This window comes from Halomonas sp. ISL-56, from assembly GCF_018612805.1.
Classification (GTDB): Bacteria; Pseudomonadota; Gammaproteobacteria; order Pseudomonadales; family Halomonadaceae; genus Vreelandella.
Map to the genome: position 1 here is coordinate 1 of NZ_JAGGRO010000003.1, position 55,681 is coordinate 55,681.

The 55,681-nt window shown below is 53.0% G+C and carries 61 protein-coding genes and 3 pseudogenes (1 of these 64 cut by a window edge); 22 read left to right on the forward strand and 42 right to left on the reverse strand.

The features are described from left to right. From J7J49_RS00945 to J7J49_RS00965, 6 genes and pseudogenes are all read right to left on the reverse strand, one after another. The coding region (locus J7J49_RS00945; RefSeq protein WP_353048317.1) for a DUF2238 domain-containing protein at positions 1-644 on the reverse strand (644 nt) is incomplete at its 3' end. 30 nt (positions 645-674) lie between these two features. Then, positions 675-1,472 carry an HAD-IC family P-type ATPase gene (locus J7J49_RS00950; RefSeq protein ID WP_251048094.1) on the reverse strand — a complete coding sequence of 266 codons (798 nt, stop codon included), beginning with the start codon at positions 1,470-1,472 and terminating at the stop codon, positions 675-677. Beyond that, the gene (locus J7J49_RS22365) at positions 1,450-1,785 is read right to left on the reverse strand and encodes an HAD family hydrolase (protein ID WP_251048080.1); all 336 of its coding nucleotides are present in this window, start codon (positions 1,783-1,785) and stop codon (positions 1,450-1,452) included. The genes J7J49_RS00950 and J7J49_RS22365 overlap by 23 nt, the downstream gene beginning before the upstream one ends. Positions 1,786-1,801: 16 nt before the next feature. Beyond that, positions 1,802-3,003: pseudogene (locus J7J49_RS00955) on the reverse strand (HAD-IC family P-type ATPase). Between the two features lie 63 nt (positions 3,004-3,066). Beyond that, complete coding sequence (locus tag J7J49_RS00960; RefSeq protein ID WP_215089483.1) at positions 3,067-3,408, reverse strand: cation-transporting P-type ATPase; 342 nt, start codon at positions 3,406-3,408, stop codon at positions 3,067-3,069. A gap of 46 nt (positions 3,409-3,454) precedes the next feature. Next, entirely contained in the window at positions 3,455-6,115 is a 2,661-nt protein-coding gene (locus J7J49_RS00965; RefSeq protein ID WP_215089485.1) for a bifunctional acetate--CoA ligase family protein/GNAT family N-acetyltransferase, read from the reverse strand. Between the two features lie 293 nt (positions 6,116-6,408). Here J7J49_RS00965 and J7J49_RS00970 point away from each other — a divergent pair, with 293 nt between their 5' ends. The 3 genes from J7J49_RS00970 to J7J49_RS00980 are packed head-to-tail and all read left to right on the forward strand — an operon-like array spanning position 6,409 to position 7,646. Continuing rightward, complete coding sequence (locus tag J7J49_RS00970) at positions 6,409-6,771, forward strand: hypothetical protein (protein WP_215089488.1); 363 nt, start codon at positions 6,409-6,411, stop codon at positions 6,769-6,771. 47 nt (positions 6,772-6,818) lie between these two features. Then, positions 6,819-7,268, forward strand: coding sequence for a hypothetical protein (locus J7J49_RS00975; RefSeq protein WP_215089490.1), 450 nt, complete (start codon positions 6,819-6,821; stop codon positions 7,266-7,268). Positions 7,269-7,319: 51 nt separating this feature from the next. Beyond that, positions 7,320-7,646: a TraR/DksA family transcriptional regulator gene (locus tag J7J49_RS00980; RefSeq protein WP_215089492.1), complete on the forward strand. Its 327-nt coding sequence runs from the start codon at positions 7,320-7,322 to the stop codon at positions 7,644-7,646. Between the two features lie 32 nt (positions 7,647-7,678). Here the strand turns inward: J7J49_RS00980 and J7J49_RS00985 are convergent, their stop codons facing one another. Together J7J49_RS00985 and J7J49_RS00990 are read right to left on the reverse strand one after the other, a co-directional pair. Further along, a complete protein-coding gene (locus J7J49_RS00985; protein ID WP_215089494.1) occupies positions 7,679-8,695 on the reverse strand; it encodes a GGDEF domain-containing protein in 1,017 nt (338 codons plus the stop codon). A gap of 82 nt (positions 8,696-8,777) precedes the next feature. Then, positions 8,778-9,254, reverse strand: coding sequence for a hypothetical protein (locus tag J7J49_RS00990; RefSeq protein ID WP_251048081.1), 477 nt, complete (start codon positions 9,252-9,254; stop codon positions 8,778-8,780). 351 nt (positions 9,255-9,605) lie between these two features. On the opposite strand from J7J49_RS00990, the gene J7J49_RS00995 reads away from it, so the two are divergent. Both J7J49_RS00995 and J7J49_RS01000 read left to right on the forward strand, forming a co-directional pair. Beyond that, positions 9,606-10,790 carry a thiolase family protein gene (locus tag J7J49_RS00995; protein ID WP_215089497.1) on the forward strand — a complete coding sequence of 395 codons (1,185 nt, stop codon included), beginning with the start codon at positions 9,606-9,608 and terminating at the stop codon, positions 10,788-10,790. A gap of 135 nt (positions 10,791-10,925) precedes the next feature. Then, entirely contained in the window at positions 10,926-11,240 is a 315-nt protein-coding gene (locus tag J7J49_RS01000; RefSeq protein ID WP_353048318.1) for a permease, read from the forward strand. A 124-nt stretch (positions 11,241-11,364) separates the two neighbouring features. Here the strand turns inward: J7J49_RS01000 and J7J49_RS01005 are convergent, their stop codons facing one another. Both J7J49_RS01005 and J7J49_RS01010 read right to left on the reverse strand, forming a co-directional pair. Then, positions 11,365-12,777: an ATP-binding protein gene (locus J7J49_RS01005; protein WP_215089499.1), complete on the reverse strand. Its 1,413-nt coding sequence runs from the start codon at positions 12,775-12,777 to the stop codon at positions 11,365-11,367. Then, positions 12,774-13,436 carry a response regulator gene (locus J7J49_RS01010; RefSeq protein ID WP_215089501.1) on the reverse strand — a complete coding sequence of 221 codons (663 nt, stop codon included), beginning with the start codon at positions 13,434-13,436 and terminating at the stop codon, positions 12,774-12,776. The genes J7J49_RS01005 and J7J49_RS01010 overlap by 4 nt, the downstream gene beginning before the upstream one ends. Before the next feature lie 362 nt (positions 13,437-13,798). Between J7J49_RS01010 and J7J49_RS01015 the strand changes: the two genes are divergently transcribed. From J7J49_RS01015 to J7J49_RS01035, 5 genes are all read left to right on the forward strand, one after another. Beyond that, positions 13,799-14,947 (forward strand): glycosyltransferase family 9 protein, encoded by a 1,149-nt coding sequence (locus J7J49_RS01015; RefSeq protein ID WP_251048082.1) that lies wholly within the window; start codon positions 13,799-13,801, stop codon positions 14,945-14,947. A 49-nt stretch (positions 14,948-14,996) separates the two neighbouring features. Next, positions 14,997-15,374: a diacylglycerol kinase gene (locus J7J49_RS01020; protein ID WP_251048083.1), complete on the forward strand. Its 378-nt coding sequence runs from the start codon at positions 14,997-14,999 to the stop codon at positions 15,372-15,374. Beyond that, positions 15,356-16,042: a phosphatase PAP2 family protein gene (locus tag J7J49_RS01025; protein ID WP_215089504.1), complete on the forward strand. Its 687-nt coding sequence runs from the start codon at positions 15,356-15,358 to the stop codon at positions 16,040-16,042. Before J7J49_RS01020 ends, J7J49_RS01025 begins: the two co-directional genes overlap by 19 nt. Before the next feature lie 22 nt (positions 16,043-16,064). Further along, positions 16,065-17,735 (forward strand): phosphoethanolamine transferase, encoded by a 1,671-nt coding sequence (locus tag J7J49_RS01030; protein ID WP_215089506.1) that lies wholly within the window; start codon positions 16,065-16,067, stop codon positions 17,733-17,735. 70 nt (positions 17,736-17,805) lie between these two features. Beyond that, complete coding sequence (locus tag J7J49_RS01035; RefSeq protein ID WP_215089508.1) at positions 17,806-18,150, forward strand: hypothetical protein; 345 nt, start codon at positions 17,806-17,808, stop codon at positions 18,148-18,150. Positions 18,151-18,218: 68 nt separating this feature from the next. On the opposite strand, the gene J7J49_RS01040 is transcribed toward J7J49_RS01035, so the two are convergent. The 4 genes from J7J49_RS01040 to J7J49_RS01055 form a co-directional block, all read right to left on the reverse strand. Next, positions 18,219-18,383 carry a hypothetical protein gene (locus J7J49_RS01040; RefSeq protein WP_215089510.1) on the reverse strand — a complete coding sequence of 55 codons (165 nt, stop codon included), beginning with the start codon at positions 18,381-18,383 and terminating at the stop codon, positions 18,219-18,221. Positions 18,384-18,782: 399 nt separating this feature from the next. Continuing rightward, positions 18,783-19,088 (reverse strand): chaperone modulator CbpM, encoded by a 306-nt coding sequence (locus tag J7J49_RS01045; RefSeq protein ID WP_215089512.1) that lies wholly within the window; start codon positions 19,086-19,088, stop codon positions 18,783-18,785. A 3-nt stretch (positions 19,089-19,091) separates the two neighbouring features. Then, on the reverse strand, positions 19,092-20,033 hold the full coding sequence (locus J7J49_RS22740) for a DnaJ C-terminal domain-containing protein (protein WP_215089514.1): 942 nt from the start codon (positions 20,031-20,033) through the stop codon (positions 19,092-19,094). A gap of 248 nt (positions 20,034-20,281) precedes the next feature. Further along, positions 20,282-20,470 (reverse strand): YgaP family membrane protein, encoded by a 189-nt coding sequence (locus J7J49_RS01055; protein ID WP_215089516.1) that lies wholly within the window; start codon positions 20,468-20,470, stop codon positions 20,282-20,284. A gap of 375 nt (positions 20,471-20,845) precedes the next feature. Here J7J49_RS01055 and J7J49_RS01060 point away from each other — a divergent pair, with 375 nt between their 5' ends. Both J7J49_RS01060 and dsbG read left to right on the forward strand, forming a co-directional pair. Then, positions 20,846-21,661: a TlpA disulfide reductase family protein gene (locus tag J7J49_RS01060; protein ID WP_215089518.1), complete on the forward strand. Its 816-nt coding sequence runs from the start codon at positions 20,846-20,848 to the stop codon at positions 21,659-21,661. A gap of 62 nt (positions 21,662-21,723) precedes the next feature. Next, positions 21,724-22,503, forward strand: a complete 780-nt coding sequence (gene dsbG, locus J7J49_RS01065) for a thiol:disulfide interchange protein DsbG (protein WP_215089520.1) — start codon at positions 21,724-21,726, stop codon at positions 22,501-22,503. Between the two features lie 198 nt (positions 22,504-22,701). Here dsbG and J7J49_RS01070 read toward each other — a convergent pair whose 3' ends face one another. Further along, on the reverse strand, positions 22,702-23,169 hold the full coding sequence (locus tag J7J49_RS01070) for an RNA-guided endonuclease InsQ/TnpB family protein (RefSeq protein WP_215089522.1): 468 nt from the start codon (positions 23,167-23,169) through the stop codon (positions 22,702-22,704). Between the two features lie 158 nt (positions 23,170-23,327). Here J7J49_RS01070 and J7J49_RS01075 point away from each other — a divergent pair, with 158 nt between their 5' ends. Beyond that, a complete protein-coding gene (locus J7J49_RS01075; protein ID WP_215089524.1) occupies positions 23,328-23,501 on the forward strand; it encodes a VIT1/CCC1 transporter family protein in 174 nt (57 codons plus the stop codon). A 5-nt stretch (positions 23,502-23,506) separates the two neighbouring features. Here J7J49_RS01075 and J7J49_RS01080 read toward each other — a convergent pair whose 3' ends face one another. From J7J49_RS01080 to J7J49_RS01180, 21 genes and pseudogenes are all read right to left on the reverse strand, one after another. Next, a complete protein-coding gene (locus J7J49_RS01080) occupies positions 23,507-24,565 on the reverse strand; it encodes a cation diffusion facilitator family transporter (protein WP_251048084.1) in 1,059 nt (352 codons plus the stop codon). Further along, a complete protein-coding gene (locus J7J49_RS01085) occupies positions 24,562-25,452 on the reverse strand; it encodes a F0F1 ATP synthase subunit gamma (protein ID WP_215089526.1) in 891 nt (296 codons plus the stop codon). Before J7J49_RS01085 ends, J7J49_RS01080 begins: the two co-directional genes overlap by 4 nt. After that, positions 25,436-26,971, reverse strand: coding sequence for a F0F1 ATP synthase subunit alpha (locus J7J49_RS01090; protein WP_215089527.1), 1,536 nt, complete (start codon positions 26,969-26,971; stop codon positions 25,436-25,438). Before J7J49_RS01090 ends, J7J49_RS01085 begins: the two co-directional genes overlap by 17 nt. After that, a complete protein-coding gene (locus J7J49_RS01095) occupies positions 26,964-27,731 on the reverse strand; it encodes a F0F1 ATP synthase subunit B family protein (RefSeq protein WP_215089529.1) in 768 nt (255 codons plus the stop codon). The genes J7J49_RS01090 and J7J49_RS01095 overlap by 8 nt, the downstream gene beginning before the upstream one ends. A gap of 3 nt (positions 27,732-27,734) precedes the next feature. Continuing rightward, entirely contained in the window at positions 27,735-28,022 is a 288-nt protein-coding gene (locus J7J49_RS01100; protein ID WP_215089531.1) for a F0F1 ATP synthase subunit C, read from the reverse strand. After that, positions 28,019-28,714 (reverse strand): F0F1 ATP synthase subunit A, encoded by a 696-nt coding sequence (locus tag J7J49_RS01105; RefSeq protein ID WP_215089533.1) that lies wholly within the window; start codon positions 28,712-28,714, stop codon positions 28,019-28,021. The genes J7J49_RS01100 and J7J49_RS01105 overlap by 4 nt, the downstream gene beginning before the upstream one ends. Then, positions 28,714-29,010: an ATP synthase subunit I gene (locus tag J7J49_RS01110; protein WP_215089535.1), complete on the reverse strand. Its 297-nt coding sequence runs from the start codon at positions 29,008-29,010 to the stop codon at positions 28,714-28,716. The genes J7J49_RS01105 and J7J49_RS01110 overlap by 1 nt, the downstream gene beginning before the upstream one ends. Further along, positions 28,997-29,305 carry an AtpZ/AtpI family protein gene (locus tag J7J49_RS01115; protein WP_215089537.1) on the reverse strand — a complete coding sequence of 103 codons (309 nt, stop codon included), beginning with the start codon at positions 29,303-29,305 and terminating at the stop codon, positions 28,997-28,999. The genes J7J49_RS01110 and J7J49_RS01115 overlap by 14 nt, the downstream gene beginning before the upstream one ends. Then, positions 29,302-29,712, reverse strand: a complete 411-nt coding sequence (locus J7J49_RS01120) for a hypothetical protein (RefSeq protein ID WP_215089539.1) — start codon at positions 29,710-29,712, stop codon at positions 29,302-29,304. Before J7J49_RS01120 ends, J7J49_RS01115 begins: the two co-directional genes overlap by 4 nt. Continuing rightward, a complete protein-coding gene (gene atpD / locus J7J49_RS01125; RefSeq protein ID WP_215089541.1) occupies positions 29,709-31,100 on the reverse strand; it encodes a F0F1 ATP synthase subunit beta in 1,392 nt (463 codons plus the stop codon). Before atpD ends, J7J49_RS01120 begins: the two co-directional genes overlap by 4 nt. Next, the gene (gene arcC, locus J7J49_RS01130; RefSeq protein WP_215089543.1) at positions 31,097-32,020 is read right to left on the reverse strand and encodes a carbamate kinase; all 924 of its coding nucleotides are present in this window, start codon (positions 32,018-32,020) and stop codon (positions 31,097-31,099) included. Before arcC ends, atpD begins: the two co-directional genes overlap by 4 nt. Before the next feature lies 1 nt (position 32,021). Then, positions 32,022-33,023, reverse strand: coding sequence for an ornithine carbamoyltransferase (locus J7J49_RS01135; protein ID WP_215089545.1), 1,002 nt, complete (start codon positions 33,021-33,023; stop codon positions 32,022-32,024). 18 nt (positions 33,024-33,041) lie between these two features. Then, positions 33,042-34,271 carry an arginine deiminase gene (locus J7J49_RS01140; RefSeq protein ID WP_215089546.1) on the reverse strand — a complete coding sequence of 410 codons (1,230 nt, stop codon included), beginning with the start codon at positions 34,269-34,271 and terminating at the stop codon, positions 33,042-33,044. Between the two features lie 48 nt (positions 34,272-34,319). After that, positions 34,320-35,777: a YfcC family protein gene (locus J7J49_RS01145; protein ID WP_215089549.1), complete on the reverse strand. Its 1,458-nt coding sequence runs from the start codon at positions 35,775-35,777 to the stop codon at positions 34,320-34,322. A 471-nt stretch (positions 35,778-36,248) separates the two neighbouring features. Continuing rightward, the gene (locus J7J49_RS01150; RefSeq protein ID WP_215089551.1) at positions 36,249-37,274 is read right to left on the reverse strand and encodes a c-type cytochrome; all 1,026 of its coding nucleotides are present in this window, start codon (positions 37,272-37,274) and stop codon (positions 36,249-36,251) included. Then, a complete protein-coding gene (locus J7J49_RS01155; RefSeq protein ID WP_215089553.1) occupies positions 37,271-37,936 on the reverse strand; it encodes a c-type cytochrome in 666 nt (221 codons plus the stop codon). The genes J7J49_RS01150 and J7J49_RS01155 overlap by 4 nt, the downstream gene beginning before the upstream one ends. 27 nt (positions 37,937-37,963) lie before the next feature. Beyond that, the gene (locus tag J7J49_RS01160) at positions 37,964-39,283 is read right to left on the reverse strand and encodes an ATP-binding protein (protein WP_215089555.1); all 1,320 of its coding nucleotides are present in this window, start codon (positions 39,281-39,283) and stop codon (positions 37,964-37,966) included. Then, positions 39,280-39,981: a response regulator gene (locus tag J7J49_RS01165; protein WP_215089557.1), complete on the reverse strand. Its 702-nt coding sequence runs from the start codon at positions 39,979-39,981 to the stop codon at positions 39,280-39,282. The genes J7J49_RS01160 and J7J49_RS01165 overlap by 4 nt, the downstream gene beginning before the upstream one ends. A gap of 53 nt (positions 39,982-40,034) precedes the next feature. Next, positions 40,035-40,430 carry a DUF6691 family protein gene (locus tag J7J49_RS01170; RefSeq protein ID WP_215089559.1) on the reverse strand — a complete coding sequence of 132 codons (396 nt, stop codon included), beginning with the start codon at positions 40,428-40,430 and terminating at the stop codon, positions 40,035-40,037. 11 nt (positions 40,431-40,441) lie between these two features. Continuing rightward, entirely contained in the window at positions 40,442-40,888 is a 447-nt protein-coding gene (locus J7J49_RS01175) for a YeeE/YedE family protein (protein ID WP_215089561.1), read from the reverse strand. 29 nt (positions 40,889-40,917) lie between these two features. Beyond that, a pseudogene (locus J7J49_RS01180) lies at positions 40,918-41,372 on the reverse strand (MBL fold metallo-hydrolase); the annotation flags it as partial. Between the two features lie 21 nt (positions 41,373-41,393). Here J7J49_RS01180 and J7J49_RS01185 point away from each other — a divergent pair. From J7J49_RS01185 to J7J49_RS01215, 7 genes and pseudogenes are all read left to right on the forward strand, one after another. Further along, positions 41,394-41,590: pseudogene (locus J7J49_RS01185) on the forward strand (JAB domain-containing protein); the annotation flags it as partial. A gap of 364 nt (positions 41,591-41,954) precedes the next feature. Further along, the gene (locus J7J49_RS01190; RefSeq protein WP_215089562.1) at positions 41,955-42,542 is read left to right on the forward strand and encodes an NAD(P)H-dependent oxidoreductase; all 588 of its coding nucleotides are present in this window, start codon (positions 41,955-41,957) and stop codon (positions 42,540-42,542) included. A gap of 174 nt (positions 42,543-42,716) precedes the next feature. Continuing rightward, positions 42,717-43,199, forward strand: coding sequence for a phosphate-starvation-inducible PsiE family protein (locus J7J49_RS01195; protein WP_215089564.1), 483 nt, complete (start codon positions 42,717-42,719; stop codon positions 43,197-43,199). A 608-nt stretch (positions 43,200-43,807) separates the two neighbouring features. Further along, positions 43,808-43,963, forward strand: a complete 156-nt coding sequence (locus J7J49_RS22380; protein WP_251048085.1) for a hypothetical protein — start codon at positions 43,808-43,810, stop codon at positions 43,961-43,963. Further along, positions 43,944-44,099 carry a helix-turn-helix domain-containing protein gene (locus tag J7J49_RS22385; RefSeq protein WP_251048086.1) on the forward strand — a complete coding sequence of 52 codons (156 nt, stop codon included), beginning with the start codon at positions 43,944-43,946 and terminating at the stop codon, positions 44,097-44,099. Before J7J49_RS22380 ends, J7J49_RS22385 begins: the two co-directional genes overlap by 20 nt. A 475-nt stretch (positions 44,100-44,574) precedes the next feature. Next, positions 44,575-44,775, forward strand: a complete 201-nt coding sequence (locus J7J49_RS01210) for a hypothetical protein (RefSeq protein ID WP_215089568.1) — start codon at positions 44,575-44,577, stop codon at positions 44,773-44,775. Continuing rightward, complete coding sequence (locus J7J49_RS01215; RefSeq protein WP_215089571.1) at positions 44,750-45,058, forward strand: hypothetical protein; 309 nt, start codon at positions 44,750-44,752, stop codon at positions 45,056-45,058. Before J7J49_RS01210 ends, J7J49_RS01215 begins: the two co-directional genes overlap by 26 nt. A 37-nt stretch (positions 45,059-45,095) precedes the next feature. Here J7J49_RS01215 and J7J49_RS01220 read toward each other — a convergent pair whose 3' ends face one another. Continuing rightward, entirely contained in the window at positions 45,096-46,112 is a 1,017-nt protein-coding gene (locus J7J49_RS01220; RefSeq protein ID WP_215089573.1) for a KilA-N domain-containing protein, read from the reverse strand. Between the two features lie 31 nt (positions 46,113-46,143). Further along, positions 46,144-46,356 carry a hypothetical protein gene (locus tag J7J49_RS01225; protein ID WP_215089575.1) on the reverse strand — a complete coding sequence of 71 codons (213 nt, stop codon included), beginning with the start codon at positions 46,354-46,356 and terminating at the stop codon, positions 46,144-46,146. A gap of 99 nt (positions 46,357-46,455) precedes the next feature. On the opposite strand from J7J49_RS01225, the gene J7J49_RS01230 reads away from it, so the two are divergent. Continuing rightward, entirely contained in the window at positions 46,456-47,121 is a 666-nt protein-coding gene (locus J7J49_RS01230; protein ID WP_215089577.1) for a LexA family transcriptional regulator, read from the forward strand. Positions 47,122-47,208: 87 nt separating this feature from the next. Continuing rightward, complete coding sequence (locus J7J49_RS01235) at positions 47,209-47,457, forward strand: hypothetical protein (RefSeq protein WP_215089579.1); 249 nt, start codon at positions 47,209-47,211, stop codon at positions 47,455-47,457. Here J7J49_RS01235 and J7J49_RS01240 read toward each other — a convergent pair. The 4 genes in view from J7J49_RS01240 to J7J49_RS01255 are tightly spaced (at most 17 nt apart) and all read right to left on the reverse strand, a layout consistent with a single transcriptional unit that may run on beyond the window. Further along, positions 47,442-54,068, reverse strand: a complete 6,627-nt coding sequence (locus tag J7J49_RS01240; protein WP_215089581.1) for a pyrophosphatase-like OB fold-containing protein — start codon at positions 54,066-54,068, stop codon at positions 47,442-47,444. The genes J7J49_RS01235 and J7J49_RS01240 overlap by 16 nt on opposite strands. A gap of 17 nt (positions 54,069-54,085) precedes the next feature. Next, on the reverse strand, positions 54,086-55,351 hold the full coding sequence (locus J7J49_RS01245; RefSeq protein WP_215089583.1) for a hypothetical protein: 1,266 nt from the start codon (positions 55,349-55,351) through the stop codon (positions 54,086-54,088). 9 nt (positions 55,352-55,360) lie between these two features. After that, positions 55,361-55,600, reverse strand: a complete 240-nt coding sequence (locus tag J7J49_RS01250) for a hypothetical protein (RefSeq protein WP_215089585.1) — start codon at positions 55,598-55,600, stop codon at positions 55,361-55,363. Then, positions 55,597-55,681: the end of a hypothetical protein gene (locus tag J7J49_RS01255; RefSeq protein WP_215089587.1), read on the reverse strand. The gene runs 392 nt beyond the window's last position; only the last 85 of its 477 coding nucleotides appear in the window; its start codon lies beyond the right edge, outside the window; its stop codon occupies positions 55,597-55,599. Before J7J49_RS01255 ends, J7J49_RS01250 begins: the two co-directional genes overlap by 4 nt.

The window sequence follows — 55,681 nt, forward strand, 5'->3', positions numbered from 1 at the left end:
TAGAGTTGGAGACCGCCCAGTGAGCTAGCAACAAGCGCGCCTACTAGTGCCAAAACCATATCCTTCTGCGCATCCCAAATATCCCCCTGAGAACCTAGATACGTTTGACCCAGTTCGCTTGAAAGCGTAATTGCCGCTAGCCACTCAACAAGCTCATACAGTGCCGCATGGGATAGTATTATCAGCACGGGTATACAGCGGTTTAGAAAAGTGTTTTGTGGGTAGCTTCTTCCTATGACCTCAGTTATTAATGGCAACAGTAACAACCCATAAAGGAAGTGAACCCATCGATCATACTGGTTACGATTAAAGCCAAGAAATTGATCCAATGAAAAACCGAATAAAATTTGCCCCCATAGATCGTAAGGCACTTTGGAATAGGTGTAATGGGCACCAACGGTATGAAATATCAAGAAGAGAAACACACCTCCCCATGCCAATCGAGAGATACTGCCCTGATACCAGTAACAGGCCAACACGGGGATCACTGCTAGCACTAGCACATTCTCAAGCAACCAGTCCGGACGAGAAACAGGACTGATTGCCAGCCATATCCAGAAAACCATAAAACTTACAAACAGCCAAATAGCATAGCGGTCACGTTTTCTCACATGCTGACTGCCAGCTTGGCTTATCCTACCCACACCAGCCCCTCCATTACTCGCTCTAAAGGCTTAAAAACCGCCACGTCGTAACAGTACTTTTTCGATTTCAAGTACCACCATCATCAACATGCCTAGACCTAAAAGCAGTAGCCCATCCATTAAAGCAAGTGGCCGACTATCGAACAGAGCATGCATAACCGGCAGGTAATTAAATACAAGTTGTGCAATGATCACTATTGAAACCGCCACCAAGACGGCTGGAGTGCCTAATACACCGCGCCAGTTAAATGCCGTCATATGTAAATAGCGTACGTTGAACAGATAAAATAGCTCCAGCACGACAATCATATTGACCACTAGGGTGCGTGCCATGGCCAATTCATCTCCCCTATTAAGGGAGTAGAAGAAAACACCCAGCACCGCCACCAAGAACAACAACGAAACAAATACTACCCGCCAGATCAAAAACGGCGTCAGCAAGCCTTGTTGCGCAGGTCTGGGCTGACGTCGCATAACATTCGGTTCAGCTGGTTCGAACGCCAAGGCCAGTCCGAGGGTGACTGTCATCACAAGATTGATCCAGAGGATCTGAACTGCGGACATGGGCATGGCAACGTTTAATAGTATCGCTGCAATGACCGCTAATACCTCGCCACCATTAGTTGGAAGTGTCCACGCAGCCACCTTGCGGATATTGTCATAGACAACCCTCCCCTCATACACAGCAGCCACAATAGAGGCGAAGTTATCATCAAGAAGTACCATCTGTGATGCTTCCTTAGCCGCATCAGTGCCTTTGTGCCCCATACTGATACCAACATCAGCCTGCTTTAGTGAGGGCGCATCATTGACACCATCCCCTGTCATGGCCACGATGGCGCCCCCCCGATTGCAGCGCTCGGACAATGCGCAGCTTATGCTCTGGGTTGGTTCGGGCAAATACGCTCGTATTAATAACAATGCTCGATAAATCGCTGTCAGGTATATCATCAATTTCGCGCCCAGTGAGCACCAGTGGATTCTCACCTAGCCCCAGCTGCTGGGCGATAGCTGCCGCTGTGGCTGCGTGGTCACCTGTAATCATTTTGACTGCAATTCCAGCAGAGTGGCACTCCTGGATGGCAGTAACGGCTTCCTCACGAGGCGGATCGATAAACCCCACTAGGCTAACAAAGACCAATTCGTTCTCAATACCGCTAAAAACTTAGCTTCTTCACGCCGGACACTACCTTCTTGGTGGCAAAGCCGAGCACTCGTTCACCTTCCGACGCCGCTCGCGCTATTCGCGCTGGCCACTCATCCCGATCAAGCGGCACTTCGCCTTTGTCAGTAATCTGTAAGTTAGATAGCTGTAAAAGCTCATCTGGGGCACCTTTAACGAAGATTCGACTCTCTCCGCCGGCATGGCATTCAGCGACGCCATCAACCGATGATTGGCATCAAATGGTATTTCATCAATGCGCGACCAATCCTTACGTACTCGCTCAGGGTCAAGGCCCGCTTTGATGGCTAACACCACAAGAGCCCCTTCCATTGGATCGCCGATAACGTGCCATCCCGCGTCGGAGTGATTTAACTGAGCATCATTACAAAGCAGTCCAGTTAACATCAGTTTCTCACTGCTCAACTGCAACGCATCTGTTGCGGCGTCTCCCTCTAGTTCAGTTTCCAATCGCCCATCGGGTGAATAGCCTGTTCCTGTCACCTTAATCAGCCCTGAGGAAACTTCTAACCGACGTGCTGTCATTTCGTTACGGGTTAATGTGCCTGTCTTATCAGAGCAAATAACCGAGGTAGCGCCTAGAGTTTCCACGGCGGGTAACTGCCGGATGACGGCATTGCGCTGCGCCATACGCTGAACGCCGATGGCAAGCGTGATAGTAATAACCGCGGGTAAACCTTCAGGAATAGCCGCCACCGCTAGGGCCACTACAGCAATAAGGGCATCAGACCAGACATAGCCTCGGGCTAGCACCGCAAAAGTAAACAGGCAGGCTGTCACTGCTAAGGTGATCCAAGTGAAGTGCTTGCCAAAACGGTTGATCTGACGTAGCAGTGGCGTTGTCAACGACTGGACATCGCGTAAAAGTGTACTAATACGTCCAATTTCGGTCTCACTGCCTGTAGCGACAACTACCCCTGTGGCTTGTCCAGTTGCCACGAGCGTACCCGAATACGCCATAGAGTGACGATCACCAAGGGCTGCGTCCTTCAAAGCAGGGGTCTCCCGCTTCTCGGCAGCAACCGACTCACCAGTCAAAATGGCTTCTTCGATTTTCAATGCGCTGACGAGGATTAGTCGCACGTCCGCTGGTACTCGATCCCCTGCCTTTAATATCACAATATCGCCAGGAACGATGTGATTGGCCAGCACTTTGATACGCTTCCCTTCTCGCACTAGGTGAGACTGCGGCGCAATCAAATCACGAATCGCATTCAGCGACTTTTCCGCTTTGCCTTCTTACACAAAGCCAACAATCGCATTGACCAGCACGACAGCAACAATCACTACCGCATCGACAAAATGCCCTAACAACAAAGCGGCCAAAGCTGCCGCTATCAGAAAATAGATAAGCGCATTGTGGAACTGAACAAGAAAGCGAAATAGAGGATGACGACCGTTTACTATTGGCAGTTGATTGTGGCCATAGATAACAAGGCGTTTAGCCGCTTCATCAGCTGTTAAACCAGTTAGCGATGAGTCCATTGATGATAGAACATCATTGCTATGCTGGGCATAGGCGTCGGCAGGGGGTGGTTTGACCGCAGCATCAGAGTGTCGTGAAGCAGACGATGTCTTCATACTGTTCCCTTAGCAATCAATCACTATCGCTACGCGACGGTTAACATTACAGATCAAGCACAACGGTGATGCTATCCGCTTGGTGGTCCGTTGACTGCACTCTGAACCCAAGCTCTGTAACCATTTTGAGCATTGGATGGTTCTCTCGCAGCACATCAGCGAACACCTGTTTGATAGCACTATTGCGCGCATAATCGATAATTTGCTGCATTAGTGTATAACCCAGGCCGGTACCTTTGATATCGCTACGAACCATCACCGCAAACTCAGCCTTTTCCTTATCGGGATCGGCAGATAAACGTACCACTCCTACTATCTCTTCACTGCCGGGTAGCATCGCCACAAAAGCCATTTCCCGGTCGTAATCAATTTGGGTTAAGCGCGCTGCAAAGGCATGATCGAATTTCTTAATAGCTGCAAAGAAGCGCAGCCGAACATCGTTTGGAGAGGATTGGCGCAGCATGTTAACCAACCCATCTTCATCTTCGGGACGTATGGGACGTAAGAAATAGGCTTGGCCACAGCGCGCCGAAATTGTTTTTTCAAATTGTTTCGGATAAGGGCGAATTGCCATTGGCAGACGCTGATCGGTTTTAATCACGATGCGTGCATCCAGGGCAATGACACCAGTGGCATCAGCTAGAAGAGGATTGATATCAAGCTCAACGATTTGCCCCAAGTCACTGACAAGCTGCGACAATCTAATGAGCGTGAGTGTAATTGCTTCCATATCAACTGTTGGATGATCACGATAGCCTTGTAAAAGGCGTGATATCCGAGTGGATCGGATCATATCTTGAGCCAGCAGAGAGTTAAGCGGCGGTAAGCCAATAACGCGATCGCTAATGACTTCAACGGCTTTCCCCCCCTGCCCAAACAGAATAATGGGTCCGAAAACACTGTCTTCAGCAACGCCTAAAATGAGTTCATGTGCCCCTGGGCGGCGAATCATCGGTTGTACATTGAAACCATCGACTCGTGCCATAGGTGCCGCCTGACGAACCGCGGCAAGTATCTTCTCGGCTGCCTGATACACGGCGTCAGGCGAGGCCAAATTTAATTGCACACCCCCTACATCTGACTTGTGTGAAATATCGCGCGACAACACTTTCAATACAACGGGGAAACCCAGTTTTTGAGCCGCCCTACTGGCATCCTCCGGAGTGAGAGCCACTATGGCAGGCACTGTGGGTATGCCATATGCTGCCAATATGGCTGATGACTCGGGTTCAGTCAGTAAGCTGCGGTCATCTTCAATAACGCGTTCAATAATAGCGTTCGCGCTGGCTATATCAATGCGAAAGAGATCGGACATAGCCGCAGGTGTCTCCATCAAGGCTCGCTGATTGCGCCAGTAACTGGACAAGTGCCAAAAGGCACGGATGGCCTGCTCGGGCGTGTCATAAGAGGGAATGCGCTTCTCAACAAACAATCGTCGGGCCTCGGCGGGCGCTCCTTCACCCAGCCAACACGTTAATACGGGTAACCGTCGCTTATTGAGAGTAGTCATCACCGCTTGAGCGGCATCCACGCTGTCGGCAACCGCCACCGGACAGTTGATAATGAAGAGTGCATCAGCTTGACGTTCATCAAGTAAAACTTCGAGCGCGTCTGCATAACGTTGCCCCGACGCATCGCCAAGAATATCGACAGGGTTATCGTGTGACCAAGCCTTGGGTAAGACGGCATCTAAACGCGCCAAGGTGGCTTCGGAAAGCTCTGCCAAGTGGCCGCCCACTTCGGCCAATTCATCTACTGCTAGTACACCGACCCCGCCACCGTTGGTAAGTATAGCCAGCCGTTCACCCTGAACATGGATACCCGTAGCAAGCGTTCCTGCAGCCTGAAACAATTCATCCAAGGTTTTGACCCGCAGCATGCCTGCACGCCTAAACGCAGCGTCGTAAATAATATCGGAGCCAGCCATAGCCCCTGTATGCGAAAGCGCCGCCTTGGCTCCCGATTCACTGCGACCAGCCTTTACCACGACGACTGGCTTGTTCCGTGAAGCCGTGCGTGCAGCCGATAGGAATTTACGTGCATCAGTGATGGCCTCGACATAGAGAAGAATAGAGTGCGTTTTAGGGTCTAGCGCTAGAAAATCGAGTACATCGCCAAAATCAACATCGCTCATTGAGCCTAAAGAAATGACATAGGAGAAGCCAATCCCACGTGCGGAAGCCCAGTCAAGAATCGATGTTGCCACAGCGCCCGACTGAGAAACGAAAGCCACGTTTCCTTTCTGCGGTGAAAGGTGGGCGAAACTAGCATTGAGGCCATTGTGGGGAGCCAAAATACCTAGGCAGTTTGGCCCGACAATTCGCATTAGATAGGGGCGCGCCGCCTCCAACATAGCTTGCTTAAGCGCCTTGCCCTCCCTCTGAGTCCCTTCTCCAAAACCCGCAGTAATGACCACCGCCGCACGACAGCCCTGCTCACCAAGTTCCTTGATAAGCCCCGGAACGGTTTCTGGTGGGGTCGCTATAATTGCTAGCTCTGGGGACAGCGGCAATTCACTGACAGAGTGATAGTTCAGGGTTGATCGAATAGCGCGCTCATTAGGATTGACGGTGAGCACAGGGCCCGCGAACCCTGCACTGAAAAGGTTACGCGCTAATACGGCTCCCACCGACCCCGGTTGGTTACTGGCACCAATGAGAGCAATCGTTCCAGGCGAGAACAGCGCATCTAAATTGCGAATCGACATCTAACATCTCCGCTAACCGTTTGCTTTCAAGACATCACACATCGTTCGTTTATTCAGCTGAATTCTCATGTCAAGAGCGTGTACAAGAGCATTCAGAGCTGCAACAGGGCCAGTGCAGAAATTGACGTGGACTAAGTCATTGTATGACATAGCACGTTACGACAACTGTATTATTAGCAGCATAAACATTGATCTAAAACATAAAAACAATGATTAGTAATAAGCTAGGAAACCTAAAGGCTTCTATACTTTAAATTATCGACGCACGCTTTCTTTTACAAGGAGGGAATAAAATGACAACATTGCAATCGCCCCATAAAAAGGCTTTGAATGCTCCCAGCTACGATGGTGCATTTATATGGTGGTATCAGCCCTTGATGGCAACTAACAGCTCTTCAGTCAAATTACAGTACATCTGGTTTGACACGCTTAACGATGCCATGCGCCACGAACTCGAATTATTCTCAACCATGGTTGACTCATATAGCAAGCTAACAAACTGCATGCTGGGATTGGAAGGAGTGCAGACACCACTATCAATGGTATCTTGTTATCATAATATAGCAAGTGACATGGCAGACGTTAATATGAGACGAATACTTAAAGTGACTGAACTCAAAGAAGATTTTAAAGAGCGCCTTTGGAGTGAAATGTAAAGCCAAAAAAATCAAAATTAACATTTTTTAGAAAATCTGGATAGACTATGTCAGTCGAAACTATTCAACAAGTGTTGGAAATGACGCAACTGTTACATACCAACTTAGCTCATGGCTTAGAAAAAGCATCTCATTCCGCTCCGGAAGAGAAAGTACGCATGCTGCTTGATTATCTTTCGCTACATGAAAAAGAGCTGAGTCGCGTTTTGGAACTGAGCAAGCAAGATGCTCAGGCAGCGGCTATTCATACATGGTGTGTGGAGTATTTCGACAAACATTTTTTTGCTCTGAATAACATAGACTATGCCAACATGTCTTTTGCAGAAATCATGCAGTCGATAGTATCGACTCATAGCAAAATTATTGAGTTATATCGTTTTTTGGCGATGCGCACTGAGGCTGCAGAAGCTAAGGAGCTAGTGAGTAACTTGTTAACGCTTGAACAGCACGAAATTATGCGCATGGTTCGCGATGCAGAAAAATTTGAAGACCTATAGTACTTTGTTTATATATGGTTATTCTGTTTTATTAAGCACTGAGGACGTATCATGAGCGCGAATCAAAGAAAAACACAGCTTGAGCAACTACGTGAAGAAGTACTTGAGCGTATCCAACGTTACGAAGCACATCAACGCCATACTCGTGGTGCCTTAGATAAAGATCTTGAAGAGCAGGCGCTAGAAATTCAGGGTGATGATGTCGTCGACCTTTTAGATAATGAAGCGCGTGCTGAGTTAGCACAAATCGAAAAAGCACTCTCAAGGATTGATACCCACGTAGGAGACCGCTGCGAAGTGTGTGGCGAATTGATCGAAACTCAACGCTTTCACGCCTTACCCTACGCGACACGCTGCAATGAGTGCGCTATTCCTTAAACTCATCAGTCAGCAATGCATTAACCATCAAATTACCCTAAAGGCGTAAGTGCGGGTGAAGTACATTCGATTCGGTTACGACCATTTCGCTTGGCATTCATTAGCAAATGATCGGCACGATCGATTAAATCAGCAATAGAGTGATCGTTGAGCTCAAGAGTGGCAATACCAATACTGACAGATAATCTTTCATTTTTCAGTGTTTGACCTAAGCGCTCAGCGATGACTTTAGCACCATGGATATCGGCTTCGGGTAATATAATAATGAACTCATCGCCACCATAGCGGCCCACCAGATCCCAGTCGCGTACGGAAGAACGCATCACTTGTGCAACGGTTTTCAGCATATGATCGCCCGCCGTGTGCCCGTGTTCATCATTGATTGACTTGAAATGGTCAATGTCCAACATCATCACACAGAGCGATAAACCATAACGAGAAATCCGCTTAAATTCAGCATTCGCCAAATCAAGCAGATGGCGTCGGTTATAGGTTTCGGTGAGGGCATCATGGGTTGCTAAATAGGTCAGTTGCGAATTCGCAGCCACTAATTCAGCAGTGCGCTCTAAAACCCGACTCTCCAATTCTTGCTCGGTGAACGAAGCTATCTGCGTATAAGCATCCTCACCAGAGCTTAAGAAAATACAGAGTAAATGCGTGACTACTCCTTGTTGGTTCATAATGGGCAATAGAAGCACCTTAAGGCAGAGCGGGTGATTATGTGCCTCGATATGACCACCTGGCACTTGGTAATTAACCGGGACTCTCTCCATCACACAGTGCTTGCAGTTTATAAAAAACTCTTCTCCTAACGGTGATGGGAGTAGATGAATGATATTTTTACCTATACTTATTACATCGTTGCTTCGCCGGGCATGTTGTAAGGGATTAACTGCTTCAACAATATAGTTATCTTTATCTACAGTGCTAATAATTATCATCTGCTCCGCAGAAAACTCACAAAAGCACTTGATCACCGGACAGACATTACTACCAAAACTATCGAAATAGTTAAAACAATCCGGGGAAAAACATAATGAAGAATGCATGAATTAACTCCACTGGTATAACAGTGTTTATTTTTCGGTGTTTTATCTTTCATTTACCCAGCTAAAGATAATTCAGAAAATCCTAACTTCCATTGCTCTCGACACTCTTGCAGCACTCGACACTCATTAGCCTTCTGTGTTGCACAGTTGAATAGGGTGTTGTGAAGTTCAGGCGTAGCATTGGTTTCCAGCAGCCAGTTAAAAATGTGCATGAAACTCTAGCATCTTCTTCAGCTTTCGAGAGTAGTTCACGTCCCATAGGCTCACCTACCACAAAGAAGTGTTGACTTTTAATTTTTGTCAAAGGGACTTCCCTTGGTTGATTGTTAATAAGACAAGCGCCAAGACCCATCTTACTGGCGACTTCTTGCAAGTTACAAAGACGGTGTACGCACTCCATGCCAACGGCTGTCATCAAGCGACTAACAGAGGGATCAAAAGGCAAAAAGGTAAGAGCTAGCCACCTATAACGATGTAGTTCATTTTCCTCGTGTGAGTGGGCTAAGGCGATCTGCTCTTGGGGTAAAAAAGTAAGCGCTAATAGATTGCTTATGGTCATGACTATAGTCCTCCTTTGTAAATCCAAAATTTGATAGGTAATCAAGAGGACATACTAGAGCGAAATAAAGCTAGAATTCCTTGATGCGCATCAACTTTCGCATCACCATTAGAAATACGACAAAAGCTAAATAACAAAACTCATATATAAGCATTAAACAATATTAAGCATAAACACCTTAGAAAGCCCAATCAGGACAATAAAATCGTTCAATTTTAAATAGTTATTTAATTTTATAAAACCAATACCTTACTCTCTTGATTTAAATAAAAATGATGCTTATAAATTAAGTATTCGCATTAATAATACAGCTCAGCCAGTTCCACCCCTTTAAACAACAGGAGTGACCACATGTCCTCTCGCGACGTTGTTATTTGCTACCCAGTTCGCACTGCTATTGGCACCTATGCTGGTAGTCTCAAGGACTCTCCTGCTACGGATCTGGGCGGACGGGTCATTCAGGAAATCCTGCTTCGATCGAAGCTCTCCCCCGATAAGGTTCAATCGTTGATCATGGGCCACGTGATCCAAGCAGGCTGTCGTATGAACTCGGCTCGCCAGGCCGGGGTCGCCGGCGGCTTACCTGTTGAAGTACCTGCCCTGACAGTCAATCGCGTATGCGGCTCCGGTGCTCAGGCTGTCGCTAGTGCTGCCATGGAAATCTGGAGCGGTATGGCCGACTGCGTCATCGCTGGCGGTATGGAGAACATGGATAGAGCCCCCTATGTGCTAGCCCAAGGGCGTTGGGGCGCGCGCATGGGCGATGTGACGATGTTCGATAGCATGCTTTTCGACGGTCTGAACGATGCTTTTAGTGGCAAGCATTCCGGCTGGCACACTGAAGATTTAGTGAGCCGCTATGTCATCTCACGTGAAGATCAAGACACCTGGGCCCTACGCTCTCAGTTAAACTTCTCAAAGGCTCAGGAAGCAGGCTACTTCAATGCTGAAATTGCCGGAGTCGAGCTCACTAGCCGCAAGGGCACCACAACCTTCGCGCGAGACGAGCATAACCGCGGCGACACTACCCCAGAATCATTCGCTAAGCTCAAACCAGCCTTTCGCAAGGACGGCTCAATCACTGCGGGCAATGCCCCAGGGCTAAATAGTGGCGCGGCGGCAATGATCGTCGCTGAGCGCGAATGGGCCGAACAACAGGGCTTATTGCCCATGGCACGTTTGGTCTCCTTCGGGATCGCAGCCGTAGAACCTGACTACTTCGGCATCGGTCCAGTTCCTGCCGTGAAACAGGCTTTAAACCGGGCTGGGTGGACGATAGGAGACCTTGACCGGGTCGAGATCAACGAGGCCTTCGCCGCTATCGCCTTAGCATGCCAGCGCGAGCTGGGACTATCAGAAGATATCGTCAACATGGAGGGAGGTGCCATTGCTCATGGCCACCCCATCGGGGCAAGCGGCGCTGTGCTGACCACACGTCTGCTGCACGCTATGCAACGCACCGGCGAACGTCGCGGCGTCGTGACCCTTTGTATTGGCGGTGGCCAGGGTATTGCCTTGGCACTAGAGTCCCTCTAACCATTGTTCTAAACATTGTATTAAGAGCACACGAACCGAGCCTTATTTGCAGTAGAAAAGGTCGACCCTTGCGTCCTTTTACTAGGTGATGTGTCTTCCTCGTAAGTAACGTACACAACAAAAGGGGCTCCGTGCATGCTGGATATTTTTACAACGTTAGCCGACTGGGTCGTTTATGATTTAGTAGGTCTGTCTCCCGTCAGTAAGTGGGGTTCATCGCTGCATTTTTTCATTGAAGACACCACCAAAATCTTGGCGTTGCTGGTGGTAATGATCTATTTCATTGCCCTTGCCCGCGCCTCCCTCGACCTTGAACGTGTACGGGATTACATTCAAAAGAAGAATCGTCTCTATGGCTATGGCCTAGGCGCAAGTTTCGGCGCCATCTCCCCGTTTTGCTCCTGCTCCAGCATTCCACGCTTTCTCGGTTTTACTAGGTATCGCTATTGATGGCAAGCTTGTGCATAGCGGCGGCATGCCGGATCGGCACAAAATTGAATCGCTGTTGAAGGCTTGAGCTACGCAATAAGAGAGGAGGTAGTGCGAACGACGCGTTTCGTTGCTACACCAATAATTAACAGTCTTGCTGCTGGTTTTGCTCCCACGTAACACTGACTGCTAGCCCATTGGGCGTGCGGTTATTTAGCGTAAGGCGTGCGCTTTGGCGCTGGACTAACTCAGAGACAATCGATAAACCCAATCCGCTGCCGGTAGTACCCTGACCGGACGCGCGCCTAAAGCGCTCCGTCACCTTATCCAAAAGTGCCTCGGGGAGCCCGGGGCCAGTATCTCTCACGGTCAGTTGAGGCAAACCCTTCCAAAGCGCCAACTCTACCTCCACTTGCCCCCCTTCCGGCGTATAGCGCAAGGCGTTATCCAGTAGGTTACGAAAGAGAATACCCACCTCGACTTCGTCGGCGCGAACCTCCAGCCGGGTTAACCCCGTAAGCCTTAAGCGCTGATCTCGCTCTTCAGCGAGTGGCCATAGCTCGGCTACCAATTCAGCAATAATCGGATAGAGGTCGATCGTGGCCGGTGAGGTTGTAGCGACTTGATCCAAACGAGCCAAAATAAGCAGTTGTTCTACCACCCGCTGAAGCCGTTCAACCCCGACATACGCCTTTTGTAATGATTGCTCCCCCCCTGCCTGTGCATTATCTAAGTGGATTCGCAGCGCTGCCAAGGGCGTGCGTAATTCATGGGCCGCATCTGCAGTGAAACGCCTCTCGCGCTCTAACGTTGCTTTTAACCGGGCGATAAAATCGTTTAGCGATTGGCGTAATTCACTAAGCTCTTGCGGAACCGGATTATCGATTTTACGCAGGTCGTGGGCGGAGCGGCCTTGTACTTGGCTGGAAAGCGCTTGGATGGGCGCAATCCCTCGCTGGATAATACGGCTCATCAGCCAAAGCAGTAGTGGTAGCAAAAAGAGCATCGGCAATAAATTGTTCCAGGTGATGCGCTCCACCACTTCATCATGAAACGAACCTCTCAGCCCCATGCTGATCCAGGTATCGCTGGCAACGTCGAACATGCTGAACACCCGCCAACGATGCCCATCGTAGCTTTCCCAGCGAAAACCCTCCTCTAAAGGCGCGGGGAAAGGCCCGGCATCATTCCATTTGCCCCCTAACAGCCTGGGTGAACCATCGGCATTCCAAAAACCCAGCACTAATTTGAGCTCTTCCTCGTGGTAAAGCTTGGAATCTGATTCTGATCCGCTCACGGGCACTGCGTCACCGTCGCGATATAGCTGTGTCGGATGTTCTGGGAGGCCCATGCGCGAAGCCAGGCGAGCATAGTCGTCGATGGTCGCGTTTGGATCGAGTTGGCCAGCCACAATCCGGCTATGCAGACTGAGCTGTGTATCGAGAATTTCTTCTAGCTCGTGATCGGTAATTAAGTAAGCCGCGGTAACCGCAACGCCCCCGGCGACAACCAGGGTAACGGCCAGCGTGCGAAGCAGATAACTCCGTATCGATCTCATTGCGCTTGGCTATCCAGCCGGTAACCAATCCCGCGCACATTGATGATCAGATGCTTCTCAAGCTTTTTACGCAGATGATGAATGTGAACCTCCACCGCATTGGACTCTACCTCATCGCCCCAGCCGTAAAGCAAATTTTCCAAACGGGGGCGAGATAGCACCTTGTCGGGGTGCCTGGCTAACTCTAAGAGTAAGGCATACTCGCGTCGACCCAACTTTACGTCTTTGCCCCGCCAACTCACCGCATGACGAGCCTCATCAATACTCAAAGCACCCAACGTCAGTATTTGCGAAGCACGCCCCTCAGCGCGTCGCATGACGACTCGCAAGCGGGCGAGTAGCTCCTGCAAATTAAAAGGCTTGAGCACATAGTCATCCGCCCCCGCATCCAAACCGCCAATACGGTCTTCCATCGCATCGCGAGCCGTCAAAATCAGAATAGGCAGAGTAGACTGCTGACGGAGTAACTGCAGCACCTGCATACCGTCCATATCGGGCAGCCCAAGATCCAAAATAATCACACTGAATGTCTCGCTGCCGATAGCGCTGATTGCCTCGCGGCCAAGCATAAACCAATCGACCGTATAACCCTCGCGCTCTAGCGCTGTCTTAATGCCATCCCCTAGCAAGGGATCATCCTCTATTAGCAGTGCCCGCATGCTGCTTCCCCCCATCGACAAACCGCTATCTTCGCTATCAAAACTTAAGCTTTTCTTAAATACGGCAACTTACTGCCCACAAAGCATACGCATCTGGATTCAACCAGTAAGCCAACGGTCTTTTTTTGCATACCTCTTGCGCAATTTAACTCTTCTTTAAGTTATTTAGGCTCAAGCTGCCTCTTTCGCCATGGGCAAAGCCAAAACAACGCCTTCAATGGCGGTCATTTTGCATCTGCCCTGTCGCTGCCGTGGGCAGATCATTGTCTATTAACTGAACAGAGCGCCAGAGCATGCACTTACTAACACTTATTAGAACAAACTATTATTTAAAAATAATGGCCCGTTTTTTAGAAAAAAGAATGAAGCGATATTTACTGGGAGGCCTACGGTATATCCTCAAAGCGCCTGCACCAGAAACCATCGATAGCCTTGTGGGTATAGAGAAAATTTTAATTATTCGCCCTAATTTTCGTCTGGGCAACGCGCTAATCAGCACCCCTGTCATCGATGCTTTGCGTGAACGCTTTCCTTGCGCGCGCATAGACTATTTAGCCACCGACAAAACATGGCCACTGTTGCAGCAACGTCCTGTTGACCATTTCCATTTACTGTCGAGAGCCGCCATTCTCCGTCCCTGGCAGTGTGTGACACTATGTCGACGCCTACGAGCACAACGCTATGACCTAGCGGTACAAGTGAGCGGAGGCTCAACGAGCGGCTTTATAGTGACCCGGTTAATAGGGGCACGGTACACCATGGGTTCACGCAAAGGTCACCAGCGGTGTTACAGCATTGAGGCGGAAGGGAAGTCATCCCATGCCTACGATGCCATCGTTAATTTGACACGCCCACTCGGTGTTGCTTGCCGTAATAGGCCATTGCTCCAGCTAACGGAGCAGGAACGCTATCAGGCAATAACGAAGATCCAACAGCTAGTCAGCCCTCATAGCGATCGACCATTAGATACAGACTTTATTGCGATCTTCGTAGGCGGGCATCAAAACAAACGCTGGCCGTTGGCATTTTGGCTAACGCTCATCGATACGTTGGAAGCCAGCAAAATACGCTATATCGTTTTTCTTGGGCCGGAAGAGTTTAGGCTTCTAACACCGATTGAGCAGCGTTTGATGTCATCGCTGTATGGCAGCTTATGCCCGCCGCTTCCTATACGTCACTTTGCCGCCGTTCTAGAGCGGGCGCGGTTACTCGTGACACCCGACTCAGGGCCTATGCACCTAGCAGCAGCACTCGATGTCGCCACCATTTCCCTAGTACGCCAGAAAAAATTACTCGCCTTCGTACCACGAGAAGCCTATGACACCATTCTGTGGCGCCCAGAGATCAGCACGGTAATAGAAGCCATACGCGTTAATCTTGACGGACAAAACTCCCCCGCTCCTGTTCAAACGGCCTCGGTAACGGATCATCCAAATCAGTGGGTAACACCACAATCAAGTGCTGCTCATTTCTATTCTCGCTCTGAATTAAAGCGCATAACTGTTCGTTAAGTTTTGCCCTTTATAGTGCCCCCACTATTACGTTATCGAGTGTACTGCATTGCCTATCTCAACTACGTCAAAACCTAATGGCACGGGTGTTAAACGCATCTTCCGCGCTTCTATAAATTCAGTGTCGGGTTTAAAAGCTTGCTGGATACATGAATCTGCCTTTAGACAAGAAGTAATGCTCTGCCTCATCCTCTACCCATTTTTATTTTTTGTTGATATCACTTCCGTAGAAAAAGCGTTGCTGTTTTCTTCACTCACCCTTGTAGTGATAGTGGAACTCATCAACTCCGCTATCGAAAACACCATTGACCGTATCGGACTAGAACATAACGAACTTAGCGGGCGTGCGAAAGACATGGGGGCTGCCGCCGTCATGATGACCATTTTTATGATGATGGGTGTGTGGTTATGCGTACTGCTCGGCTAAATGTTCTCAAACCCTTGGTATCCGCTTGGCTTTTATTTCTGATCGCCATGTCAGTTTTCAGTATTTTAAACATTGATTTTACGTTAGCCGACTTTTTGTATCGCCTTCAGGGTAATACCTGGGCATGGAAAGATGCCTTGATTACCCAGGATATTCTTCACAAAGGCGGTAAATGGCTAAGTCTGGCGATGGGGTTAGCCACACTCCTCCTGTTGATACTAAGCACCATGTTGATTCGTCTTAAAGAGTATCGCATGCCGCTTTTATATCTTTTTTCCGCAACGCTTCTTTCGGCGTTACTGGTTGCGACTATTAAACACCTGGTGAGCATGGAGTGCCCTTGGGATTTAATACGCTATGGAGGAGATCGAGGCTTTATTGGCCTGCTCGACACACGCCCTTCCTCAGTGCCAGCGTCCGCTTGCTTTCCAGCCGGGCATGCCAGCGCAGGGTATACGTGGATAGCTCTTTACTTCTTTTTTGCCGCCATACGACCCCACTGGCGATGGGCAGGGCTTGCGCTGGGTTTAGGGCTTGGCCTTACGTTCGGCCTCACTCAACAGTTGCGCGGGGCGCACTTTCTATCCCACGACCTCTGGACCGTCATGCTTTGTTGGACCGTCAGCTTTGTCCTTTCAAAACGCTTATTACCCCCCCGCATTCATTAATCTTTTCTCAGAGAGCTTTTCGATGCCCCCTTTGCTGTCCTTGCCGTCAAAAATTGTTGAAACAGCTTGGCATTATCGCCCCACATTGAGCACAGAGCAGCTTGTCTTATGGGTCGTTGTCATATTCAGCGTTTTTTACAATATCCCTTTTTGGCAACAAGCCCTTGCTGGCTATGACCTTCTTGCCGCCCAGACATGGCTGACCTTTGCCAATATGTTGTTGGCCATGATCTGTCTTAACTTTTTGGTCTTCGTTAGCTTTGCTTTTCGAACGCTGGTAAAACCCATATTAACCTTACTGTTTCTGATTGCCGCCTTCGTCAGCTACTTTACCAGTTATTACGGCACTTATTTTGACACTTCCATGTTAGACAATGTGCTTCAAACGGACACTAACGAAGCACAAGAGCTTCTCACCGCTGGTTTACTGATTCATTTGGCCATCTTTTTTGGCTTGCCTACCGTCATGATTTGGCGAGTTAATATCGCGCCTTCAACCTGGAAGAAGGCAATGCTGCGTAGGTTGGCTTATTGCCTCGCTAGTACGGTTATATTGCTGTTAGCGATCTTCTTATCTTATCAAGACGTGTCGTCACTGATGCGCAACAATAAGCAGCTGCGCTACTTGGTGACTCCAGGTAATTATATAGTATCGATGGCCCAGGCGCTTTCCAGCCAACACGCTAGCGCGAATACGGCGCGACTCCCAGTGGGAGAGGATGCCTATATCAGTTCGCAAGAGGGTGACAAACCCACACTGCTCGTCATCGTGGTGGGCGAAACGGCGCGGGCGGCGAATTGGGGATTAAATGGTTATGAGCGCCAAACCACGCCTAAACTTGCCCTGCAGCCTGACGTTATCAATTTTTCGGACGTCTCCTCATGCGGTACAAGCACGGCGGTCTCGTTACCCTGCATGTTTTTATTACCAGGGCGTGCCGATTACTCTAAATCCTATGCTCAGCAGCATGAGTCCTTGCTGGACGTATTAGCCCACGCCGGGCTAGAGGTCACCTGGCTTGATAACCAATCAGGCTGTAAAGGCGTCTGCGAGGGAGTGACGACAAAAGCGCTCTTGCCAGAGGACTATGCGTCTATGTGCCAAGATGGACGCTGTATGGATGAGGCACTGGTTCAAGCCTTAACCACGCAAATTAGCAGCAACTTAGTTGATCAGGTGGTTGTGCTGCATCAGCTAGGCAACCATGGGCCCAGCTATTACCAACGTTACCCTGCCGCCTACGAACGGTTTGTGCCCGCCTGTACCACCGCGGATTTAGCCAAGTGCTCAAGAGAGGCCATCACCAACAGCTACGACAACGCCATTCTATATACCGACACCGTATTGGATCAGGTAATTGAGACGCTAGAGCGTCAGGATGACTACGCAACCGCGATGATCTATCTCTCGGATCATGGTGAATCACTGGGGGAAAAAGGGCTTTATCTGCACGGCATTCCCTACGCTATTGCCCCCGACGAACAGACGCATGTGCCTATGGTGTGGTGGCTTTCCAGCACATTTTCACAGCAGCAAGGGCTCGATATGGAATGCTTACGCCGAACCGCTGATCAATCCGCCTCGCACGATAACTTATTTCACACCGTGCTGGGCTTGCTTGGCGTAGCAACGGATATTTATCAGCAGGCAGAAGATATTAGCCAAGTGTGCCGACAACCCTCCAGCCGTTAAACGCGTAAGTGATCGTTAAGTATTCGGTGGCAAGATACATTCAATCTCACCACGATTTAGGCGCATTGGAATGCCCATAACGCTCTTATTAACAAAAAAGATCGCTTCAGGCAGTTGGATATCGAATGATGATGAGACTTTAGTCTACTGGCGTTGGCTGCCATTTAGAGAATGCATAATTTTAACCTTTTTGCTCTCCACTCTCATCGTGTTATTTGAGATAGAAACAATTGAAATTATCATCGCTATATTCAGCATCGGAATCAGCAGCACCTCTCAGCTATTGAGGTTAAGCAGTGCAAGCACAACTATGGGTAGCCTTCTTCATCCTTTAGCGAATGAGGTTTTAGATACGCTGGACGCGATAGGTAGTGCAGGAGTTGGGACTGTGGTTGTTTTATTTCTTCTGGCTTAATACCTACCCCTAACTCATGGTGCGAGTCTGTAAACCAAATTGTGTAACTGCCCACGACTGAATAATCTTCAAAAGCCCTGGGCGCATAACTGGCCAAAGGCATCAAGTCTGGGAAACACCTCGGAGCCCTCAACCAACAGCTCGTAAAACTCGCCGTTGCCATCAACCGTCTGCTCGAACGATTGCACCGTGCGCTTGAATCGAAACGGATTTTTACCGCCAACAGTGCCCACGAATTGCTTACACCGCTAGCAATAGCGCTTGTCAAAGTGCAGCGACTGAAAACTCAGTTACCAGGCAACCCGCTAAACTGATTGAGAATGCGCTCAAGCACGGCTCACCGAACCAGCCGGTGGAAAAGCCAACATGGAGAGCAATGGCACGCTGAGAGTGTGCAGTGGCAGTGACATCGTGCCACCGGATCAGCTCATTCTATTACGCATTCGATTTATCCGCTCAAAAACAGACAGTACCGGTTCCGGTCTAGACCTACCCATCGTTGACGCAATGACTAAGGGCGGATGTATTGTGTTACATCTGCGCTCGCCAGCTACGGAGCATCAAGACGGTTTTGAAGCGGAAATTATCATTGCCCCTATTGCAAGAGTTGATGCCAGCAACTAATAATTTTCTCAAACACCCGCAGCGCGCAACCGATCTTTGAGGCGCTGATTTTCCTCTATCAGGTCAGCCGCCAACGCGGCAAGCTCAGGCGCAGCCTCAAAGTCGCGTTCCAACCGATACATTCGCCGAGCTCGGGTCAGGTCATGGCTGGTGAAGCGCCAGCTCGACACATAGGGTGAACCGTCAGCCAGTAGGCCACTCTCAATGCGTTCAATAACCCAATCGGTTTCCACCGAGCAGGCACGCGCCAATTCTTCGAGGGTTAGGGTCGCCTCGTCGATCAGATCACCGTTAATAATGTCCCACTGTACCATGGCCTAACCTCCCTTCCTTTGGCGCGGATCGAAAGCCAGTTCACGCGCCATGGTTTCGTAGAGTTTCCGAGCATTATCGTTATCGGCTGAGGGCAGGACTACTTCCAGCTCAACATATAAATCACCCGGTTCAGGCCCGGGAATACCACGCCCCTTCAAACGCAACCGGCGTCCTGTTTGAGAGCCTGAAGGCACCTTTAATTTCACAACACCTGAAGGTGTGGGTGTTTCAATGCTGGCGCCTAAAGCAGCCTCCCAGGGCGTTACCGGCACTGTTTGGTGTATATCTCGGCCTTCAATACGGTAAAGTGAGCTGGGGGTAAAGTGGATCTCAAGAAACAAATCCCCCGCAGGCCCCCCGCCGATACCGGGGCTGCCCTGCCCTGTAAGACGTATATGCTGGCCCGCTTTAACACCCTTGGGAATTCTTACGTTGAGGGTGTGTTCTCTGGAGCTGACGCGACCTTGGGCATCGGCCTGTGGCACAAGCAGCGTGATCGAACGAGTAGCGCCGAGGTAGGCATCTTTTAGATCAATGAGAATTTTGGCATGACGATCTTCGCCCCGCATTTGATAGCCGCCTGCCCCTCTGTTTGGTCGGCTACCATGGCCGAAAATATTAGCAAAAAAGTCACTGAATTCACCGAGGTCGGTTTCCTCAAAGCCACGCCCGCTGAATTCAAAACCTGCATCCCAATCCGGAGGTGGATGAAAATCCTGACCAGAATGATACTGCTGCGCCAATTGGTCATAGGCGAGGCGCTTCTCGGGATCAGACAGCACTGCCTTGGCCTCATTGATTTCTTGCATGCGCTGCTCGGCATCCGGCTCTTTGCTCACATCGGGATGGAACTTGCGTGCCAGCTTGCGGTAGGCCTTTTTAATCTCCTCGGCCGTCGCCGTCTTCACCACACCGAGCGTAAGATAGTAATCCTTAAATTCCACGTTGAGAGCCTCCGTTAGTCGGAATGGGCTCTAGGCATTGATCAGCCAAGTACCCCGTGTAATAAGCAGTTGATGACACAAAGCTAGTCGGAAACTTCCTTGCACACCCGCAGGCTAGGCGCCTATCGTTAATCCATTTTTGAACACTACGCGTTCTTAGAGTAGCCACGACACGATGAATCCCGTTTACCAGCAGTTTTTACTTATGAACATTTTATTTCGAAACAGGGAAGAGTTATGCAAGATGACTACTTTGTCTTGCAGGTATTGACGCCCAACAGTTTGTAGGCAGGACAAAAATTGAACAGGCCTGTTACCAACGGCAACAGCCCAATCCAACCCCATAAACCTATAGTTCCAGTGATGGCCAGTACAATCAGTACAATGCCGACTAGGATTCGTAAGATTTTATCGATGCCGCCTACATTGCTCTTCATGATGGATACCTTTTGCCTCTTAATAGGTCTCGACCTTTTCTATAACGGAGGCGTGACGCCTATGACTGCCGAGATTCCAATTGCTACTACGAGTGAAATGGGCTTTATTACATTACTTTTTTCTAACCTAATAACTCAATTACATGATTAGCATAGCTGTACTAACTGGCCAGGGCACCACACAAGTGGCAGCTGCTTGATCCATATCAAGCTATTTGAGTGTTGGTGATGGTGGAGAGAGATAATTAAGGGTGCCCACTACACTTAGCGGTTTTTAAGGGCATTAAATACACCAGATACAGCGGCATAATCCCTAAATAATGTCGTGCTGCGACAATGCCAGCACAGCCATTATTCTAGGGGTCATTTTTTCTTATGTTGCAACAGAGTGTTGCCCTGGGCCCAATGGGCTTTAGTATCCATCAGCTCTTGATTGGCTTGGCTTTTTTATTGGCGCTGATTGCCGGAGCGCTGCTGGGTCGACGTCATCGGGAGTCCGTAAGTGATACGCTATTAACCCTGCTCATTGTCGCTTTTATTGGCGCCCGTCTGGTATTCGTGGTGCGTTACTGGAGCGAGTATGATGGCTTGCTTTCTCGCCTAGATATACGCGATGGCGGCTTTGATATCATCGGCGGGATTCTTGTAGGCGTTGCGTATGCAAGCTGGGTTCTATGGCGATCACCGCGCCAGCGGTTTCCACTGACCGGCGCGCTTGTAGCGGGCGGCATTGTATGGGGGGTCACCGCGGGTAGCGCTACTCTCATAGAGCACCAGTCTCGCCCGTTACCGGATATCAAGCTGACTACCCGCACAGGCGCGATCATTGATCTACCGCAAATGTCGCGACGGAGCCAACAACCTATAGTAGTCAATCTATGGGCCAGTTGGTGCCCGCCGTGTATCCGCGAAATGCCGGTTTTTGAACAAGCGCAAACTAATGAAACCGACATCACCTTTGTCTTTGTTAATCAAGGGGAGACATCTTCCCATATTGACGCGTTTATGAATGCATACGGCTTCTCGTTGGACAACGTATGGCTCGACCCCCGCAATGAGGTTGGTCAAGCCACCGGAGCTCATGCCATGCCAACCACGCTCTTTTATGATGCCAATGGCCACTTGGTCAATACACACTTTGGCGAGCTTTCCAGCGCGACTCTGCAACGTGGATTAGAACATTTGCGCTGACCCGCCCTTTTAATATCCTTCTACTACTTTTTAACGCCATATCATTAAAACAGGACGTTGTAATGCAATTAACCCGAAACACCGTTAGCGGTTTTTTGTTACTAGCAGGATTGGTGGGCACCTCTACGAGTGTTGCCAATGACCTCCCCGCCCCAATTCAGGCACTGGCCGACCAAGGATTGGAGATTCATGGTCAATTCGATGCCCCCGGCGGGTTGCGCGGTTACGGCGCCAGCGTGCAGAGTCAGGATATGGCGATTTACTTAACGCCCGATGGTGAGCACGCCGTGGTGGGCACACTAATGGACAGCGAGGGTAATGACCTTACCGAAGTGCAGTTGGATGAGCATGTACGAGCTCCATTAGAGGCACAAACCTGGCAGCTATTAAGCGAAAGCCACTGGATTCAGGATGGCGATGTTGATGCTCCCGTGGTGATTTACACCTTCACGGACGCCAACTGCCCCTACTGCCGCCAGCTGTGGCAAGACGTTCGCCCCTGGGTGGAAGCAGGTGAGGTACAGCTACGTCATATCATGGTAGGTATCTTAGCGCCCGACAGCCCTGGAAAAGCATCCGCCGTCCTCGGAGCCGATAACCCGGCGGCGACATTGCATGCCCATGAAAGTGGCCAGCAAGAAATCGAAGCCAGCGCCCAACCGAGGGAAATTGAAGAGCAGGTGTATGCCAATAACCAGTTGTTTGAGGAGCTAGGGCTGTATGCCACTCCCACCTCGGTTTTTCAGCGTGAAACAGAGAACGGGATCGTGCGCCTCGACCGCATTCAGGGTATGCCCAGTGACGAGCGGCTGATCGAAATGATGGGCAGCGAAGCGCCATAAAGGGTTGCAGGAGGCCGGTTACTGCTCCCCACCCACGGGCGAGGCTTCCAACTTCTTAGGCTGCAACCGGCGCGGGGCCGGATTTACGCAAGCCTCCATTGGCAGGAACTGACAGTTCTTCGGCCCCCCGTTACAGTAAAATGCTTTGCTGGCGGATATTAAGCGCCGCGTTATTATCGCGATCAATCCACAGTGCTCTCAGTCCCTCTGGCGCACTGATAGCGCTAATGCCTCGGTTTTGTGGTTGCACGCGTGACAGGTTTTCAAGCTGGCAAACCACTGATTGATCTTAACCAGGTGCTTGCCGTCAGCCTTGGCCTTGTATTCAAGTTTCTGGATAAAGCTGTACCAGCTTGCATCCGCAATATGCTTGGCTAGCTTACGGTTTTTCAGCATATTTTTACTGCTCAGCGTCTCGAGTACCACCGCTTGGTTATCGTCAATGAGCTGTCGAGTCAGCTTGTGATGGAAGTCAGTATGGGCATTGGTTCGGCGCTCATTCGCCTTGGCGAGCTTCAGCCGTGCTTTCGCACGGCTGAAGCTGCCTTTTTGGCGGCGTGACAGGGCTTTCTGTGTGTGCCGCAAGTTGGCCCGAGCGCATGTTAAGAAGCGGGGATTAGCCACTTTGTAGCCATTGGAGTCAATGGTGAGGGGCGTTAAGCCCATATCGACTCGAAATTGAAGAGTCGCTGCGTAGTCTGTCAGTGCAGTCCGGAAAACTGCTCGGTGCAAATTGCACGCAGCGCTGGCATCGGCTGGCACCTTTACCTTGGGTACCGCCCTGCCCTTGCTAATGTTTTTTGTTCTTTCTGGTTTCTCTGGTTATGTGGGCGGTCTCAGGGAGTTCTCTGATATTTCTGGCATTACTGGGGTCGCTGTCGGCGAAGGCCGGTGGTGCCCCAGCGTTTCTGGCGGCCCGGCGCGCCACCTTCTGGGGCGCCCAGGCCATGGCGTTCGCAGCAGGGGTTGGTGCGCTGTTCGGTGTGGTTGCGGGTTAATGCTGCTAGCAGCCGCAAGCGGTGGGACAGTTTGCCGCGTAAGTCTCGCTTTCGGGCTGCAACACCGTGTGACGGATTTCAAAACGTTCTTGCAGCATCTCTGTCGCCTGCATCAGCAACTGGTCATGGCCGATGTCTCCGTCCGCCATGACCAAGTGAGCAGTGATGGCATTGTCACTGGTGCTCATGGCCCAGACGTGGAGGTCGTGCACAGACACCACCCCGGGCAATTTCAGCAGTGCCGCTTGCACCTCCGCCAGATCAATTTCTTCCGGTACGCCGTCAAATAGTAAATGCAGCGATCGACGGAACAGCGACCAGGTGCCTGCTACGACCACCACAGCGATCGCCAGGCTCATGACCGGGTCAATCCAGTCCCAGCCCAGCCACAGATAAAACACACCAACGATCACCACACCCAGGGATACCAGGGCATCGGCCGCCATATGCATAAAGGCGCCGCGGATATTAAGATCGTCCTTGCTGCCAGCCAGAAACAGCCAGGCGGTCACTGAGTTGATCACTACACCAATCCCCGCAACCACCATAACCGTGACCGCCGCCACCGGAGAGGGTGTTTGCATACGTTCAATCGCTTCCCACGCCAGATAACCCATGGCGACCAGCAGTATCACCGCGTTGACAAAGCTGGCCAGGATCGAACCTTTTCTCCAGCCATAGCTGTGACGCATATTGGGGTGCAGTTGCGCAGCACCAAACGCGGCCCAAGCCAGCAGCAAGCCACCTACATCACTTAGGTTATGGGCGGCATCTGCCAGCAGAGCAAGAGAACCGGCCTGCCAGCCGTAAAAGACCTCGATCACCACAAACGTGACGTTCAGCGTTATGCCGATCACAAAGGCCCGACCGAAATTGCGGGGTGCGTGATCATGATCGTGCGCCATCAGTTTTTGATCCTTGAAGGTAAACAGATCCGGGCGACAATTTTTACCCGCCTCAATGGCAAGTATTTCGCCCTCGGCCAGAGGCTGCCAGGGCTTGTCGTTCAGCGGGACAGACGATAATAATAGTGTAACCCGCTGAACGCCTCCTGGTTTTCTCAAAACGTTGGTGACTTCTTTTTCAGCGCCTCAAACCCGATAATAATGTCCATGAGTTCGTTGGTAATCTCATCCTGACGCATCAGCCTGAACTGCCCGCCGACCTCCTCAAGGCGCTCATCGACGGCCTGTTCCGCCTGCTGCATCAGTGCAAGCCTGGCCGCGTTCTCAGTGACCATAGCTTCCGCCGAGGCGCTAAAGACGCTGGCAAAAATATGGTTACGCAGTAGCGCCGAGAACAACGGCGTTGCTTGCATGGTATAGCTGGGGAGGGATCGGGATTTCCAGCCGGTCTTGGCCGGAGCCGACAACAGCGAGGGTGCCAACGGCAACAACGGGTTCACCATCGGTTCGCGCTGACCCGTCCCTGCTCGCTGGGTGAACAGCAGGGTCACAGCAATCCGATTGTGCACATCGTCGCCCCCGATTTCGTCCAACTGCGTGACTATGTCACTCGCTAAACGCCCGATGCCGTCAGCCGACGCCGGGGGCAAAAGGGTAACTTCGGGCTTGAGCCCCTGGTCGCTGAGGGCATCATTCATGCGTACGCCGACGCACAATACCCGCACGCCGCTCTCTACCTTTGCCGCCTCGGTCTTTGCTCGCGCGGCAAGCACCTCGTTGTAATTACCACACAAGCCGTGGTCAGAACCAAACACCACCAGGATCTGTTTCGCCTGCGCAACGACAGGCATGGTAATGGGTTCAGTTTTGGCAACAAATGCCCGGAGACCGCTCAGTACGGTCTGGTGATAGGATTCAACGGCTTGCGCAGCATGTTCATAAGGCACTGCATTGATCGCAGACATGATCTTCATGGTGTGAACAATGCCGCGAATGCTGGTGAGCGTAGCCGTGCGGCGGGACAGGACTTCAAGCGTCTGGGCCATGGGTATCTTCTCCAGGCAACTTGAGTGCAGTGCGAGCCACTTTCAGGATGGTTGCCTTTTGGTCTTCCTCCAACGGACGGTTTTGCCCGATGCTCTCAGCAACGTCTTTAAGGGAGTCCCCAACACCTTTGCGCATCCTCGCCATAGCAGTAACGATCTCGTTTTCGGACAGGTCGTCGAACAACCCCTCCATCGCGGCCATCAGGATCAACAGCTGCTCCACGGCAGGCACCGGATCCCGCTCGGGCTGGCGCAACGCGGCACGCACGGCAGCTCCGCGTTTCAGGCGGGCCCGGGTGTTGTCATCCAGGCGGGTACCAAAACGGGCAAAATCTTCCAGCTCTTCAAACTGGGAAAGCGTGACCCGCAGGTTGCCCGCCACATCCCGGAAGGCCCGGTGCTGGGCCTTACCGCCGACCCGCGACACCGACAACCCGATATCCACCGCTGGGAACTGATTTTTGCGCACCAGTCTCGGTGACAAATAAATCTGACCGTCGGTAATCGAAATCAAATTGGTCGGGATATAAGCAGACAGGTTTTCCGCCTGGGTCTCTACCACGGGTAACGCGGTGATGGAGCCGCCCCCAGCTTCCGGGGTAAACTGACCAGCCCGCTCTAGCAGCCGCGCGTGCACATAGAATATATCCCCTGGGAAGGCTTCCCGGCCTGGCGGGCGGCGCAGCAATAGTGACAGTTCGCGATAAGAGCGAGCATGGTGCGTCAGGTCGTCCAGTACAACCAATACATCCCGCCCCTGATTTGAAAAGTATTCCGCCATGGTCATGGCCGCATATGGGGCAATGTAGGCCAGACCGGGAGCCTCTTCATCGCCGGCCGCAACCACAAGGGTGTTGGCAATCTGACCACTTTGCTGCAGGGTTTCAATAACCCTCGCCACCGCGTCTCCACGCTGGCCGATGGCGCAATAGATACTCAGCACATCCGAGCGAGACTGGTTGAGGATGGTATCGATGGCAAGGGAGGTTTTTCCGGTTTGCCGGTCACCGATTATCAATTCGCGCTGGCCCAGCCCCACCGGTACCGCACCATCAATGGCCTTGATACCGGTAGCCAAAGGGCGGGTGACCGGTGCACGGCTCAGTATACCCGGGGCACTGGCTTCCACCGGTCGTTCTGCCGTCGATGCTACCGTACCTTTGCCATCCCTGGGCTCCCCGGTCGCGTCCACAATACGGCCGATGAGGCCCGGCCCGACCGGCACACTGAACACTTTGTGTGTGCGCCAGACATCCTCGCCAAAACTGACCAACTGCGAAGGGCCAAGCAGGATAACCCCCAGCCGGCCTGGTTCCAGATCCAGCACCACACCCCGAACACCCGAGGCGAAGATCAGCAGCTCATCGGCCAGAGCGCGGGCAAGACCTGACACCACGGCAATCCCATCACCCACCTCGGTAACCGTGCCCACTTCAGTCAGCGCTAGCGAGGGTGCCGGACTGTCCAGAACAGCACTAATAAACGTCTTCGCTGCGGTCAATTCCACTCCTTCAGCCATGGTTATGTACCCTGCCGGAACCGCCGGCAGCCAGCCGATTGGCCAGCAAGCCGACCAGTTCGTCGGTATAGCTATCAACCGTCCAGGCCACCTGGATACTGCCAATGCGCAAGATCAGACCCGGAGACTGACGGGTATCCGAAATAAAACTCAGGGCAAGGCCTGGGGCCAGACGTTCCAGTGAGGCCCTAAGCGTTTTCTGCGTGTTCTCCGGCAAAGGCGCTTGGGTCGTTGCAATGGCCTGTTCCGCACGGCCAGCGGCGGAGGTAAGTTCCTGAGCCAGAGGCTTCAGCTTGCTCATCACATTCAGGGCAATTTGCTCTTCCAGATCCTCATCCGCCAGATCACGAAGTGCCCGTCGAAGCAGTTGATAGAGAGTGTCGGCGCTGGCCAGGTGCAACTCTCTGGTAAAAGCCTGTTGTTCCGCCCCCAAGTGGGCCTGCCAGTCCTGCTTTTCCTGTTCCAGCCTCTTGCGAGTGGCGGTCAACAGGGCCTCTTTTTCTTGTTCGGCCTGCTCACGAATCTGCTCGGCATGGGCAGTATTATCGGCCAGCAGTCTCTGCTTTTGTTCCAGAAACTCCGCTTCGGCGGCGACAGCCTTTTTTTGCGCAACTTCCGCCTCACCCATTTGCGATGCGATTTCGGCTTCCCGGGCATCGATACCGTTCAGGATCGGCTTATACAGAAAGCGTTTTAGCAACCAGACCAACACCAGGAAATTGCCGATCTGCGCCGCCACCGTGACCCAGTCAATAGCCATGGTTCAACCTGCCGCCAACTGGGCGGCCTGCAAAGCCTGATCCCAGAATGGATTGGCAAACAGGACGATCATCGCCACCACAAAACAATAGATGGCTGTGGACTCAATCATTGCCAGGCTGACGAACAGGGTTCGCGATAGTGACGATGCCGAGTCCGGCTGCTGAGCGATGGCGGCAAGAGCCGCCGCTGCGGCCCTGCCCTCTCCCAGAGCAGGCCCAATAGCGCCAAAAGACACGGTCAGGCCAGCGGTTAGAATCGAGACTGCGGCAATCAGTGCAAGGTCAGTCATTTGTCTTTCTCCTTGTGCAAGGGTTTGCCAACGGCGGTTGTTGCCGATGAAATATAAACGGTTGCCAGGATGGCAAATATGTAGGCCTGGATCAGACCCGTCAGCAATCCGAGCACGTCCATCACCACCGGGAAAAAGAACGGGGCGATACCCAGCAGAATGCCTGCAATCACCGCACCGCTCATGACGTTGCCATACAGACGGATGGCCAGTGATATGCCGCGCGAGAACTCACTGATGATATTGAATGGCAGCATGATGACGGAGGGCTGGACGTAGGTTTTCAGATAACCACGAATGCCCTGTTGGGTAATACCGAACAGCGGCACGGCAATCAATACCGACAACGCCAGAGCAGCGGTGGTTGAGAGCGAGGCCGTGGGCGGGGTGAAGCCCGGAACCACCAACAGCAGGTTCGAAAGCGCTATGAAGAGGAACAATGTCCCGGAAAAATAAAGCACATGGCGGGAGGCGCGCGGTGAGATTTCCTCAATCTGGCTCTGGATGGCCGTCACAATCACTTCGAGGGTGGTACGCCAGCGATTCGGCGGTACATCCGGCCGCAAATTGCGGGTAATCACAACGGATGCAACCGTCAGTAAAATCATCACGACCCAGGCATAGGCGACCGTCTCGTTGATCCCAATCCCCCAGACCGTGAACAGCGTTACTTGATCTGGCGTCAGTTCCATCAGATATCTTCCGGGCGCGGCATGCGCGCCAGTAAGGTGGCCAGAAAGCGCACCAAAAAAAACGCCACCCCGTAGCCTGCAAATGCCCAGGCCAGAGTAGCGCCGTCAGTCACCAGCCACCCGACGGCTAACAGCAAGCCGATACGCAACACAGCACTGGTCAAAAGCACCGCAGCGGGCCGCGATGAGATCAATGCCGCACGCACGCTCATGGCCAGGCCGGCAAAATACACAACGCTCACAGCCACTCCGACACCAAAGCCCATAAGCGCGCCCGGCCAGTCAATGATCATCATGACTATCCTCCTCTTCCGCGCTTTCTCTGCCGATCCAGGCCCAGGCAATAAAGCTACCTAAGGTCACTCCCCCTAGAATCAGAGCCAGAACCCAAGGAAAATTCTGGGGTATGGTGCGATCCAGCCAAAGCCCGAGAAAAGCGCCACCAGCGGTCGGAACCGCTACAGACCAGCCGATCATGCCGAACACGCCTAAACCGCGCAGCGGACTCACACCGGCATTTTCCCGGGTCTTCTTCAGGCGCTGTGCCCGACGACCGATATCGTCCTCCGGTGATTTGCGTTGGGGGCTCATGGCTTGGGCCGCTGCAGGTCGGCAAAGCGGCGCACCATGCCGGCCTCCAGTCGGGACAGTGCCGATCGGGCAACGCGTTCATCATCATCCACCTCAATAAAGTTCCTCCGGACGCTTTCCTGCAACGAGCCGAGATCCTCACCCCGGACACCCCGCCGGATTGCGATATCAACCTTGTGGCCTTTTTTTACCAGAATGCCCTCGTCGATCCCGAAGATCTGCTCACTGCCATCGGCCAGGGTCAGAATCAGCACCGACGGCACCAGCGAGGTGACAAAATCAATGTGATTAGGCAACATACCGAAGGCGCCGTTTTCCGCCACGGCAAACAGCTTTCGAGCCGAACTCTGATACAGCACACGGGTGGGCAGCCTGAGGCAGACTTCCATCTCCACAGCCATTGTCATACCACCACCTCAGGCAGTGCGCCGATCATGTAGTACTCGCTTTCGTTCTGGTCGAACTTCGTCTGCTCCAGAAGGGTTTCACAGCCGTCAAGTGTCTCTGAGATGGTTACACGCTGGCCTTCGGTTCTGGTAAAGGCCGCGGTGGTGAAAAATGGCTGGGTCAGGAAACGTTCCAGCCGGCGGGCGCGGGCAACCGTCATTCGGTCAGCGGCCGACAGCTCCTCAATGCCCAGCATGGCGATGATGTCCCGCAGCTCTTCGTATTCCGCTAGAGTGCGACGCACCGCCCGGGCGATGTCGTAATGTCTCTGCCCAACCACGGAAGGCGTGAGCATGACCGAAGAGGACGCCAGTGGATCTATTGCCGGGTACAAACCTTCGCTGGCGCGTTTTCGTGACAGCACCACAGAACCGGACAAATGGGAGAAAATATGGGCGGCGGCAGGATCGGTGAAATCGTCGGCCGGTACATAAACGGCCTGAACCGAGGTAATGGCGGCACTGCGGGTTGAGGTGATTCTTTCCTCCAACTCGGCCAGCTCAGTAGCCAGGGTCGGCTGATAGCCAACCCGCGAAGGCATGCGCCCCAGCAGCCCCGACACTTCAGAGCCGGCCTGGACAAAGCGGAAAATATTGTCGATGAGCAACAACACATCCCGGTGTTGTTCATCGCGGAAATATTCCGCCATGGTCAACGCGGTTTTTCCAATCAGGAACCGGACACCCGGTACTTCATTCATCTGCCCGAACAGCATAACGGTGTTATCGAGCACGCCAGCCTCGCCCATTTCCCGGTAGAGCTCTTCCGCCTCCCGTGACCGTTCGCCAATGCCACAGAACAGGCTGACGCCCTTGTGCTGCTGCACAGTGTTATTGATCAACTCGGTAATCAGTACCGTTTTGCCCACCCCGGCGCCACCAAACAGCCCGGTTTTGCCACCGCGCTCAATGGGGGACAACAGATCAATGGCTTTGATGCCAGTTTCCAGAATCTGACTGCGAACCACCCGGTCTTCCAGTAAGGGGGGCAACTGATGAATGGCGCGGCGCTCACTAGTGGCCAGCACCGGTTTGTTATCCACAGGCTCACCAAAAACATTCAGCATGCGCCCCAGTATTGCATCACCGACCGGCACGGTAATTGAAGAACCGGTCGCCCGAACCGGCATTCCCAATCCCAGCCCCTTCACCGGAGCCAATGCCATGCAACGGACTACGCCCTTGTCCTCGAGTGCAGCCACCTCCAGGCCAATCTTGTCGGCGTACAAAAGCTCATGAATCTGGGGCACCCGCTCTTCAGGAAAGCGGGCGCTCACCACACCGCCCCTGATGGCAACGATGGTACCGGTACTAAGCCCCGGAGGCGCGTCCACCTTATGCTGGCTCATGGCAGCAGCCGTTTCCCGGCAGACACGCGCGTGCCTGCCGATCCCTCAAGTATGGCAACGGCGTCCTGCAGCCGGCCAATGCCACTGAGCCCACCGGCCTCCGCAAATTCACAGGCGGCCAGGAGCTTGGGGCCCATGGAGCCGGCGGGCATATCCAGTGCTCGCGCCTCGGCCACCGTCAATACGGAAACGGGCGTCGCCTGATCGGTGCCAAAGTCCCGGTAGACGGCATCCACATCGGTCAACAGGAGTAGCGCATCCGCCCCCAGTTTTCTGGCCAACAATGCGCTGGCAGCGTCCTTGTCGATGACCGCTTCAACGCCCACCAGGCTGCCATCATCCCGGCGCAGCACCGGTATTCCGCCACCGCCGGTACACACCACCACCACCCCCTGCTCCAGCAGTAACTGCAGTACTCGCAGATCCGGTATCTCCAGGGGTTTGGGAGAAGGTACGACTCTTCGCCACTTGTCACCGTCAGGCGCAATGCTCCAGTCCGCACCGGCCGCCCGGCGCTCAGCCTCTTCACGCGCATAGACCGGCCCGACAAACTTGGTCGGCTTGGCAAAGGCCGGATCTTTCGGATCCACCACCACTTGCGTAAGCAAAGTCGCGACAGGCCGGTCATGCTCCAAGGCATTCTCCAATTCCTGTTCGATCATGTAGCCGATCATGCCCTCGGTTTCCGCACCCAGAACATCCAGCGGGTAGGCTTCATCGGGCTTGTAGGACGCCCCCTGTAAAGCCAGCAGACCCACCTGCGGCCCGTTGCCGTGGGTGATCACCAGGTCATGCCCGGCCCGGACGACGTCCGCTAGCGACAGCGCCGCCGTTTTCACATTGTTGCGCTGGATCACCGCGGTCAGCGGCTCGCCTCGTTTTAGAAGGGCGTTACCACCCAAGGCTGCGACCACCAGCATGTCAGTCTCCCAGGGTCGCCACGAGGACGGCCTTGATGGTATGCATCCGGTTTTCGGCCTGATCAAAAACAATGGAGGCCGGGCTTTCGAACACCTCGTCAGTCACCTCCATGGCATCAATGCCATGGGTTTTCTGAAGCTCTTTACCCACCACCGTCTCGGTGTTGTGGAAGGCCGGCAAACAGTGCATGAATCGCACCCGGGGATTGCCGGTTTTCGCCATCAGGGCTGCATTGACCTGGTAAGGCATCAACAGTTTGATGCGTTCGGCCCACTTCTCTTCTGGCTCCCCCATTGAGACCCAGACATCGGTATAGACGAAATCAACTCCAGCGACGGCAGAGTCAATGTCCTCGGTAATGGTGATACGGGCGCCGGTTTCTGCCGCCAGCGCTTTTGCCTCGTCCTGCACGGTCTGCTTCGGCCAGCAGATCTGAGGCGCGCATAAACGTACATCCATGCCCATTTTGGCACCACCGATCAGCAGGCTATCGCCCATGTTGTTGGCCGCATCACCAATAAACACATAGGCCACGTCCCGCAGCGGCTTTTCCACCTGTTCCTGCATGGTCAGGAAATCCGCCAGGATCTGGGTCGGATGGAACTCGTTGGTCAGGCCGTTGTAGACCGGCACGCCAGCGTACTGCGCCAGTTCCTCCACAATCGACTGCCCGAAGCCTCGATACTCAATGGCATCGTAGACTCGCCCAAGCACCCGCGCGGTGTCTTTTACCGATTCTTTGTGGCCAATGTGGGTGCCCGTTGGCCCCAGATAGGTCACCCGCGCGCCCTGGTCATACGCGGCCACTTCGAACCCAACCCGGGTTCGCGTGGAATTCTTCTCGAAGATCAGCGCAATATCCTTGCCTTTCAGCCTTGGCACCTCCGTGCCCGCGTACTTGGCGGTTTTAAGGTCTGCAGACAGCTTCAGCAGAAAACTGATTTCGAGCGGCGTAAAATCCCGCAGCGTCAGAAAATGTCGGTTCTTGAGATTAAAAGCCATAGACCTTCTCCTCCGCTGTCAAACAGAATCCCTGATGGTTGGGCAGCTCATGCATCGGCCGCCGCCCCGGCCCCGGCCCAACTCGGCGCCGGGTATTGCCAGAACCTCGATGCCTGCTGCGGCCAGGGCGGCGTTAGTATCGTCGTTGCGATCATAGCCAATAACGACTCCCGGGCTCAGCGCCAGAACGTTGTTACCATCGTTCCACTGCTCGCGCTCTCGCTCCGCCGGGTCATTACCGCCAGTGGGAACAATCTCCAGCGCCTGATAACCCAGTACGTCCGCCACTACTTCAAACAACGGGCGGGGATCCTGTCGAAAAGCGAGATGTTTCTTGCCCTCACCGGGGCGCAGGTCAAAGCAGACCATTTCATCGGCCACTTCCTTGAAGGTCGTGACCACGTTGCCGCCACAGAAGGTAAAGACAGTATCCAGATGCATGGCTGACCGGGATTTGGGAATCTGGCAGGCAACCACACGCTCGGCCGTGCCGCTTTCAAAGAGCGACTTCGCCAGCTGGCCAATGGCCTGAGGAGACGAGCGTTCGCCCATGCCCACCAGTACGACGCCATTACCCACCGGCATGAGATCTCCACCCTCCAGCGAAGCAAGACCGTGATCCTTCAAGGGGTCGCCCCAATGTACATTGACCTTACCGGTGAATTTAGAGTGAAATTTGTAGATGCCCGCCATAAGCAGGGTTTCAGGTTTCCGCGCGGGCCAATACATGGGATTCAGAGTCACGCCACCATAGATCCAGGCGCTGTTGTCGCGGGTGAACAGGAAGTTTGGAAGGGGCGGCAACACAAAGCCGTAATGGCCAAGATGGTTGCCAAACAGCCCGACAGGATCAAATGGTAGATCCGCCACTTCCAGACCACCAATAAGGAACTCAGCCAGCTGCGGCCCCGATAGTTCATCCATCCAGGCACGGAGGTCCGAAACCATCCCGACACCGATTTCGTTCCAGGTAATACGATGATCGAGTATCCATTTGCGCGCTTTGGAAATCATCAGCGTTTCCGCCAGCAACTCATTAACGTCCAAGACCTCAATACCCCGAGCACGCATCAGATCCGAAAACACATCATGGTCTTTCTGTGCCTGCTTCACCCAGAACACGTCGTCAAACAGCAGGGCATCGCAGTTCGACGGCGTTAACCGCCGGTGGGCCAGGCCCGGCCGACAGACAATGACCTGCCGCAGGGTTCCGGTTTCAGAGTGCACTCCAAGGCTCTGTTCAGACATGACAAAACTCCTTTTGTCCAGGGTTCACAGCGTGGTTCGCAACGGGTTTCACAAGATTGTCCCGACGCTGATGATCACGCTGATAAACACCGTCAAAATGAGCAGCAAGGGCCAGATAAACGCGAGCCAGCGATCATAGGACACCCGTCCGATGGCAAGCCCGCCAACCACAACCGCAAAGGTGGGGTTGATCAGGTTTACCAGACCGTTGGCAGACTGGTAGGCGGTGACCACCAGATCACGCCCCACATTCGCGAAATCCGCCAGCGGTGCTAGAATCGGCATGGACAAAACCGCCAGGCCGGAAGACGACGGTACAAAGAAGCTCATGCCGACCTCAATCCAGAACATCATGTTGATGAACGCCAGCTCCGGCAGACCACCCAGCGACGTTTCCGCGCTGTGCAGAATGGTATCGGCAATCATGCCCTGCTCCATGATTACCACGATGCCACGGGCAAGGCCCACCACCAAGGCAACGCCGAGCAAATCCCGGGCGCCATCGACAAAGCTGCCAGTTAGTTTCTTTTCGCCCAAGCGGGCTATGAGGCCAATCACAATCGCGGCGCCGAAGAAAAGAGCCCCCATCTGCGCCATCCACCAACCCTGCGAGGACACCCCCCAGATCATCACGGCAAAGGTCATGGCAAAGATAATCAGGGCCACAATCTGGATGGTTGTCAGTTTAGCGCTGTGGAACTCGCCATCATCCTCCAGCAGAAACAGCTTCTTGTGCGCTGGCCATTGCTTTGCCACCACAGACAGTGAAGGATCCGCCTTTACACGATGAGCGTAACGCATGACATAGCCGACACAGATCAGCAGACCACCGATTAGCAGAATAAATCGCAATACAATACCGTCTGTGAACGGAATACCTGCCGCATTCGCCGCAATCACGGTAGCGAAAGGGTTGATGGTGGAACCCAGCACGCCAATCCCGGCACCGATCAAAATTATAGCGACACCAGTAACCGCGTCGTATCCGGCTGCGAGTATGACGGGGATCAGAATGGCGTAAAACGCCAGCGTTTCTTCGGCCATGCCGTAGGTTGTTCCACCCAGGGCAAACAGCGTCATCAGGATAGGGATCATCCAGATCTCACGGCCTTCTAGATGACGCATGGCGCTGCGAATACCGGTGTCGATGGCACCGGTTGCATTCATCACCCCGAGAAAACCGCCCAGAAAAAGCACAAACAGCGCAACATCGATGGCATTGGCTGCGTAACTGTCGGGATTATAGAAACCAGCCGTTGGGGCCAGCATCACCTCAGCAAAGCCCTGGGGGTTTGGGTCAACGGTTTGATAGGTGCCGGACACGGCGACTTCCCGGCCCACCTCTTCGTTCATGGTCCGTTCATATTGCCCTGCAGGGATCACCCAGGTCAGAGCCGCAACCAGCACAATCAGGCAGAAAAGAATGGTGTAAGCGGTGGGGAACCGCGAGGCAAGATCGTTCTCGGGGTTTTCGGGGCTTGCTGGCGGTTTTTCGTCTTCAGTCACGATGCTTCTCCTGTCCTTGATCGCCCTGTGGAGACAAGTCCTTTTCGAGAACCTCAAGATAGGCTGAACACATCCTCAGGCGCTGCACGCACTGGTTCAGGCCACCATGACAAAAGTATAGTTCAAGAAGACTTTTCCGGAGTTGCAATAGAGAAAATTTTAACTGGCCACAAAAGCTTCAAGTGGCATGAGTGGCGATCTATGTTCAGCGCGGCCTAGATGCGATGATCTTTGCGTGGAAACCGAACGCGACCCAATATTCTAGAATCTACTTTAAGCTTTTTAGCACTTTGTGTGGAAACACGAGCCCAACCTATTTATTTACCGTTCAGAAAATTTAGCACTTTGTGTGGTCGTCCAGTCCAGCAGCGCTATCACGCTGCCCGCTTGTATCCCCGCCCTCAATCGGGCGAGGGTTTACGCGGAACTTTGCTAAAGCGGCCTCCTCAATGCTAAATTCTTCTCCTTAGATTACTCCTCGGAAAGGTTTTCAAACCGCGGCATGCCGACGTTCCAGGGTTTAATGTCGCCCTTCTCCCCGAAGTTGTCGTGGTCACCGAGTACATGGCCATCGTGTTTGCGGGTTTGCCCATACAGTGAGCGGTTATGGAAGGTCGGGCCAAAGAGCTCGGCTGTCTCGGCGACATCGCCCGTATAGCGGGGATCTTGGGGGCGCTCTTGGCTGCTTATGTAGTAAGCAATATCCCAAGTATCTTGATCGCTGAGTGACCGCGGCTGACCAAGCGGCATATTTTGGTAAATAAAGCCCGCCATGGTTTCTACCCGCGCGATTCCCGCTCCCCAATTATTAGAGCCGTCACCCCACGGGGCTGGAAATACGTATTCGCCGTTTTCATAGTGGCCCGAGCCATCCTCCTGATGACATATCGAACAGTTTTGCTGGTAAGCCGCTTCGCCTCTAGCGTAGTCGGGCTCTTCAGCTGGCTCATCCGGTGCGGGGAAGCCACGCCCATAGATCGGTTTGTCTGGATACATCGGCGCACCGGTGGCCAGCCACTGATGGTAGGCGCTTAGCGCCAGCATTTCATCGCTGCCATACTCCGGCGGCACGCCGTTCATGGAGTAAGCAAAGCAGCCTGCAATACGCTCTTCCAAGTTATTCACATGTTGGTTTTTACCACGAAAATCCGGCAGCGTGATGGCCGCGGCCCACACCGGCGCGCTGAACGGCACCCGCCCTTCGCCCAAATGGCAGCTTGAGCAGTTCATATCATTAAACACGTTCTCACCACGCAGCTGCTGGGTATTGGTGAATAAATCGTGCCCATAGCGGATGACTTTTTTCAGTTCCGGATGAAGTTCGGAATTCTCAAGGTCTTCCATTGTAGGCGGCTCGTGGACAAGCATATTCAGCGCAGCGTCTGGCCGCTCTTCTGACTGGGCAAAGGCACTGGTGGCATAAATACTGATACCGACACCGAAAGCAAGCGAGCAGCCGGACAGTGCTATGACGAGGGGGCGACGACAGATGGTCATTGTGCTGTCTCCTGTTCTTCTGAACCGGGCTGCGTGGCATACCAGGCAGACACCGCCTGAATATCGTTATCGCTCATGCGTTTGGCAATGGCCCCCATGAGATTCTGCGGGTCGTTGCTGCGTGTCTCGTTTTTCCACGCCGTCAACTGAGCGCTGATATAGCCAGCATGCTGGCTGGCGACACCAGGGAAGGTGCTGCCAACGCCCGTACCACCGGGCCCGTGGCAGCTTTGGCAGGAAACAATATAGGCGTTCCAATCGCCATGTTCGGCAAGCTGCTGACCACGCGCCAACAGCGCCTCGTCGGCCTCATCGCCTCCTTGCCCCGGCGTTACCGGCATTTGGCTATAGTATTCGGCAACATCGGCTATTTGCTGATCGTCAAGCATATTGGCAAACGTCACCATGGTCGCATTTTGACGCTTCCCAGCTTTAAAATCGTGCAACTGCTTAGCGATATAGTCGGCATTCAGCCCCGCTAAGCGCGGCCATGACTCACCATTGGGCACATTCATACCGCTGCCATCGGCCTGATGACAGGCTGTGCAGGTAGCCGCTGCAGCCTGGCCTCGCTCCGCGTCACCCTGCTGCGCCAGCGCGCCTCCAGTGACTAAGCTAATCCCTATCAGTAGGCCAAACCTGCTTAAGTATTTTTTATTCATCTCGGTTTCTCCCTTGCGTTTTCGTTGTTAGCTACCAGCCACTGGCACCACCAGGCGGGCGATAAAACCACCTTCAGCAGGGCTGACAAATGTCACTTCGCCACCAAAGCGTTCGGCGATAGCAGCCACAATGGCTAACCCCAGTCCACTGCCCTGCTGTTTACTGGCGCGCCAGAATCGCTGCGTTAATTGCTCAAGCGTCGCGCCATCAACACCTGGGCCTTGGTCACTAACGCGAAAGGTAAGATGTCGCTCCCCTGGCTCCCACTGCGCATCAAAGGTAATGGGGGCATCGGCGGGCCCATGGTTAATAGCGTTATCGAGCAAATTACGCAGCGCGGTGATGGCCAATTCGCGGGGCATCGCAAGGGCGACATCGGGCCAATGGGGCGACACTACAAAGCGGGCTGACTTGTTGTGCTGGCTATCCGCCAGGGCGTGCTCGGCCACATCTGCGACGCGGCTAGCCTCCCCATCATCAAAGCGCACACGCCCCTCTACACGTGCCAGCGTGAGCAGCTGGTCAAGGGTTGAGCTCAACCGCACCACGCCCTCTTCAGCATAGTTGAGCGATGTTATTGCGGCCTGCCTTTCGACCCGGCGAGCCACTTGCAGGTGGGTTTTGATCGCAGTAAGCGGTGTGCGCAGTTCGTGGGCGGCATCGTTTGTAAAGCGCTGCTCACGGATAATGGTTTGCTGTACACGCTCAAGAAGCGTATTTAAGGTTTCAATTAGCGGACGAATCTCTTTAGGCAAGCCATAGGTAGCGACCGGGGCCATTGCATCGGGGTGGCGATTGGCCAGCGATTCGCGCAGCCGTGTTAGCGGTGCTAATCCACGCCAAACCCCCAGCCAAAGCGCAAACATGCTGCCTACCAGCGCTACAATAAAGGGCACCACGGTCATGCGTATAACGCCGCTGAGCAGCATATCGCGCTCATCCATACGATCAGCTGTGGTAATCACGATGCCACCGCGCTCGTAGGTAAATACCCGCCAAGTCACGTCGCCTGCCTGGCGATAAGTGTGGCCGCCCTCTCCCGGGGCGAGAATAGCGTCCATATCGGCATGGGTGCGCGCCATGATTTCGCCTTGGGGCGAGTGCACTTGGCAGGCCAGCCCCTCAATGGGTGGAATAGACAGCACCGGGTGCTCGGCATCCTCCCATACGTCAAACGGCAATTGCAGGACTAACCCGGCCACCATTCTTGCCGACTGCGCTAAGCGCTGATCCAGGGTTTCCACAAACTTCTCTTCCAGGTCGCGCATCAGCCACGCCGCCGCCACACCCCAAAGCAGGGCCAACGTTAATCCCAGAGTCAGCAGCAAGCGCGCGCGTAAACTCATAGCTGGCCCTTGTAGGGCGAACCAGCCGCATGTACCGATTCGGGTTTGCCCAATCGATAGCCAAGCCCTCGCACTGTCTCTATCACGCCGCTACCCAGCTTGCGCCGCAGGTGGTGGATATGCACATTCAGCGCATTGCTCTCCACATCGTCGTTCATACCATAAAGGCTATCTTTGAGCTGGTCGGCTGAAAGGACGCTGCGTGGCGATTGCAGGAAGGTTTCAAGGAGCACCAGCTCTCGGCGAGACAGCATAATCAGCTGTTCATCGATGTAGACCTCCCGAGCCGTTGGATCTAAGCAGAGTGCTCCGTGGGCAATCAGGCCGCTACTGCGCCCTGCTACTCGGCGAAGCAAAGCATGCAAACGTGCTACCAGCTCATCTAAATCAAAAGGTTTCACCAAGTAGTCATCGGCGCCGCCCTGCAGCCCATCCACGCGGTCACGCACCGCATCCCTAGCGGTTAACACCAGCACGGGAACGTCGTTGCCCTGCTCGCGCCACTCGGCCAACAATTGAAGACCATCGCCATCGGGCAATCCGCGATCAAGAATGACCACATCACTGGTCACCGTTCGCATCGCCTGACGGGCAGCGCTCACCGTGTAGACGTGATCTACTACAAAATCGAAGGTCATTAATCCAGCGCGAATACCCGAAGCGACCAGCGGGTCATCTTCAATCAACAAAACGTGCATAGCGGTTTCCTATTCATTACCCATCAGCATGGCTGATGGGCATTAACCCAGCGTTAAGACAAATAAAAATGCTCTTGCTGTGATGGCAAGGGTGTGTGCATGGCAATCACCTGCCCTGGACAGTAGCCAGAAAGCCCCCAGCCGATGCCAAACAGAGCAGCGCCCCCTAACAACTTCGCGTCTAACTCCCGCTTGGTAGGCAACTGAAAGACGCCACCCAACAAGGGGGCCGGACGCTTCAATACCAGCCGATAGCCGATAAAGGTGGTGATGACGGCCCCGCCCAATACAAACATCAGCATTGGATCCCAGACACCCGCCACGTCTAGAAACCCTACTGCTTGTGCAGTATCAGTCATGCCTGAAATAGCCAAGCCAAGGCCGAAAAGCAGCCCCGCTGCATAGCCCGCCGCTGTTTTCAGCCAACGACGTTGATCTGATTCATTCATTGGATTATTCATTAGTTGCTGCCTAAACCTAGCACGTGACGGGAGATATAAACGGTCACCAGCGCTGTCAGAAGAAACATGCCTGTGGCTGCCATGAAGCGTGGGGCCAAGCGCCCCAATCCACATACACCATGACCGCTTGTACAGCCACTGCCCTGCCCTGTGCCTACCCCAACCAACAAACTGGCCACCAGCATTAACCCTACGCCGCCTGCTGGCGCACCGATTACCTCACCCGGGCTACCGGCGACATTGCCTAAACCACCACCTAACGCCATGAGCACTAACGGCCCACTGAGTAGTCCTAACAAAAAAGCTACTCGCCAAGCGCTATCGCCTTTGGGTCGCTGCGTAATCAAGATTCCCGCGATTCGACCAAGCGTTGCCATCAACCAGGTAGCGGAAAGCCCGATCAACACACCCCCAACCAGCCCTTGTACATCTGCTGTCCAATCCACTGGTGACTCCTTAGATCGCACTTAAACCGTTAGAAAAGAATAATCGGCAATTTAAGGTAGACAGTGCCATTCTCTTCTGCAGGAGGTATCTCCTCAGCGAACAAATTGACCTGTCCTGTACCGATGGAATGATGAGCCGTGGCATGCCCAAGGTGGCATCGCGCTCAGTACGCATTTTTACAAACTCGTCTTCGCTGATTCCTTTATGTACGTGAACATTACCGTTTATCTGCTCAGCCACGCTGGTTTCATGCTGGAAAGTATCACGGCCAGGGGCTTTGTAGTCGTGGCAAAGGAACAGCCGCATCTGCTCGGGGAGCGTTAGCACTTTTTGAATAGAGCGATAAAGAGTGCGCGCATTGCCGCCCAGGAAGTCGCAACGTGCAGTGCCATAATCCGGCATAAATAGCGTATCGCCAACAAAGGCCGCATCTCCCACAACGTAGGGTAAACAGGCGAGCGTATGCCCTGGGCTGTGCAGCACATGGCTCTATAATTGGCCAATAACGCCGCCGCTGTTATTTTGGTGCATAACCACCCCAGCGGTGATTCTGAGCCTAGCGATGCAGATCGACGCATTACCGAGCGCCTGGAGGAGGTGCTTGGCTTAATTGAAATACAGGTGATTGATCATGTGTAGTTGGGAGTGATGGTTGTAAGTCATTTGCTGAGATGGGTATTTATAGAGGCATGCCTGAATAACATGGAGCTGCCAACGAGGCAGTTCCATCCGTGAAACCGGCTTTATTTTTTCGTCATTGCAGCAAACGGGCAACAGCGGTCTTTCAGCATTTGTGCACATATGCTTAATCCCACCTAATCCCTCTTATTGACACTACTGTTTCCAAGTAAAAACGGTTCATCATGGGCCGTCTAATTATTCCACTGTAGATAAACTTAAGCATTTCGAACTATTTTCAACTTGGGATCCAAAGCATTACAAAAAACCATATTGCACTGCACAATAAGCATTGCTAGATTAAATAGCAGTAAGCAACAAGCCTGATTAATTACCGCCTAACCAATGCGTCCCCTATTACTCTGCTTGCAGCGAGAACCCGCTAACATGAGCCAGCGAATACTGATCCTGCAGGGCCACCCCGATGCCAGTAAGACGCACCTTTGCCACTCTTTTGCTAAACACTACTGTGAAAGCGCCCAGGCCAAGAGCCATGAGGTGCGTCTGATTGAGCTCGCCTCCTTGGACTTTCCTCTTCTGCGCAGCCAGCAGGAGTGGCAAACGGCACCTCTTCCACCTTCCCTGACGGCGGCGCAGGAGTCCATCGGCTGGTGCCAACACCTAGTGCTAATCTTTCCTCTGTGGCTTGGCGACATGCCGGCTCTGGTCAAAGCATTCTTGGAACAATCGCTACGCCCAGGCTTTGCCTTCGAATACGTGGCTGGCAATCCGATGGGGAAAAAGGGACTGACCGGACGCTCAGCTCGAATAGTGGTGACCATGGGCATGCCAGCGGTTATCTATCGTCATCTCTATCGGGCTCACAGCGTCAAATCGCTGGAGCGCAACATCCTCGGCTTTGTTGGCTTCTCTCCCGTTCGTGAGACGCTGATCGGTGGTGTAGAAACAATGAGTGATAAGAAACGCAACGAGTGGTTCCGTAAGCTGCAGGAGCTCGGGTCTGAAGCCAAATAGACCGGCAGTGGAAATTTCTCTTCTCGAAGCCTTAAGCATCACTGGCCACTCAATAGCTTTTTGATGACCAACGAGTATGTATGAGGACGCTGTCTTTGGAGAAATCCATTAACCTGGCGAATTACAAAGCACCGGGGCATCAGGCGAAGTGGTTTTGTGTCAGAGGATTCCGTGATGGAAAACAAGAGTAATGATAAAAATAAACTGCCCCAGTTGCTGCATGATGAACTTCCCTCTGAACATGAAGACCCGCTGATTCGGCGCTTGCACCTGGTTATCCGTTTTACCGTCAAAGTATTGGCAGTGCTGATGGTGCTGGTAATTATCTGGAGCGTATTTGACGTCGTATACGTCCTTTACAGCAAATTTATCGCACCACCTTTTTTTCTGTTTGAAGTGAAAGACTTCTTTGTTATTTTCGGTGCCTTTATGGTGGTACTGATTGCTGTTGAGATATTTATCAATATCCGACTGTATCTGGGAACCAACATTTTGCCGATTAGGCTAGTAGTCGCCACAGCTCTGATGGCCATAGCCAGAAAGGTTATCATACTGGACATTAACGTGGTTACTCCCGTAGAGATGCTAGGCATAGCAGCCATCGTACTTTCACTCGGCATCACTCACTGGCTGGTAGGCAAGCCAAGCAGCCACTGAAAAGTGGCTGCGAAAATATGCGTTAAGGTGAATTACTGCACTAGGAATGGAATGACTTCTTGATGAGGTGCAAATTACTTGGTAATCCCCACGAGCCATCGTGATGCACCAAAAAACGCATCGACCTGTCCAGTTCGAAATAACTGAGCAAACGCGTATTGCAATTATGGAATGGATACAGCTTGCTCAACTTAGAAACGAAGACTTCTTGTTTCCCCGCCGCATCAATAGCGCAAAGCATCTTTCAACACGCCAATATGCCCGTATCATGAAAGCATGGGTTACCTAAATAGGTTTAGATGCGTCAGTGTATGGCACGCACACGATGCGCCGCACCAAAGCGTATTCACTTTGGAGTGAAGCTGAAAGAACAGCCTTCTTCGAGTGGTTAGCAAAAAAACCCCGAAGCTGGTGATGTTATCCTAGGATCAGGTGGGTGCCGAAAGGTGCATTGGAAGCTGCAGGGTAAAGGGAAAGTGGCGGCGTACGTGTCATTAATTACAACTGCTTACCGTATGGAAAGAGTTGGCCGTTGGTGATATATGCTAAATCAGTACGTGGGAAGATCCCCTCTCACATCCTCAAGCAGATTAAAGAGGAGATTGAAGATGCAAACTGATGACTTTATGACCGGTGAAGAGCTTGGCAATACGCTGCTAGCATCCGTTCGCCAAATGAAGCAAGGCAAAGCAGCTCGCGAGACGCAAGTAGAAGTACCCAAGGCCGCAGAAATTCTGCCATCGCATGGGGGGCTCTCAAGGTGAGTTTGCTAAGCTGCTGGACGTAAGCCTTGGCACGCTTCGTGGTTGGGAACAAGGCCGCCGTGTACCTACCGGCACTGCACGTACACTGCTACGAGTCGCTGAAAAACACCCTGAAGCGCTGACTGATCTCTCTTAATGAGGTTAGGAAATCGCGGTATGAACCACGCCTGGGCAGAGGTAATTCAGAATTCCCAGACACATTCTGAACACAGTGAAAGACCGGTGCATTCTATGGAAAGGCTATTAGGCAGCAATCGCAAGGCCTAAAAACTAAAAAAGCCCCGTAAAAACGGGGCTTTAGAAGATAAGGTGGCGGAGGGACAGGGATTCGAACCCTGGATAGGCTATTAACCTATGCCGGTTTTCAAGACACCGAAGCCATGCCGATGATTAATTTAACCAACTGATATATATAGAGTTATCTGCTGGGTGCAACGTGATTTAGCCATAGCAACGGCGCATAACGTGCTGTTCATCACGTCAGCAAAGGTGACGCGCTCACAATCTCATCACAGAGCTTTCAGGCAGCCGCACTGCCTGAGCGTTCTGCCTGCCTCCTTCCTCGCATTACACCTACCCTGCTATCCTGAATAAAAAATTCAGGAGCCCTCATGGAAACCCCCGCCGAATACTTCCGTAGAAAACTCACCGATGAAGAGCTGATCACACGCCTGCGCGACCGGCCCAACCTTCGCGTGCGCAGAGAAGCGGCTGCACGGCTTGAGGAGCTGACCGGCATCAGTGTGCCGAAGCCTCCCTTTATCGAGCGCCTGGACGATCTGGCCGATGAGCGACGAAACCGAGGCCAGTAGATACCGCGCCACGCTTTGGCGAAAAGCGCTGGAGCGCCGTGGCTGGAAGAATCTGCGCAAAGGCTTCCCCATGAATATCCTGATCGAGTATCACGTTCTTTATCGTGGGTATCTCTATAGTGGACGGTGCAAGCCTTTAGGGCTGGATAGTAGCGACGCGCTGACGCCAGGCTCTACCCTGTTTCTGTTGCGTCGTACTGATATGATTCTGGAAGGTGTATGGCGGAGAGCACGCGATCAAGGCGCTGAGGTAGGAAGGAAGGCGAGAAGGTTTGATCCTTAAAAAAGCCGCCCGTAGGCGGCTAGTTTGGAATCGTCTATTAGTGGTGGCGGGCAAAGCTCACTGCTTGCCCGTTGATACCCTGAGCAATACCCATCATTTGCTCTAATTTACTAATGCAGCTTGATAGGTGGTGTCGCAAGCTAAGCACTTCTAAACGGCATGCTTCCAGGCTGTGCCCTTCCGCCTCCATTTCTTTGACTAGCCGAAGAGTGGGAGAGTTATACTCCGAATCTATTAGGAATTTAGGCGTGATCAGCAAGCGCCGTGAGTCCATTTGCCGGTGTTTGATGTAGTAGTTCATATCCAGCCAAGCATCGAGATCCAGTACCTTAACCTGCTTGGTTTCAGGTAACGCCTCTGCCTCCAGGAAGTCGCCGCTAAATGAGTATGACTCGACCGCGCCTAACGCCTCGGTATAACGCTCGTCGGGAATCTGGTCATACTTAGCCACACCGAAGCGATCCTTTAAATGCGAGTAGATGCGCTTATACGCTTTCGGGCGCGCTGGCTCGGGGAAATTAAAGCAGCGGCGCCCAACCGCTTTTTGGATGCCGCGCTGGTGGGCTGGGGTAAGAGGGTTTGGTAGGGCCTCATAAGCGGGCCGTGCTTCGGCTTGTTGTAGTTTGCCCATGCGGTAGTCCAAAAACACCTGATTGACTTGAAGCTGAAACTTAGGGCTGATCCAGCCAGCGTAGCTGATGGCTAGGAGTTCGTGGGCAAAGGTGCCGGGAGTTGCCCCGCCATGATAAGCGTGAATAGGGGCAAGACAAGAATTCTTGTCTTGGTCTGAATCGCCAAAGCCTGAATCTGGGCTTTGCTCAGAATGCCCGAAGTGTAAATTTGCACTTTGGGATTTTACCTCGTTGATTAGCTCTTGAGCTTGCTTAGTAGCGATCCAGTAGGAAGGACGTTTTTGCCGCCCAGCCCTGCTAGCTCGATGGATAGCATTCAGGTTGAAACGACCGTGCTCGTCGGTAGTGATCTCATGCCCGGCGATAACGGGGAGTTTATTATCAAAGTTGCAAGTTTGGGGCTTAATAGTAAACTGTTCCATGGTTAAGGAACTCCTGTGCAAAGGGAAGTTTTTAGCTGCGCTGCTGGGCCTGGCCGCCCAGCAGCATTTTGTATAATGCTTGCTCAGATCTTTCGGCACGAATCTTCATTTCGTCCCACGCCAAAGCTCGATATCGAAGCTCGGCGGTAAGTGAGCGGCAATTTTCATCACCCGCGGCGCGGATACGCTCAGCCTCCTCCGGCTTTAAGCGAATCGACGTTGGTGAAGTGGTGGATTTATGCATATGAACACCTCTATGTTTATGCGACTGGCCTTGCATGAACAAATGTAGCTACATATATGTACTTATTCAAGCATAAATTACTACATACGAGGTAAGTTAATGCATCATTCGCCATATGACATGGCTACCCGCTTGAAATTTCTTAGAATTTCATTAGGTATGCATCAAGCAGAATTAGCCGAAAAAGCAGACCTCAGCCAAAGACAAATCTCTCTATACGAAAGTGGCAAGTCTTCACCTCGAGCAAACACAATACAAAGGCTCGCCTTTGTATTGGGAAAATCCAAGGATTGGCTGTTATACGGTGATGACGAATCAGACTTTGAGATAGCCAAGACGCTGGAGCATGGCAAAGACTCTGCACCGAGAAGCATACCTCTAGCCACATGGGCTGAGGCCAGTGCTAAATTCATTGGCCCTAGAGATAGTTATGTGTACGGGCCTAGCTGGATTAGTCACAACGCATTTGCTTTGTTTGTGCACGGCCTAAGCATGGCGCCAGACTACCCGCCCGGCTCTATCATTGTGGTTGATCCAGACATCTCCCCTCAGAGCGGGGATGACGTTGTCGCCTTTCCAGACTTATCCCTTGACGAACCTATGTTTGGCAGACTGTCATTAGAGTCGCATGGAAGGATGGCTCTGGTTCCGCTAAATGCACAGTATCCAGCGACAATAGCTGAAAAATCAGGAAGAGTTATTGGCGTGGTTGTTATGCAGATTTATTACAGGCTGAACCAAAGGCAGAATAACGAGGAGCAATAGCAGGCCCTCGCACTTGCTTACCATAAGAGTTAATCTTTCCGACACCATAGGGCAGCCTGCTCACAGGCTCTAATGAGGAGATAAGCTATGCTCAATGCAGTGAAATTTATCTTATTAGCCCAGTCCTATATTGGTGCTTTTTTCGTGATGTCATGGTGGCATGATGATTTACAGTTCGCGCCTTGGTGGCTTAAAGCGCCCGTGTTTATCGTGGTGTGTGTGTTTATGGTCGCTCCAGTGTTTTGGCTACATCTGGAAGATGAGGAATGGAAAAAAAACAGCCGCCGATTAGAGCGGCTGCAATACCTTGAAAAGAAACACTACTTCTCAGATTGAGTCGTACCTTCGGCCTGGTTGTAAAGCAAGTTAAAAAAGTCCACCTCGCTATCCATAGCTTCCTCGATTTCATCAAGCTGCTCATCGCGTTCTTCGGTTGTAAGCCGATCATCGGCCTCGATGGCGTCGCGAACTTTACGCAGGTCGGTTAATGTTCCTTCAAGATCTTTAGCCATGTCGAACAAACCGATCTTTCCGCCATGCTCATCATAGAAGCTGCGCGCTTCTTCTCTGGGCAGATTGATAAACTCTTCATGCAGTTGCCCTACCTCTGTGCGGCGCTCATAAAACGTTTGAATATCACCATACTCGTTAACCTCTGAACGGAACCGCCCGACAAAGGGTATCCGGTGCGGATCAATGGTCTCTCCGGTTGCGGTGCGCTTAATGCTATCTGCTACTTTCTCAGTAAACGACCAAGCGCCGCCGCCATAGTAGTTAACGACGTGTTGCAATACGTCAGGACTAACGTCAACACCGCCTGAGCGGTACTCGCTACCGCGAGTTAGCTTGTTAATGTACTGCGCAAAATCCTGGTACGCCGATGGCGTAGACCGGAAGGCGAGCGCGCTGTCAGGTTTTGGCGTGCCGAACGGGAAATTCTCTTTGAAGATCACGCGACCAGCAAAGTCTTCATTAACCGCCACCTGGGTAACCGACCCTAGCAATGTAGGTGTCAGGTTTTTCATAACCAGGTTGGACGTGTCTTCTGAATCCTGGAAGCCAATAGGCGAGAAGCTTCCGAGAATGGCTAGCGTCATATTTTTGCTTGCTTCTGTTAGCGATGATTTGCCCGCCATCACCGACTCCGCATACGTGCCTATGTTAGAAAACACGTTATACCCGTATGGCAAGGGGATTCGCACGTAATCTTTGCCGCTCGTCATAATGATCAGGTTGCGCTCTTTAACGTGACTAGGGATCTTGTCATAGAACAGCTCTCCGTCATCATCTTCGTCCGACATCATACGATTGAACATAGCCAGCGCATAACTACCAATCGCCATGCCAACTGCAGATTTCTGGGCTAGGTTCATCCGCCCCCAAATGTTCATGCGGTTTCCGCCTACAGGCGTGTCTTTTACCGTGATCATGGTGCGGGCAACGTTCATAGTGCCCTGGATAGAAGCGTTGGCGAACATATAAGCGGCATTTAGTGCAGTACCCGCCTCACCCCTGCGGTTAAAATTGACCGTCAGATTTTTAGCCAGGCTGGCGGCTTTCTTGCGGCTAATGCCCGACCTGCGCGCATTCACATAAGCCGACAAGCGTACCGCGTTCTCAACCGAGCCGTTCATATTTTCCACGAAGTCAGCCACCGCTTTTTTTGTTTTCAGCATATTGCCCAAGGTGCCGCCATTCGCGCGCCCCATGATGCTTTTGATTTCTTTAGCCTGTCCGGCTAAATCTTTCATATCGAAGTAGCCTGTTTTAGCTCCATCCTCGATAAATTCATCAAACCAGCGATCCCACTCGGTGTTTCGCTGCGCACCAGGGCTTGTTAGCCCCCGGTAAGCGGCTTTCATTGCACGCGGAACATCTCTGGCTGTTTGCCTAGCCATCTTCTTGCCTTTTATCTTGCCGTCGTCGCGCGTTTGCTCGGCGGCAATGTTGAGCAAGGCCGTCTGAATATCGCGGGCAAAATTGGTTGTCATGAATTCAGGGCTATAGCTGGTCATCATTGCGGATAGCGCGCGCGTTCCAGCCGCAGCGGTGCGCACAAGCATATTATTCTGCTCTGGGCCGACATTACGCATCGCGTTAAGCAAACGCTGGTCGTTGATCTTGATATAGAACGTGCGACCCGCTTTCTTGGTTTTAAAGTAGCGCTCATTCATTTCCATTGCTACGGGGCGATCTACCACTTCAATGCGCTTTTCACCGGTGTCAGGGTCGACTTTTTCAACTTTAGTGCGCTGAGTGTCCGGGTTGCTGTTGGTAAATACTTGCCATAAAGCAGGATTAGGATTGTCTGTGATGAGCGAAAGCAGAGCATTACCTACTTCATTTTTACGCTTACGGATAACTGATTCGGTTGTATCAACAATCGCTTGCGTAGATGGTGAAGCTGCTTTAGAAAGGCGGCCAAGCGCTGTTTTAGTTTCTCGACCGCTAATTTCATAGCCGCGCCCTGATCGCATCCGCCCAGATCCATCTTGACCTACCGGAATATCCTCGTCATTCGCCCAACCTTTTAACGGCACGTAGTAGTCATAGCTTGCATCCCAGGCGTCAAGTGTTTCATTGCTCTCAAGGCCGCCTTCGCGGATTATTTCGCGGCGATGAGCCAGCATGTCATCCACTATTGCAGCAAGGCGTTCCAGTCGCAGCCTTTTGCCACTAGTTTCAGCCTCTTGCATAATGGCGGCGGCTTCAGCATTAGTCATGCCTGAGCCGCCGTCTGCGTACTTGGAATCATTAGGATTGCGTTCGGCAATCCGGGCGTTTCGCTCTGGCGCGTGGCGGGCATAGAGGTAGGCGTCTAACTCTTCCTGCTGAATGCCGCGAATCGCCATTTGTTTCGCTAGCTTCTCGACGTAATTGCGGCTTAGCTCATTCAGATCGCGCTCTGTTTTTCCGTGGAACAACTCTTCCGCCAAGTAAACATCATTATCTTCATTGATATTTCCGCCTGCTTTTTTAATAGCATCCTGAGTGATTTTTAATCGATTCATTTTGTCTGCCATCTTTCTAAGGGCAGCTTGCTTTAGCGACTCATCCGGCAGAGAAAAGTTAGTGCTGTCATTTGGGTCAAAATTTCCGCCGGGAGGAGTGGACATGGAGAATCGTATGTCCGCATCAGTCCCGCCCTGCGCGCTTACTTGTTGGTCGCTTAACCATTTACGGGATTGCCTGGAAAGCGCCATAACATCGGCATCAGTCCATTTCATTTTAGGAAAGAGGCGGCGCAGTAGCTCGCGGACTTTCGCCACAGCACGCTTAACCGGGCTAGGGCTCCAGCCTTTCTCAGTCAGATGTGCGATCATCTCTTCAGCAATCGTCAACTGATGCTCTGGATTGCTTTGATCAAGGAAGGGATAGCTTTCAAGCACCTCATTAAGTGCCTCTCTCCCGCGCTTATCCATAGGTAGTGTTCGATACACCTGCCGCATTACCGGCTTCAGCTCTTCCCCTAACACGCCTCTAATTCCCTTATGGCCAACGGCTTCATGTATCGCTGTTTTTATCCCGTCCTGCACGCTATCAACGTTATCAGCAATCACGTAAAGTTTATCGCCCACATACAGGCCGCGCACATCCTTGGGATTCACGCCCTGCATGGCCATCATTAAAAGTGACTGCGTGGGCAAGTCAGTGGTCGACTGGATCACAGTAACATCGGCCAATTCAGGCGAGCCCGCCAAGGCCTCCTCTATGTCCTTGCGGTTTACAAGACGTGAGTCGCCCTGGCTGACAGAATATCTTTGATCTTCCGGCTGCTGGCTTGACTCGGTTTCAGCGCTAGCTGATGAACTCATCTCATCAGATACCGGAGCATTAGCATCGGTTTGGCTTGCTGCAGTCTCTGAGGTGCTTGGCTTAACGACCTCAGCAATAGGCGCCTTAGTGCGCCGAGATGCCGACGTCCACTCACCCTGACTAATAAGTACCGAACTGCCACGCTCTACATTCGTGGCCTGAAGCGTGCCGTCCTTGTTGATGGAGTCGATGGTGTAGGCGTTACCCGCCTTGGAGTAACCAACATCGGTCAATAGGTTGATCGTATCGCCAATGGTTGCGCCGCCGAAAGCGTCGCTTACGCGCTGCTGGCGAGGCGTTAGCGTCGCAGGCTTGCGTGACTTAGTGGGTTTGGATGCTGGGCGTGGCGCACTGGGCGCAGGAGCGGCTGGTTCGCCCTGGGCCTGAGTGGGCTGGGTTTCCTCGGGTTTAGGTGAGGATTGACTTGGCTCAGGAGCATTGTCCATCGCCACGCCTTGGCTAGCAGATTGCTGACCTGCTGGTTGAGCGGCGTCCAATTCGGTATTCATCGATGTCGTGAATCCCCACCCACCCTCTACTTCAACAGGTGTGGCATTCGGTGTTTCGCGAAAGCGCTTAGATAGCTCAGCGGCACGGCGCGTCTGAAAAGGCTTTCCGTCAGGTTTAAGGGTAGGTGCTGGCTGTGCCGCGGGCTCTGGCGCTGCCTCGGCAGCGGCCGCCTGCTGGCTTTCCTCTGGCGTCGCAGCCGGGCTTACGTCATCTTCAAAAACATAGTTATTGGGCGCGTCCTCAAATGACACCAATCTACGCCCTGCCGTTGGATGCGTAATAACATCGGCTATTGTGTGAGGCTGGCCGTTATGAACCACCTGCATGCCGGTTGCTATTTCGTCAACGGGCGATTGTTCGCGACCGGTTTCCACGGGCTTGGGCTGGGCCTGAATATCTCCGTAAGGCTTGTCTGTCGCTCCTTCCCGCGTCCACGTTTTTAGCTCGTCAACGGACATTTCATTGATGCTGCCCAGCCCGTTCCAGCCCTCATCATAGTTGGCTAGATACCCCTGGCGCGCTTGCTCCAGTGAATCGAAGCCGAGCATGATTTTGGCTTCATCATAGGTGCCGTCTGCATTGATCTGGTCAATGATATAAGCGCGCTGTGAGCCAGGATTATCGCCAATAAATACATCAAGGTTATCGCCATCAGCGGCTTTGGTGCCTTTGATGTCGCCGTAATGGTGAGCCATGCTGCTTTCCCACGGGCGACCTTCCGGATCCGTGCCGCGGCGCGTAGAGCCCTTGGGGTTTTCAATAGCTATATCGAAACCGTTAAGCTGGATTTTGCCTTTCCGGTAGTTGCCCGCCTCCGCCTGAGCTGGCGTAGGCTCGGGATTCGTCTCCATGGCAGCGCGTTCGATGTCGGCAACTGCATCCACACCTATATCGGCTTCCGCCGCTAGATCGCTGGCGTTGATTTCCGCAACGGCAGGCTCAGGCACTACCGAATCCTGCACAGCGGCCGCTTCTGATTGCTGGCCGTCAATATCAATGGTGGTGTCCGGCAGGTTGGCATTGGGATCATAGTCCGCAATACCGTCTTCTGCGGCTTGCTCACGCCATGCGTTTTCCCACTCTGCATTGCCGTCTTCGCTATTCTGTGCCTGACTGGCCTCGGTTGTTGAGTCGGGCGCATTTAGCCGATCCATTACACGCGTGAACCGCTCGGAAGCGCTTTGCAGCTGCTCACGAATGGGCGTAAGGGCTTCGCTATCATTGCGTGCACGCGCCATGGTTTCGGCTTCGAGCGCGGCTGAAACCTCGCCACTAACAGCGTCTAGCTCAGCAACGGCGTCACTATCGCCACGCTCTTCAGCCGCCGCACGCAGAGCCTTAAACGCATCGCCGTAGCTGATTGAGTCACGCACCTCGCGCTCAGCGGAAGAAAGCTCGAAGCGAGGTTTGGCAATTAGCTCGGCAGCGGTGCCTACCGCCTCAATATTGGCGGTTTCAGCTTCGGGAGAAGGGGCCGCACCTTCAGCGGGCGCACTCGGTTCAACAGGGGATGGGGCTGTTTCTGTCTCCCCGCCTCCCTGCTGGTTGTTGCCGCTCAACTCCATGACGGCAGTGCCGCCGCGCACTGCCCCGCCTGTGGGCGCGCCCACAATTACACCACCGGCAGCACGACGACCGGCGGTCACCGGATCCCATCCCGACTCAGTGCCTACGGATTCGCCCGCGTACTCAATGCCGCCCTCTTGAATCGCTTCCGTAACGCCCTCCGTACCGGCAGCCCGACCAATGGCGCCAGGGATTTGACGCGCACTGGTCACCGCATTTTTCCCGCCTGGCAACAAGCGGCTGAGCGCAAAGCGATCCAGCAGCACCGAGGCGGCGGCCGTGGGGCCAGATACTGCATAGTCGCGACCCTCTGGCATCCCTTCGCGGCCATCGTTTGTAACGCGGGCCTCGCCAATTTCTTGTGTGCGTGCTGCCAGATACGCTGGCAAGTTGACCACTAGTGCCGCCATGTCGGCCAGTGCCGCCGGGCCTTGTTCTGCAGCAGCGCCTGCGAGTGTTTTAAGGCTTGGCTCATCCAGAGCGCGATCAATCGTGTAGTTAGGCTGGTAGCCTAAGCCAATGTCTTCAACCGCTTGTCCTGTATCGATAAGTCCGGTGCTGGTGTCCTCTGGCTTGGCGCGCATGGTGAAGTCTAGGCCGAAGCCGCCTAACGCAATGTCTGGCTCGTACCCACGCTCACGCATCTCGTCTACGCTGCCACCAATCACACCGGGATTGATGCCTCCAAGCGCGTCAGTAATCGCCTGCTCTCCACGGTCTGCTGTGTTGCCCACGAACTGCAGCGCGTTGCCCGCCAAATCAAGGCCGCGCTCGCCTGCGTTGCGTAGCGCATTGCTCGCCAGATTTGGAGTATCTGCTGGGCTTTCTTCAGCGCTAGGCTTTTTATCGCGCTCTCCGAAAACGTCCGCCTCAGTACGGGTAAAGAATTGCCCTTGTACATCTGCCCGTAGTGACTCAGGCACTTCAGGCTCAATAGCGCGGCGATAGAACTCGCCTCGCACACGCTGCTTTGTTTGCCAATCAGCGGCTTGGAAATCGGGATCGTTGGCAATATCCGTCCATTTTGGCGGGGTACGATTTTCGGCGGCGTTCACACGCGGCTCCTTCGTGGTTAGAAGTACTTGTTCAAAATAGCGGCAGCCGGATCTTCCTCAGACGCTTCGCTAGGCGATGGACCAGGCATTAAGCCGCGCTCTCGCTGAGATGGCAGTTCACCGCCATTGTCTTGCGCCGGTGGCGGAGATACGCGAGGCGCTGGGGCGGGTGCTGGCTGCCGGTTAAACGCCCTTTGCTCAAGTTCCGGAATACGAGCGCGAATTTCCTTAGCCTTTTCTTCGTAGAATTCAATCTCTTCTGTACTCAAGCTATTACGCACAGCGCGATCATTGAGGGTCTCCATAATCCCATCTAACTGATCGCGCTCGTAGTCCAGCTCATCCCGCGCATTTGCTGCGGTGTTATTTTGCCCGGCCCTTGCCCGCACGACCTCATAAGCTTCTGCAAAGGTGTCATAAACACCACGCGTAACGAGCTCTTCTGCCTCCTGAATACGGCTAGGCGCTCTACCGCTTCCGGCTCTTGCTTGCGGCGCGCGGCCAAGCACCTGTTTGGTTTCACCGGTTCTGGAATTGCGCTGCAGTATCGACCCGCCGGGGCCTTCCACTTGCTCCCACCGTTCATTGCTGTCGCCACGCAGCAGGCCAAGCACTTGCGTTGCGCGCTGCTGGGCTTCCGGTGAGCGCATGGTGTTGCGGAGCATCCGCATCCCTTGGACTTGCTCGACCAGCTTTTCAACCGGCACGTACTTCACCAAGTCATCGTCGGCGGTGCCGCGACCCTCGGTCATCGGCGCGCGGTAGGTATTGCCGTCTTCGCCCACCACCTCAAGCTCAAGCGCTACGCTCTGGCCATCGGGTGCCGGGTACATGCCGACCACACGCTTTTGCCCACCGTCACCACGGTTAATCTCGGCGCCAAACATCTGGTTAAGCGCTGCCAGGCTTTCAGGGTCGTTGGCATCGACTGAGGTATTGGGGTCGATCACAGACATAGCCTGGTTAATTGAGTTGTCGGTCTCGGGGTCGAGCGCCGACCAGAACTTGGGGTATTTGCGCAGCGTTTCCAGCTCGTCTTCGCCAACCTCCATGCCTGAGCCGATCTTGCCGAGCGTGAACTGAATGTTTTCCATATCACGCTGACGCGTCACGTCTTCCTGCTGTGTATCGAACTGCTCGCGTTGCATGTCCATGCGCTCTTGCTGCATGCCCATTTGCTGATCGGCGCGCTCATCCGCCTTTTGGCCGCGCTGGTGTTGGCTCATCACCTGAAAGCCAGACAGAAAGCCATCTCCTAGGCCACGCGTGTCTAATCCTGCCATGTTCGTCTCCTAGAAAATTGAGCTGGCCAAGAAGCCAACGCCTGCGCCAATAGCGGCACCCACCGGCCCGCCTGCCATCATGCCAATGCCAGCACCGGTACCGACGGCTCCCATCGTCTGGGTGCGCTCAGCCTGCTGCATCTGGTCTTCTTGCATCTTGGCTTGCCGTTGCTGTCCGGCTAGATCGCTCAGCCCTTGCATGGCCTCGCCTTCCATTTGCTGACGCAGCCCTAGTAATCCGTAGCTCATTGGTTCATCACTCGGTCGGGAATGTTGGAGAGGCCCATGCCACCGGCGAGAATGGATTGCTGACGATCGTGGGCCGAAATG

Coding starts and splice junctions, on each gene's coding strand:
- J7J49_RS00950 (WP_251048094.1), bottom strand. CDS start 1,472: ATGACAGGGGATGGTGTCAATGATGCGCCCTCACTAAAGCAGGCTGAT.
- J7J49_RS00960 (WP_215089483.1), bottom strand. CDS start 3,408: ATGAAGACATCGTCTGCTTCACGACACTCTGATGCTGCGGTCAAACCA.
- J7J49_RS00965 (WP_215089485.1), bottom strand. CDS start 6,115: ATGTCGATTCGCAATTTAGATGCGCTGTTCTCGCCTGGAACGATTGCT.
- J7J49_RS00970 (WP_215089488.1), top strand. CDS start 6,409: ATGACAACATTGCAATCGCCCCATAAAAAGGCTTTGAATGCTCCCAGC.
- J7J49_RS00975 (WP_215089490.1), top strand. CDS start 6,819: ATGTCAGTCGAAACTATTCAACAAGTGTTGGAAATGACGCAACTGTTA.
- J7J49_RS00980 (WP_215089492.1), top strand. CDS start 7,320: ATGAGCGCGAATCAAAGAAAAACACAGCTTGAGCAACTACGTGAAGAA.
- J7J49_RS00985 (WP_215089494.1), bottom strand. CDS start 8,695: ATGCATTCTTCATTATGTTTTTCCCCGGATTGTTTTAACTATTTCGAT.
- J7J49_RS00990 (WP_251048081.1), bottom strand. CDS start 9,254: ATGACCATAAGCAATCTATTAGCGCTTACTTTTTTACCCCAAGAGCAG.
- J7J49_RS00995 (WP_215089497.1), top strand. CDS start 9,606: ATGTCCTCTCGCGACGTTGTTATTTGCTACCCAGTTCGCACTGCTATT.
- J7J49_RS01000 (WP_353048318.1), top strand. CDS start 10,926: ATGCTGGATATTTTTACAACGTTAGCCGACTGGGTCGTTTATGATTTA.
- J7J49_RS01005 (WP_215089499.1), bottom strand. CDS start 12,777: ATGAGATCGATACGGAGTTATCTGCTTCGCACGCTGGCCGTTACCCTG.
- J7J49_RS01010 (WP_215089501.1), bottom strand. CDS start 13,436: ATGCGGGCACTGCTAATAGAGGATGATCCCTTGCTAGGGGATGGCATT.
- J7J49_RS01015 (WP_251048082.1), top strand. CDS start 13,799: ATGAAGCGATATTTACTGGGAGGCCTACGGTATATCCTCAAAGCGCCT.
- J7J49_RS01025 (WP_215089504.1), top strand. CDS start 15,356: ATGCGTACTGCTCGGCTAAATGTTCTCAAACCCTTGGTATCCGCTTGG.
- J7J49_RS01030 (WP_215089506.1), top strand. CDS start 16,065: ATGCCCCCTTTGCTGTCCTTGCCGTCAAAAATTGTTGAAACAGCTTGG.
- J7J49_RS01035 (WP_215089508.1), top strand. CDS start 17,806: ATGCCCATAACGCTCTTATTAACAAAAAAGATCGCTTCAGGCAGTTGG.
- J7J49_RS01045 (WP_215089512.1), bottom strand. CDS start 19,088: ATGGTACAGTGGGACATTATTAACGGTGATCTGATCGACGAGGCGACC.
- J7J49_RS01055 (WP_215089516.1), bottom strand. CDS start 20,470: ATGAAGAGCAATGTAGGCGGCATCGATAAAATCTTACGAATCCTAGTC.
- J7J49_RS01060 (WP_215089518.1), top strand. CDS start 20,846: ATGTTGCAACAGAGTGTTGCCCTGGGCCCAATGGGCTTTAGTATCCAT.
- dsbG (WP_215089520.1), top strand. CDS start 21,724: ATGCAATTAACCCGAAACACCGTTAGCGGTTTTTTGTTACTAGCAGGA.
- J7J49_RS01070 (WP_215089522.1), bottom strand. CDS start 23,169: ATGGGCTTAACGCCCCTCACCATTGACTCCAATGGCTACAAAGTGGCT.
- J7J49_RS01075 (WP_215089524.1), top strand. CDS start 23,328: ATGTGGGCGGTCTCAGGGAGTTCTCTGATATTTCTGGCATTACTGGGG.
- J7J49_RS01085 (WP_215089526.1), bottom strand. CDS start 25,452: ATGGCCCAGACGCTTGAAGTCCTGTCCCGCCGCACGGCTACGCTCACC.
- J7J49_RS01090 (WP_215089527.1), bottom strand. CDS start 26,971: ATGGCTGAAGGAGTGGAATTGACCGCAGCGAAGACGTTTATTAGTGCT.
- J7J49_RS01095 (WP_215089529.1), bottom strand. CDS start 27,731: ATGGCTATTGACTGGGTCACGGTGGCGGCGCAGATCGGCAATTTCCTG.
- J7J49_RS01100 (WP_215089531.1), bottom strand. CDS start 28,022: ATGACTGACCTTGCACTGATTGCCGCAGTCTCGATTCTAACCGCTGGC.
- J7J49_RS01105 (WP_215089533.1), bottom strand. CDS start 28,714: ATGGAACTGACGCCAGATCAAGTAACGCTGTTCACGGTCTGGGGGATT.
- J7J49_RS01110 (WP_215089535.1), bottom strand. CDS start 29,010: ATGATGATCATTGACTGGCCGGGCGCGCTTATGGGCTTTGGTGTCGGA.
- J7J49_RS01115 (WP_215089537.1), bottom strand. CDS start 29,305: ATGAGCCCCCAACGCAAATCACCGGAGGACGATATCGGTCGTCGGGCA.
- J7J49_RS01120 (WP_215089539.1), bottom strand. CDS start 29,712: ATGACAATGGCTGTGGAGATGGAAGTCTGCCTCAGGCTGCCCACCCGT.
- atpD (WP_215089541.1), bottom strand. CDS start 31,100: ATGAGCCAGCATAAGGTGGACGCGCCTCCGGGGCTTAGTACCGGTACC.
- arcC (WP_215089543.1), bottom strand. CDS start 32,020: ATGCTGGTGGTCGCAGCCTTGGGTGGTAACGCCCTTCTAAAACGAGGC.
- J7J49_RS01135 (WP_215089545.1), bottom strand. CDS start 33,023: ATGGCTTTTAATCTCAAGAACCGACATTTTCTGACGCTGCGGGATTTT.
- J7J49_RS01140 (WP_215089546.1), bottom strand. CDS start 34,271: ATGTCTGAACAGAGCCTTGGAGTGCACTCTGAAACCGGAACCCTGCGG.
- J7J49_RS01150 (WP_215089551.1), bottom strand. CDS start 37,274: ATGACCATCTGTCGTCGCCCCCTCGTCATAGCACTGTCCGGCTGCTCG.
- J7J49_RS01155 (WP_215089553.1), bottom strand. CDS start 37,936: ATGAATAAAAAATACTTAAGCAGGTTTGGCCTACTGATAGGGATTAGC.
- J7J49_RS01160 (WP_215089555.1), bottom strand. CDS start 39,283: ATGAGTTTACGCGCGCGCTTGCTGCTGACTCTGGGATTAACGTTGGCC.
- J7J49_RS01165 (WP_215089557.1), bottom strand. CDS start 39,981: ATGCACGTTTTGTTGATTGAAGATGACCCGCTGGTCGCTTCGGGTATT.
- J7J49_RS01170 (WP_215089559.1), bottom strand. CDS start 40,430: ATGAATGAATCAGATCAACGTCGTTGGCTGAAAACAGCGGCGGGCTAT.
- J7J49_RS01190 (WP_215089562.1), top strand. CDS start 41,955: ATGAGCCAGCGAATACTGATCCTGCAGGGCCACCCCGATGCCAGTAAG.
- J7J49_RS01195 (WP_215089564.1), top strand. CDS start 42,717: ATGGAAAACAAGAGTAATGATAAAAATAAACTGCCCCAGTTGCTGCAT.
- J7J49_RS22380 (WP_251048085.1), top strand. CDS start 43,808: ATGCAAACTGATGACTTTATGACCGGTGAAGAGCTTGGCAATACGCTG.
- J7J49_RS22385 (WP_251048086.1), top strand. CDS start 43,944: ATGGGGGGCTCTCAAGGTGAGTTTGCTAAGCTGCTGGACGTAAGCCTT.
- J7J49_RS01210 (WP_215089568.1), top strand. CDS start 44,575: ATGGAAACCCCCGCCGAATACTTCCGTAGAAAACTCACCGATGAAGAG.
- J7J49_RS01215 (WP_215089571.1), top strand. CDS start 44,750: ATGAGCGACGAAACCGAGGCCAGTAGATACCGCGCCACGCTTTGGCGA.
- J7J49_RS01220 (WP_215089573.1), bottom strand. CDS start 46,112: ATGGAACAGTTTACTATTAAGCCCCAAACTTGCAACTTTGATAATAAA.
- J7J49_RS01225 (WP_215089575.1), bottom strand. CDS start 46,356: ATGCATAAATCCACCACTTCACCAACGTCGATTCGCTTAAAGCCGGAG.
- J7J49_RS01230 (WP_215089577.1), top strand. CDS start 46,456: ATGCATCATTCGCCATATGACATGGCTACCCGCTTGAAATTTCTTAGA.
- J7J49_RS01235 (WP_215089579.1), top strand. CDS start 47,209: ATGCTCAATGCAGTGAAATTTATCTTATTAGCCCAGTCCTATATTGGT.
- J7J49_RS01245 (WP_215089583.1), bottom strand. CDS start 55,351: ATGGCAGGATTAGACACGCGTGGCCTAGGAGATGGCTTTCTGTCTGGC.
- J7J49_RS01250 (WP_215089585.1), bottom strand. CDS start 55,600: ATGAGCTACGGATTACTAGGGCTGCGTCAGCAAATGGAAGGCGAGGCC.